This window comes from Paraburkholderia sp. C35 (assembly GCF_003121405.1).
Lineage (GTDB): Bacteria > Pseudomonadota > Gammaproteobacteria > Burkholderiales > Burkholderiaceae > Paraburkholderia.
In genome coordinates this window covers 1-57,671 of the sequence record NZ_QBUY01000016.1, presented here as the reverse complement: position 1 = coordinate 57,671, position 57,671 = coordinate 1, and the positions used below count along the sequence as shown (strand labels likewise).

Sequence of the window (57,671 nt, the reverse complement as noted above, 5' to 3'; positions counted from 1 at the left end):
ACAGCGCGGCCGTACAGACGAGATAAAAGTACAGTTCATAGACGAGCGTCCACGCGACACCCATGACGAGTCCTGACGATGTCGTGGGCGGCAGCAACAGCACCGACTCGACGAGGCTTGCTACGTCCCACTGCCTGTGCCTGAACGCGAGGCCGCTGCACGACAGCGCAATCACAGCAGCGAGACACACCCAGTAGGAAGGCATGATCCGCGTGAGCCGTCGGCCGAAGAACTGTCTGGCCGACGTTTGAGAGGAAAAGCCCGCTGTCGTATGCCACATCACCAGCCCGCTGATGACGAAAAAGATGTCCACGCCGCACGCGCCCAATCGCTGGATAGCGGGCGGAGCGAGCGCCAGCGGACTTGCCGATGCCTCTTCGAGAAGATGATGTGCCAGTACCGCAAAGGCCGCGAGGAAGCGCAAATGTTGCAGCCCGGAGAGTCTCGTATGACGTTCCATAGGTCTCGCCGATAAATTCATGCAATGGTGAAAATGAGAGCCGGACATAGCCGGCCCGACGGTTCGGACTGCAACCGCGGCATTCTCCAGGCGATCAGAGAGACGTTGCATCACGTCGAGAGAAGGTACTCAATCGTTCGATGCAAGTCGCGTGGCGTGGCACAACATTGAAATAGTGCGCAGAATTATAGGTACGTCTCGTCTGCGTACACGGAGTAACTGCGTCGAAACGTGGGATGAACCACATCCCCAGAGAGATGAAGATCGAACGTGCACGTGAATCCAGCGAGACGGGATCGACGGGCGGGACCTGCGCCGGACAACAACCTAGATCTGCACAGGAGGAAAATCGGGTGCGCCCAGATTCTCGATCTTGATGTAGGACGGCAACTCATTCGCGGCCCTCGAGCGCAAACCCGTATGCGTTTCGGAGAAGCCAATCCGCTGGAAATAGTCGTGACAGGTCGCGTTCTTTCCCGTATCGACCAGCTCGGCCCGGATCTCCGGGTGTGCCTTGAGTGCCAACCGCGTCGCGATCGCGCCGACGACCAGTTCTGCGCCGAGTCCAAAAACACGGCACGACAGCACGACCTGCACGATACTCCCGCATTTCACCAGGCACACGGAGATGATGCCGTTGTCGATCAACTTGTCCCGCAGAGACGAGACAATGCAATCTCCGCCTTTGCTGATGAAGTTCTCGAACTCCGACTTCTCCCATCGTTTGCCCGTTGTGTTGAACTGATTGGTCTTGTTGATCAACTCGAACGCGCGATCGAAGTGCCGGGATGTCGGCGTCTTGATCAGGTAGAGAGATTGACGGAGCTGCAACGACGCAAGCCATGCTTCGCGCGACACGCCGCTTGCGGGCGTCGCACTCGCTTCTCGCTGCGCGATTGCACGCACGAGGTCTGTCCGTCGCGAGGATTCCTCTGTGATGAACGGCACCTGCGTTTCCGCCGATCGCAGGATGATTCGCCGCCAGTCGTAGTGGTTACCGCCCAGGCAACGCATGTCGGGGATCGCAGCCTTTACCTCTGACAATTCCCGGTCGTTGTCGTCCATGAACACGCAGTTGCCCGGCAGCAGGTTCACCTCCTTGAGGATTTCAAGGATGTTCTGCGACTTGGGCTTCCAGTTGATGCGGACACAGGCAAAATCATCCAGCGTGATCGCGCCGCGCCAGATGCTGTTAAACCGTTCGATGGTAGGCGCCTCGTCGTTCTTGCTGCAGATGGCCAGCAGTCCGCCGCGACGCTTGAAGAACATCAGGGCTTCTGCGAGGCCGATCGGCCAACCTTCGATGCGCTGTTCCAGACTCAGGCTCTCGGCTTCTGCGGCCACGCCTCGCCACAGCGTGTCGTCGAGATCGACGATGATCAGCTTCACCGGGTTGCGCTGCTCGACGATCCTGACCATCGCCTCGATCCGCGACAGAATCGCCAGCGTGAATTCGCGCGACGCGACTTCATACCTGAAAACATTGCCGAGCGCTTTCGGCGCGTTCAACCGGTTCGAGTCGAGCTTGAAATCCCAGTCGTTGATAAACGACGCGTGTGAACTGCTCGCCACGACATCGTCCTGCAAATGCCGGCGACCGATGAAGTTCAATATCTCGTTGGAATCGAGAAAGTAGCAGTTACTCGTTTGCCGTACGGCCTCCGACAATAGCCGGTTAATCTCACGAACCAGATAAGCTGGAGACGTCGGACTGAATGGATCGAGCAGATCGCCCAGATAATTGAAGCTCGGTTCGAAAAACGACATGAAAAGGATCGGCACCGACGTGATCTTTCCGGCTATCTGCGCGCCCTTTTGCGAGAGATGCTCCCCCGCTCTCTCCAGCAGTGCGCGTGCGTCTTCGTCTGACTGGAGCCTGGAGAAAGCCATGTCGACCACCGGCTCGGGCGTTTGCGTCGCTTCGCTCAGCACGTGCCGCAGGGTCAGGCTCACCACGGCGACGTCGTCTGTCGGGGCGGCATCGGGCACGGGATCGTGAAACCTCGACCCCAACAGGATGTGCCGGATGTTGTGTCCGCAATCGACGCTGCGCTTCGCGAGCATGTCGACGCCACATGTACCGAGCAGCAGTATGTTGAGCTTGCGCGATTCGATTGTGAGCGAAGTCGGCGGCAGCGGCAGGTTGACCCGCTTATCAGCGATGGACGTATAAAAAAAATCGCGGATAGCTTGACGCATTTTCAGCCCTCAGAATGAAAACGTCCTACATCGCGAACGACACCTATGCGCATCGCGAGGGCACGGATGTGCCACACGATTACAGCATAGCAGCAATTTCCTTTCTGTGCGCCGACATACATAAGCCCGCTCATGTCGAAACGATCCCGCACGCGGCATTCACAGGCGTTTCACAATCGCGCATCGCTGACGAAATGCCCTGACATGAGCGACGCCGAACATTCTGCCTGCCGCAGATTCGCCACACTCCAGGCGGTATGAATGACGTGGCGTGGGTTGCCGGGTTCCGTCTTCACTATGGATCATGGAGCAAATCGATGGAAGCGAGTATCAGGCTGCGCGATATTCAGATCGTCTGGGCCGCCAAGATGTTCAGGATGATCGGTGCAATCGGCTATGGCCGCCGTTTGATCGAAGGCGTCGGACGCACCAGTGCGGGCGCCGCGATCTGGGGCTGGATACTGGGTTACCGCCGCACCTTCCGCGCGCTCGACGAAGCCGAACGCGCCGTCAAGCCGTATGCGAAAGGCGGTCACGAAAATCGCGAAAACCTGGACTTGCATCTCGAACTCAATCGCGTTGCCAGACCGAGCGACTACGCTGCCTTCTATTATCTTCGCGACCCGATGCCCGGCATCAAGACCATCTTCGATCTGGGTGGCAACGTTGGCAATCTCTACTATTGCTACAAAGAATATTTGCCGCTACGGCCCGATGTGATGTGGACCGTCTACGATTTGCCAGAAACGATTGCGTATGGAAGAACGTTGGCATCGAATCGAAACATCGCCAACCTGCAATTTACCGACGATTTGCGGCAAGCCGATGGCGTCGATCTGTTTATCGCCAGTGGCTCGCTTCAGTACTTTGACAAGTCGTTGCCGGAGCTACTGAAAGGCATCGATCGACGCCCCAAATACATATTGATCAACCGGGTGCCGATGACAGAGGACAAGGATTTCGCTGTCGTTCAGGATGCGGGCCATATCCGCGTGGCCTGCATGCTCCACAACCGCTCGAAACTCATTACCGATTTCGAACGGCTGGGCTACAGGGTGCTAGGCGAATGGGAGGCAACGGAACTCCGGCTTACCGTGCTGGATCGCCCCTCATCGAGCGTCTGGGCGTACACGGGCCTGTGGCTCGAACGCGTATAGCAGCACGATTTCCGGGACTGACAGGCGATATACGACGACACCGGCCAGTGTGACCGAGCGCACGAACGCTGGCCGTGTCTCACTCTAGACTCTGATTGCATGAGCGCACGCTGCGCAGATGCGCCGATTCGCGGCAGGTCCTGAACGGACGTACCGCTGGAGCAAGCCGCACGGAACGCTTGCGGTGAATGTGTTACGCCAGTCGGACAACCGCGGCATCTTCGCGAGGTAACTATGGACTACGTCAGCCGCCCGCACTTCCTGGTTCCGGAAACGCTCCTGAGGGAAGCGGCAAGCTCGCCGGCCGATGCGCGCGACACGACTGCCCTGTCCGATCCCTTGCCCGCGAAAGCACCCGACGATGGCAAACCCCGTCTCCTGTCGCTCGTCGTGCCGTTCTACAACGAAGACGAAATGATCGGATCATTTTTCAGTACGGTTATACCCGTACTCGAAGGCATCGACGGAATCCAGTTCGAAATCGTCTGTGTGAACGACGGCAGCCGCGATGGCACGCTTCGCATGCTCATCAGCATGTCGGATCAGGACAACCGCATCCGTGTGATCGATCTGTCGCGCAACTTCGGCAAGGAGGCCGCACTCTCGGCTGGACTCGACGAAGCGCGCGGCGACATCGTGATCCCTTTCGATGCCGATCTTCAGGATCCGCCCCGGGTCATTCCGTTACTGATCGAGAAATGGCGTGAAGGCTACGATGTCGTCGTCGCCAAACGCGTCGACCGGCTCACGGATTCCTTCCTGAAACGTCAGACCGCCGGCATTTTCTATCGCATCCACAATTCGGTCTGCGACACGAAAATCCCTGAAAACGTGGGGGATTTCCGTCTGATTACGCGGGAAGTCGTCGATGCCCTCAAACGGCTGCCCGAGACGCGCCGCTTCATGAAGGGGCTGTTCGCGTGGGTGGGTTACCAGACGGCCGTCGTCGAATACGTGCGCGAACCGCGCCTTGCCGGCAGGTCCAAGTTCTCCGGCTGGAAACTCTGGAACTTCGCGCTGGAAGGCTTCCCGAGCTTCAGCACGCTGCCGCTTCGCGTGTGGACTTATGTCGGCAGTTTCGTGGCGCTGGGCGCGTTTCTGTATGCGTCATTCCTCATCGTGCGAACCATGATTCAAGGGGTCGCCGTGCCGGGCTACGCGTCGCTGATTTCGGCCGTCCTCCTGCTCGGAGGGGTGCAACTGATCGGAATCGGCGTGCTGGGTGAATACATCGGCCGCATCTACTACGAGTCGAAGAACCGGCCGGTTTATCTGATCCGCAGGCGCTATCAATCTCCAGGCGCCGACGAAGTCTGATCGGCGCATGGCACGCCCGTTCGCGTGCCATGTCCTGTGAATCATCGCGTTCAATCACGCCCATCAACGGGCGGCTTTCCGTTGCGAATCCGGGTCTGTGCATCGACTTCACATCGATGATGCCGCGATCGAAAGCGGCGTTGCCAAACGCACAGTGCGCCCGTTTCTCGCCGGATACATTCGTCGCATGACTTGCCTGGCGTCCACGCCCGACAGGACAGTCAACGGACGAGGCGCATACCTCGACGGATATCGGACGTTTTATGGCCCAAATGGCTGATCGGACCACAAAACGGCTTCCAACAATAAAGCAGGCAACGACAACCTTCCCCTTCTGCCCGTCGCGCGCGATATGTCGACATGACATGCCGCTTCGCGCGATGTCCGGCAGATCCGAAGGCAGATAAAACATGCAACGTTACGCGCGGATCGGCGCAGACAATGGTGGCGTTCACCCGCCCGTCTATCGATCGTCCGGCTGCGAACGCGGAGACGCCACATGGCAATGAAATGGCCAGCTGGGAATGTACATATCGTCCTGTCCTGGATCGTCGTCGGCGCACTCGGCATAGTCGAAGGCATGTACGGTCGGCCGCAATACTACGGCGACTGGATCTCTTATCTCAATGTCAGCTGGGCCGTTGCTCACGTCGACTGGCGTGAAATTTTCAACCCTTTCTGGAATCCCGGTTATCCCGCGTTGATTGCCGCGGCACGGTCGCTGGCCGCCCCGACGCCCGAGGGCGAATGGCATGCGATCACGGCAATCAACTGGGTGATCTATCTGGTTGCCTACGCATCCTGGCGCGGTCTGATCAGAAATGCCCTTGCGCTCTACTGGCCTGATCTGCTCGCACTGCGCCGGCATCCATTTACGATCTGGATCGGCACCTGCGTTTTTCTAGGCGCCTGCCTGGGACTCGAAACGGTTTCTGCCGTATGTCCCGATCTGCTCGTGACCACCTGTTTCCTGCTCGGATCGAGCCTGCTTCTTGCCCTGATCCGGCGGCGCGATCTGGGCACCGCGATATTACTTGGTGTGGTCCTCGGTATCGGGGTCTGGATCAAGGGCGTGTTCACGCCCTTCTCCGTTCTGTTCATCGTGACGCTACTCGTCTATTGCGGCACGAAGCGCAGCCTGTGGCGGCCACTCGGTGCGGTCGTGGGAAGCTTCGGTATCCTCTTTGCTGTCTATATTGCCGGCATCTCCTGGTCCTACGGCGAATTCACGCTGGGTGCGTCGGGCATGCTGAATCTCCCCTGGCACGTCAATGAGCTTCCGCATTTCAGCAACTGGCAAGGTGGACCGGAGCAGTTCGGCCGGCCACTCCATCCAACGACTCAACTGATTGCGGACTTGCCGGCGTTCGGCTTTGGGACGCCTTTCAGGACCACGTACCCGCCGTATAACGATGTCGCCTACTGGTACAAGGGCTTTCGACACTTCTTCAGCCTCAAGCTCGAATTGATGGCGATTGGGCGGTGTATCTGGAACCTGCTGCAGATACTCAAGCTCAACCCGATCGTGCTGGCGGTTGCGGTGGCTCTCCTGCTGTCCCTTGTCAGGCAGCCGTGGCGGACGTCGCTTTTCAGGACAATCGTCCGGACCTGGCCACTTTGGTTTCCTGCCGTCGCAGGGTTCGGCACCTATATGCTCGTTCATATCGAAGAGCGCTATCTCAGCCCGTTCCTGATGGTGATCGCGCTTCTGACGTGGGCGCCGTTGCTCGACGTGACGCTGCATTCACGTCGCCTGCTTGCCACGGCACTCGTTGTCATCTATAGCGCGGGCATGTTCGGCCAGCTGGTGCTCGCGAAAGAAGCGTCGTTCAAGCCGGTGTTTCGTCAGGCGGACTATCACGACGACCCGCAATGGCGGATTGCCAGTGCGTTGACGGCTGCAGGATTGCAACCGGGCGATCCGGTGGCCGTCATCCGGGATACCGGCCCGACTGTCAGGGTCAGCTGGGCGTATGTGTCGCGCTTGCGGATCGTCGCCGAGTTCGGTGGTCTCCCGTACCGTATCGAGCCGCAAGACCGTACCCGCTTCGATAAAGACGTCGAACCGCTTCACCCGGATTACAGCGAAGTGTTCTGGACGCAGCTGACGCCGCAACGGCGTGACGAGGTCATGAAGGCATTTGCCCGGAGCGGCGCGCGAGCGGTGGTGTCGCTCTCGATGCCGAACATCCAGCCCGGTCCCGGCTGGATACCGCTGAAGGGAACGCCCGCCTGGCTGTACGTGTTTCCCACTGCGGCCGGATAGCCAGATGCCTGACTGACGGATATCGGGCATCGGGTATCGGCAATCGACGCGACGCAGGATGCCGGCGAACCGGCTCAGGTTCCCGGCATGTCTGCCGGTGTGACTTCAAGCAGAATCACATGATCAGGGACGTCGACCGCGAGTTGGCGCACGTCGCGATGGCTTGCGAACGGCTCGGCCGAAACGAGCGGGTCGTACAGATCGACACGGCTCGCCGTCGCGCCAAAGTCGACGTTGATGCGGACAGGTGGATGGGTGACGGGTGTTCCTTCCGCGCGGTTCCAGAAGGTGGTTTCATTCCATAGCACCAGCACGAAGCGATTGTCCTTTTTCTGCAGCAGCAGGCTGTTTGCCGACGCCGGCATCCCTGACAGCGTATACGCGAGCGAATGACGCGCCGCACCGCTGGCGCTGCGCGGCACGCTCGCGTTCAACACCGACGTGAGATTGTGAATCGCCTGAGCCACCGGCTTCGGGCTGTTGCCCACGCGAAAAAGCCCGAAGTGCATTTCAGGGTTCTTGTGCTCCGGATCGGGTTTCTGGTCGAGCAGTTCGTAGACATAGAGCCGCTTCACACCCGCCGCCGCCGCGTCCATGTAGCCGTTGAGCACGCCCTTGGCCTGCGTCGCCTCGTCGACGCCGATCATGTACCAGCCCGACTGCGGCATCGAGAAGTAACCGAATTCGGTGATCACAACCGGCAGCTGGAATTTCTTCACGCTATCGATGGCTGCCGGTAACCAGGCACCGCCCGGCACGTTATAGGTAGGCTGATTACCGTTTTGCGGATACGCATGCTGGTTCGCGAAATCGGCGGAATCGGCGCGCGTATCGACGGATTTGAGGTCGTAGCCCGTCAGGTCATACACAGGGACGCCCGCGAGCTCGGGCGTGCTGCGCACGCGCGTGTAGATCTCGCGCTGCGCGGCGAGCCCGGCAGCCATGCCCTTGAGGCCGCGGAACGGTACCGGAAAATTATCGATCTCGTTGAAGCCTTCGATGGCCGCGACGCTGCCGGGTACTGCCGCGTTCAGTTTTGCTGCCACCTCGATCGACCCCTCGATATTCGGGCGCGTCAGAAAGTTGAAGCGGACTCCGCGTTGCGCAAGGAACACATAGGTCGAGAGCGGCTAGTTCGGAGCGGGTGGGAAGCTGCGATCGTGATGGATGCCGAGCCATGCCAGATTCTCGGCGACGTTGCGCACGTTCGCATACGCGCCATCCAGATAGTCGAGATGGGTCACGACACCGAGCGTATCGATAAAGGCGCTGGCAGGCATGGCCCGTACAGGTTCGCCCGCTTGCACCGTCGCCCCGGATACAAGCACGCAGATGCCGATAGCGAGGTTGGCCGCGGCACGCGCGCCCAACCGCTTGCCAGGTGTTGCCCTGCTCACGTGCCGCGGGCCGCGAGAAACCTCCGGATGGGCAAACAGGTGACGGATGGCGGCTACGGGATGCTTCACGGCGCTTTCCTCGCGTGGGACGGCATGCAGGTTCCGTGTGCCCTTTGCCACGCCTGCATCTCTATGCGTATGCCTCTGTGGCAGAGGTGTAGAACAGCATTGTGATGCGTGGTCGCATCCCATGTGTGTGCACCGGCGAACAGAACGTGCTGCCGTTCGCCGGCGTGTCCTGACCCTCTTCCCGCAACGATCGATATCTAACCAAAAATTACAGGATTGCGTACGGTCACACACCAACTGCGCACTCGCTTGCGTCTTTGTAATGTCAGAATTGAGACGGAATCGCAGAGCATCCGCTCCGCCCAGCATTAGCGAATACGAAGATCGCGATACATGAACAAGCTCCAGTCTCTCACCGTCTTGCGCGGCATTGCGGCGATCACCGTCATCTACTATCACATCATGGCGCCGACGGGGCACACGTTCGGTGAGTTCGGTGTCGACGTGTTCTTCGTGCTGAGCGGCTTCGTCATCGCACTCGTGCTCGACAGTCCCCGCATCACCGCGCAGCGCTTCCTGTCGGACCGCATTGCGCGGATCGTGCCGCTCTACTGGTTGCTGACCTTCGTGGTATTCGCCGGCACGCTTGTCGCGCCCTCCCTGTTCAACTCGACCACCGCCGATTTCGGCAATCTGCTGAAGTCGCTGTTTTTCATTCCGTATCGCAAGGAAAGTGGCCTGATCTTCCCGATGCTGTTCGTCGGCTGGACGCTGAACTACGAAATGATGTTCTACGTGGTCACGGCACTCTCGCTCGTTCTGATGCGTCGCCACCGGCTGCTGTTCGTCTCCGCGTCGATCTTTGCGATCTATTTCGCGGCAGCGACCTCGGGTTCGCGCGACGTGTTCGCCGATTTCTATTCGTATCAGCGCAGCTTCGAGTTTCCGCTCGGCTTCGTGGTCTATCAGTTGTGGAAGCGCGGCAGGCTGATCAAGCCTGCGCTTGCCGTCGGCGTCGCGATCGCCGCCTATGTCTGGATGGCGTACGTGAACTGGAACGGACTCTCGCGCGCCCACCTGCTTTACTTCGGCATTCCCGCTTTCCTGATGGTCGCGAGCTGCCTGAGTCTCGAATCGAAGCTCGGTTCGGGCCCGTTGACGAAAGGCGCGCTGCTCGTCGGCGATGCCAGTTATGCCATCTATCTGAGCCATCCGTATTGCGTGGAGGCCGCGCGCAAGCTGCTGGCGAATGTGATCGACGGCTTTGACGCGACTGCGCCCGCCGGAGCGGCCATCATCATCGTCATCGCAACAGCCGTAGGCGTCGCGCTCTACTGGTTCGTCGACAAACCGCTGCACCGCAGCGCACGCAAGCTGTTGCAGGCCGTGCCCGCCATTCCGTTGCGCGGCGCCAGACTGGCGGGCCTGAACCGCGAACTCATCGCCGCTGATGACGGCCCGACGCGCAAAGTGCCCGTCAATCACGACGCACGCTGATCCGTGATGCAGGTCTGATCGACGGGAGGCGCGCCCAGCGCTTCACACCCCACGCATCGAGACTGGTTGTGTCACGCCATCCTCACTCCCCTCCGATGATCGCTGGAACACTTCCCTGCATTGCGTATTAGCTGGACGCGGCCTGCCTGGCGAGACCGGAAGCGAACGTTGCCGCGCGCATCGAGTGCAGTCGATGCGAGGCGTTCTGGACGTCGCCACGCATCTGGCTTTATCACATCGACACCGCAGAGCGACTGGCTCGCGTGAGCGACCACCGAAGGCCGGCGTGCACGGATCGAGGGAGTGAAGAAACGACCGCTGCGCCGTATCGACTGGCGCAGGACCGAGATTGGAATCGGGAAGGTCGGTGTGCCGGAAGGCACACGCATCGTCTATCGTTGCTGTCGCGCATGACGGCCGCGATGCCGTCATGCGTTCAGCCCGGGTTGCTCGCGTTGCCCGCATCGCTTCCCGTATTGCTGTAGCTCGCGTAGCCATAGGCGGCATATTCGCTGCCGTACTTGCCGGGCCGCGAAGTCATGTCGTTAAAGACCACGCCGCGCACGGGCACACCGATCTGTTCGAAGCGGCGCACCGATTCGCGCAACTCCGAGACACTCGTCACCCCCTGGCGTGCGACCAGGAACACCATGCCCGCCAGATTGGCGACGATGCCCGAATCGGCAACGGGCAGGATGGGCGGCGCATCCATCAGCACGATGTCGTACTCGCGATCCGCCCATTCGACGAAGCGCCTGAAGCGGCTATGCCGAAGCAGTTCGCTCGCATTGGCCACATAGCCGCCGTTCGCCACGAAGTCGACGCCCGGCATGATCTGCCGATGCACTGCGCTCTCGTACGGCGAGCCTTGCAGGATGTCCGTGATGCCAGGGCTGGAACGCACGCCGACACAGGCGTTCAGCGAGCCGCGCCGCAGATCCGTGTCGACGAGCAGCACACGCTGGCCCGACGCGCCCAGCAGCGCCGCCAGATTCACCGACACGAACGACTTGCCCACCATCGGCGTCGGGCCGGCAAGCAGGACGACATGATTGGGCGCATCGCGCAACGCGAATTCGAGCGCGCCTCTGAAGCTGCGCAAGCTCTCGACGGCGGAATCGAACGATGCCGTGCACGCCAGCACGCTGCACGTCCCCGGCAGGCTTTCCGGCAACCGGCGCGTGAGCATCTGCTGCATGCGGCTGCGCGGCACGGAAGCATAGACGTGCAGCCCCGCGCCCGCCTCGATTTCATCGACCATCGCGATACCGCTATTCATCCTGCGCCGGAACAGCACGAACGCCGAGCCGACGAAAATGCCCGTGAGCGAACCTGCGACCAGAATCAGCGTGCGCTTGGGGCGGATCGGTCCCTCGGGAATGGCGGCGCTGTCGATCAGACGGGCATTCGACACTTTACCCGCCTTGGCCAGCCGCATCTGCTCCTTGGTGTTCAAGAGGTTCGTGTAGATGTTCGTGTCGACCTGCACTTCGCGTTGCAGGCGCAGCACGCTCTGCTCGAGAGGCGGCAGCCGTTTGGTCTGCACGGCGAGTTCGGACAGCGACTTCTCAGCTTCTTCCAGTTGCCCATTCGTTGCGATCAGTGCGGGGTTGTCCGGCATGTAGCGCGCGTCCAGCTGGGCGCGCTGCTGCCGCAACTCGGCAATGCGGTTCTGCGCCTGCGCCGTGCTCTGCAGCAAGGCGGCCGCTTCCGCGCCCAGATCGACTGCGCCGTGCTCCGAACGGAACTGGTTGTATTCTTCTTCGGCCTGCTCCAGCTTCGCCTTCAACTCCGGCAATTGCTGGTTGAGGAACGCAATCGACTTCTCGGCTTCCTCCTGCGTGCGCTGCACCTTCTGCCGCATATACTCGTTGCCGATCGCATTCAGGATCACGCTCGTCTTCACCGGGTCGCCGCCTTCCAGCGCCGCGCCGATCACCGACGACTCCTTGCCTTTCTCCGAGATCATCAGCCGGCTTTGCAGGTCGAGCGTCGCCGACAGTTCGGACGAGCGCGACAGATCGAAGGTGACGCCGGGGCGCGCGTCGATCTCGCTCACCAGCAGGTCGATCGCACCGCCCGGCACTTCGGCGTGCAGCGTCTCGCCGACCCGGCCCGGCAGATCGATGCCATTGTGTGCCAGCGTGTACGTGCCGTTGCCTCTGGCCGTGATGACGAATCTCGCGCCATGCAGCCGGTCGGGCACGTCGAAGTGCGCCACCGTGATCGCCTCGTCGCCCCATGCGTAGCCGCCTCGGCCCGACCAGCCCGACACGTTCAGATGGGTGGCCATCCAACGGCCCACCACCGGGAAATAGTGCGGCGCGACGTTGATATACAGCTGGGTGGCTTCGACGGCACGCGAGATGACCATCCGCGAGCGCAGCACTTCGATTTCCGCCGAAGCAGCGGTTTTCACCGCGAACATCGCCGACACATCGGCTAGTGCGTTTTTCGCGGCGCCGTCGCTATCCTCCACGTGGATGAGCATGTCGGCCTGATAGACAGGCCGCGCGAGCATCGCATACACGAGGCCCACGAGCGTAAAGATCGCCGCGACGATGACAATCGTCTTGCGGCCTTCATATAGGGTGTCGAGCAGCTTGCCGACATACCCGCCCTCCGGCGGCATCACGCCGTCGTCGAACGACCCCTCTAGCAGATATTCGCGCTGTTTCAATCTGTCTCTCCGTCGGTGCCCGCCGCCACCGCGCCGGGCACGTGCATCGATATATAACGGTCAGTAGCCGAGTGCCCGTGTCGCGGACGCCGCCTGGGTCGCAGGCAGGATCAGCCCAATGACGCGGCTCCATTTCACCAGTGACGACGCATCGACGAACACGACATCGTTCGGCTTGAGTTCGAACGAATCGGCCGTGGCCATCGCAGAGGCCGACGTCGCGTCGAGGTGGTAGACCACCCGCTTGCCTACCTCGCGACCCCGCACGACGTAGACCTGCGACGCATCGCCGGACGTCTGGCTGATGCCGCCCGCGTCGCCCAGCGCCTGGTTCAGCGTCATGCGACCGTTGTTGAACGGCAGGCCGCCCGGACGCTGCACTTCGCCAATCACAAAGACCTTGCTGTCGTTTGCCCCATAGACGCGGATCAGATCGCCGTCGCGCAGGATGATCCGGTCCGGGTTCACGTTGTTGCGGATCATGTCCGGCATGTCGACGACTACCGTTTCATCCCCGCGCGTGAGAGTCACCTTCGAGCGGTCCGACTTGTCGGTAAAGCCGCCTGCCCGGTTGATCGCTTCGGGCAGCGTCATCACCACGTCGTTGAGCACCTGCACGCCCGGCGATTTCACTTCGCCGTCGAGATACACGCGCTTGCTGCGGTACGTTTCGACGCGCACCGTCATCTGCGGCTGCCTGACGTAGCGGCCCAGCTTGCTCGTGAGCAGATCCCGCACGCCCATTTCCGAGAGGCCTTCGACCTTGATGGGCCCGATATAGGCGTACTGGATGAAGCCATTCACGTCGACCGTATAGCCGGGCGCGACAGGCGGCGACCCGGACGTGCTCTGCCCGCCTCCCGTCGTGGCGGCGGGCATGCTGAGCTCCGGGTGATCCCACACGACGATGCTGATGACATCGCCCGGCCCGATCAAATATTGCTCCGGCTTGGCAAACAGGCTGCGCACATCGGCCGGCACGCCCGTTGGCCGTTCCTCTTGCTGCTTTGCGACGAGATCGTCGGTGATTTCGACCAGCGAACCCGAAGGTGCGCGATCGCCGCCCGACGCCTCCTGCGAACCTCCACGGCCTGCCGCGCCGTGCGCGGCATTCACCGCTCCAGCAGCATCGCCCGATGGCATGCCCCGGAAGGTCATCCCCGGCGACAGCGCACAGCCCGACAGCAGCACAGCCGCGGCTGCGGGCGCTGCCCATCCGGATGCGGCCAGACGGATCACGCGTGCAAGGTCGAGCCTTACCCGTGAGCGAACCGTTCGCCACCACGAACACAGGCGCGCAGTGCGCGCCTGTCTCTTCCACATCTCGCAAACTCGGTTGAGTTGCATGGTCAAACCCCCATGTTGCGTGTGGCCGTCCCGCTGCGTACGGTGCGCAGCGGATCCTGGCCGATGCTGCTCATTTCACGATGCCTGGTGATGCCCTCTCGTACATGCCACTGCCGTGTTGCCTCATGCCATCTCTTGCCACTTCACACTTCGAGCGACGCTCGGCTCGCGGTCGGTCTCCGCGCGCTCCGCCGCACGTTCCGCACGTTCAATACGCGCCGTTGCCTTTGATCACCACAAAAAACGTCTTGAAGAGAATGCCGATATCGCTATGCAGGGACCAGTTCGTCACGTACTTCACGTCGAGCATGACGCGCGTCGCGTAGTCGGTCTCGCAGCGGCCGCTCACCTGCCACAGTCCTGTGATGCCAGGCGTTGCCATCAGGTAGTACTTGCTGTGCGCGCCATAGCGATCCAGTTCCTGCGCGGTGATCGGCCGCGGGCCGACGAGGCTCATCTCGCCGCGCACCACGTTCCAGAGCTGCGGCAGTTCATCGAGGCTCGTGCGGCGCAGGAAGTGGCCGATGCGCGTCACGCGCACGTCGTTCTTCAGCTTGAACTCACGCTCCCACTCGGCGCGCGCCACGGGGTCGCTCGCGAGCAGTTCGTCGAGCACCTGCTGCGAGTTGACCACCATCGAGCGGAACTTGAGGCAACGAAACTTTTCGCCATCGCGGCCGACGCGGGTATGGCCGTATATCGACGGACCGCCGTCCAGCTTCACGACCAGCGCAATCAGCGCGAGCAACGGCAGCAGCGCGAGGATCATGGTAAGACCGAGCGTGATGTCGAAGGCCCGCTTGACGGCATGCCGGATCGAAGCGGTATGCGGTTCGGTTTCGACCAGATCGTGATCGGCGTCCCCGCGTTTGAGCCAGGCGGTAGCCTGCCGGGCCACGCTGAATTCTGCGAAGAACAGCGTATGCGAGGCGAGCAGCGAAATGCCCGTGGTCAGCGTCCAGTAGATAAACCACGGCATGGAAATCACGTTGTCGCGATGAATCGCGTAGAGCAAGGCCAGCCCGCAGAGTTGCACGGCCAGCCACGCAAATGCCGTGCGGCCCGCGACGCTCGCGACGGGGTGTCTCCCTCGCGGCGGATAGGTCCCACACGCGGGAAACACGGATAACGCCAACGCCGCGACAAACGCGACGAGCGTCGGGTCGAGCTGGTGCGCAGGACCCACTGCGGCCACGTTGAGGCTCAGGTTCAAGTGCAGTGCGCCGAAAGCGCCCAGCACGATTAGCGCGATATCGATCGCACGATGCACCAGCTCGGACATATTCCTACCCCACTGCGTCGCGTGTTCAATGGTCGATGTTTAGCCGCCGCCGTTCGAATGGTCGTCGCCCGCACCGTGAAAGCGATCGTGTCCGGCAGCAGCCCTGCTGTGCCTGGGCTGCTCACGTCTCCGCTTTCTTTTTTGCGTGCGCCACCTTGCGCGGTCCCCTGTGATGTAGCTGCCCACCTTTGCTGCCGGCCGGCAATGCACAAATCACATCGATAAGGTACGGGGACGGCAACAGAGATTCCGTGCGAAATCCCACCAACGGTTCGCGATCGCCTGATGCACCTTCGGTGCCATCCGATTAGATGCGGTGACAACTTTGTGCGTTGCGTGCGCTCGCGCACGCAACGCATGCCGGGAGGGGTTGAATTCGCTGCGCGCTGATGGTCGGCAGCGAGAAGTGTTCGGCGATGCGCTTTTTAATTAGCGTGGGTTGCGTCGTCGTGATGCTGGATCGCGCAGATAGCAAAGTCCCGTTGTCGCGCTCGGACAGTATCTTGTGTAGAGCGCCGTATGCGCATAGTGTGCGCGAGCGCACATATGCCCGCGTCCAGCCTCACTACGATCGCACGCGCGCGATCTGACTGGTAGTGAGGGAACCAAGGTGCGCCGAAGGGTGCGTGCGGCGCAAGCCAAATGGGATAGATGCGGCCCAACCGTTCAGGACGGACCGCATGCAGTGGAGGAAAGGAAGCACTACGGCACTACGCGAAGAACACCGGCGCGCTCGCATTGCGCTCACGCGCGCCGGCAAGGGAATTCGTCAGCGTTGAGCGTAATCGATCGTCTCGACACCCTTCTCCGTGCCGAGCAGGCACAGATCCGCGCCACGCGTCGCGAACAGGCCCACCGTCACCACACCCGGCCACGCGTTGATGTGCGCTTCGACGGTGCGCGGATCGCTGATGCGCAGGCCCTTGACGTCGAAGATCTCGTTGCCGTTGTCGGTGATGAACGGCGAGCCGTCTTTCGTCACACGCACGACGGGCACGCCGCCCAGCGCCGTCACGCGGCGGCCGATCGCCGTACGCGCCATCGGTACGACTTCGATGGGCAACGGAACCTGGCCGAGCACGTCGACGACCTTGCTTGCATCGGCGATGCAGACGAATTTCTCCGATACCGCCGCGACGATTTTCTCGCGCGTGAGCGCGCCGCCGCCGCCCTTGATCATCGCGCCGCCGTGATCGATTTCATCGGCGCCGTCGACATAGACGGGCAGCGATTCGATGTCGTTCAGGTCGAATACCTGGATACCGTGCGATTGCAGGCGCGCCGTCGTCGCGACCGAGCTGGACACGGCGCCGCGAAAACGCGATTTGTGCGCAGCGAGTGCGTCGATGAAGCAGTTCGCGGTAGAGCCGGTGCCGACGCCGATAATCGTGCCTTCGGGCACGTTGGCGATCACGTAGTCGGCGGCAGCCTGGCCGACCAGTTGCTTGAGTTCGTCTTGAGTCATGATGAGAAATGCCAGAGCAAGCGGGAAAACCCCAAGTTTACCGGAGTCGAGGCGTTCGGCCGGGTTTATTGCGCATCGGGCGCTGGCATCCGACATTCGCACCAGGCGCGCGCGGCGCCCCGCTGACTTCAGGGCGCGGTCCGTGCCGGTTCCGGCGCAGCGTCCGGCATGTACTTGTCGAGCAGCGCCTGGGCAATCGCATCCGTTTGCGCATCCGGGTTGCCGGAGTAATCGGTGGGACGGAAATGCATCTGGAACGCGCCGAACACGCGGCGCGTCCTGTCGTCGAGCACGCCGTCGGTTGCGATGTCGTAGCCGTAGCGCGCGAGTTTTTGCTGAAGCGCGCGGACATCGGCAGGCGCATGCGGGTCGCGGCCCGCGAGTTCTTTCGTGACGGTGGCGTCGTCGGGCCATGCGCCGACGCCTGCGTCGTAGAGTTGCTTCCACGGGAACACCGGACCCGGGTCGATCTTGCGTTGCGGCGCGATGTCGCTATGGCCGACGACGCGCGTCGGCGGAATGTTGTAGCGCGTAACGATGTCTTTGGCAAGCCGGATCATCGCGTCGACCTGCTGCGGCGGATACGGTTGCCACGTGCGGCCTTGCGGCCCGTCGATGGGACCGAGGTTCACGATTTCGATGCCGATCGACGCCGCGTTCAGTTCCGTCGTACCTTGCCAGCTGCTGACGCCTGCGTGCCTCGCGCGTTGGGATTCCGGCACCAGTTGCCAGACGATTGGCTCGCCGTGCTCTTCTTTCGGATGATCGGGAACGACATAGTGGGCACTGACCTGTTCTTGCGTCAGAACGTCCAGCGACTGTTTTTCGTCGATCTCGGTGTAGTGCATCACGAGGAAGCGGATACGACTGTCCTGGTATCGCGCCGGGCGCGACGTATCCGTGTAATACGTGCTGTGATGGACGATGCCCGGCGAGCAGGCGGTTGTCAGTAACGTTGCGGCAAGCGCGAGCAGTGCCAGTCGGGTCGAGGCGGACTTCATTGCTGTTGGGGTTCTTTCCTGGTTGCTGGCTTTTGCGCGTTGGGTGGCGCCTGCTTTTCGTCACATCCGGCAGCGGAACAGGGTATTCGCTGACGTTGCTGGTCACGGATTTTATCTCGTGGCCGGGATCTCGCGCGAACCGCCCGACAGACGCGCCTTACGCCTCCCCCAGCCTCTGCATCGCAGATCGCATCATTTCACTTCGGATATCGAAGCGTATCGAATGTACTGGATAGCACTCACCGCATCCTGCATTGCAAACTTATCCATCCATCTAACCGTTTAATTTAGATATGAACGAAATATGAAAAGTTGAGAACAGAATCCGATGGGCGTACGGTTTCGCACATTTTTGCAGCACCGTCCAACATATTGTTTTGTCACCGGGTCGAACTGCCGTTCTTCCCTGTGAACTGGTCCATCAATGTGTAGACGAGCAGAGAGTGCAAACGTCGATTCATGCGCCCGGTTGTGCGCCTGTTGCGATCTGCGTCTCGACCAGACTACCTTTGTCTCGAACCAGGCGTTGACGATCGGGGACTGAGATAAAACATCATCAAAACGAGTAGCGGTTTCATTCTTCTTGATGGCTTGCGAGGAGTGGCGGCGCTGGTTGTGCTTGTCTTTCATCTGGTTCAGCAACATACGCTCACTGAACTTCCCTATGCGGGCCTCGCAGTCGACTTTTTCTATGTACTGAGCGGATTCGTTGTCGCTTATGCTTACGAGCGCAAAATTCTATCGGACCAGATGCAACCGAGGGAATTCATTGAAGCGCGCATCAAGCGGCTTTATCCCCTCATATTCCTGAGCACTTCGATCGGCATATTGACGGCTTTGCTGGCTGTCATCTTCAAAGACAGCATTTCGATGCTGCAACTTCTGAAGGTCAGCGCACTTGGCCTTCTGATTTTGCCGTCATTCATATTTCCGCAGTGGCTGACAGCGTATCCGCTGAATATGGCGAGCTGGTCTCTAACCTTCGAGGCCTTTGTCAATCTCGTCTACATTGCAATTGTGCGGAAACTGTCCAGCAGAACCCTGATCCTGATGCTGACGTTGAGCTGGCTCGCACTGGTCGGTCTGGTCGTTCACGCGCATGGCATTGCCGGCGGGAACAATCAGCCAGGATGGTCTTTGGGTTTTGTCAGAGTGATGTTCCCATTCTTTGCGGGCGTGGCGCTGTACAGATTCAGGCCACAGCCGAAAGAAAAGCCAATAACCGGCATCGTTCTGTTATTGGTGCTTCCTGCAATTTTGCTGCTGAATGTTCCGCACTACGCGATTTGCAGCCTGATCTACGTTTCCATTATTTTCCCGGCGATTGTTTATGCAGGATCAGGCATCACCATTGCCCCTGAAATGAACGCATTCCTGTCTCAACTCGGCTTGCTGTCGTACCCGGTCTATATCATGCAAGGACCGATACTTCGCATTGGCGAGGAATTCATGAGACACATGCATTCGAATACCATCATGTGGCTGTTTTCGGCATTCGAATTTTGTGCGGTCATCGTGGTCTCCTGGATCGCATCGAAATATTTCGACGAACCTGTACAGAGACTCTTGCGAGGCCAGAAGCGGCTTCGTCAGGGCGATCTCATCCAGCACTCGTGAGTCTACGAGGCGGAGCGAGAGAGAGGGACTTCAGACTTGCACAGCGGTGCCCGCGCCGCCCCAGGAGGGCGACGCCTGGCGCATGAGGACGCAACGCGAATGCGAGCGCCCAACGTAAAGCGCTTACTTCTTGACCGCCCGCTGCCGCACGGCCTCAAACAGACAAACGCCCGACGCAACCGAAACGTTGAGGCTCTCGACCGAACCGGCCATCGGAATGTTCATCACTTCATCGCAGGTATCGCGAGTCAGCCTGCGCATGCCTTCGCCTTCCGCGCCCATGACAAGCGCCACCGGGCCATCGAGCTTGGTCTCGTACAGCGAAGCGGTCGCTTCTCCCGCCGTGCCGACGATCCAGACGCCCGCATCCTTCAGTTCCCGCAGCGCGCGAGCGAGATTCGTGACGGTGATATAAGGCACCGTATCGGCCGCCCCACTCGCCACCTTCGCGGCCGTCGCATTCAATCCCACTGCCTTGTCACGCGGCGCGATCACAGCATGTGCGCCGGCCGCATCAGCGACCCGCAAACAGGCGCCCAGATTGTGCGGATCCGTAATTCCATCGAGCACCAGCAACAGCGGCGTCCCCTGAATGCCATCGAGCAGTTCGGCCAGGTTCTGCGCCAGCGGCATATCGCTTGCGCGTGCCACCACACCCTGATGCCGCTCGGTGTGCGCCAAACCCCACAGCCGTGTCTCGTCAGCAGCGATCAGGCGAACGCCCGCCTCTTTCGCCACGGCCAGAAATTCATTCATCCGGCGATCGCGACGCGTCTGGTCGTAATAGATTTCTTCGACCGTCGATGAATCGTGACGCAAACGTGCCGTCACCGCGTGAAAACCGTAGAGAACCTTGAGACGTGACATGACTGAGACAACCTTTGAATGAGCGCGCCTGACTGAGCCAGTCAAGGCGCGCCCGATGAGAATGAGCGCTGCGCGCGTCGAGCACGCGCAGCGTTGCTGCGGAGACTACCTTAACGCTTCTTGTGCGCCGGCTTCGGCGACGACTTCGACGCCGCGCGCTTCTTCGATGCCGACGCCTTGCGCGCCGCGCGCGCTTCCTTCACGGCGGCCGTCTGCGCAGGCGGCGCCTTCTTGCGGCGCGCGCCTTCGGGCTGCGGCGCGCGTTCCATCGAACGCACACGCGGGCCGCCCAGATCGCTCGCCTTCTCCATCGCGCTCGCGCGATGCGACTGCGACTTCACGGGCGTGTCGCGCACCAGACGAAAATCGATCTTGCGCGCATCGAGATCCACGCGGCTGACCTGTACGCGCACGCGGTCCGACAGACGATAACGGATGCCCGTACGTTCGCCGCGCAGTTCGTTCTTGATCTCGTCGTACTGGAAGTAGTCCGAGCCAAGTTCCGTCACGTGCACCAGCCCTTCGATAAAGAGCGCATCGAGTTGCACGAAGATGCCGAACGACGTCACGCCGCTCACCATCCCGCCATACTCTTCGCCGAGCTTGTCACGCATGAAGTAGCACTTGAGCCATGCTTCGACATCGCGCGACGCTTCGTCGGCACGACGCTCGTTCGCCGAGCAATGCATGCCGAGCTCTTCCCAGATCGCCGTGTTCGGACGCCCGCGGTTGCCGCGCTTTTCGTCTTCCGCCTGCAGTGCGCGCGCACGCGGCGACAGCGCCGTGTTCAGCTCGACGCCATGCGGCGCCTTCGGCTCGTACTTGCGGCCCTGCAGGATCGCGTAGATCGCGCGGTGCGTGAGCAGGTCGGGATAACGGCGGATCGGACTCGTGAAGTGCGCGTACGCCTCATACGCGAGACCGAAGTGACCGATGTTGTCCGGGCTGTAGACGGCCTGCTGCATCGAACGCAGCAACATGGTCTGCAGCATCTGCGCGTCGGGCCGGTCGCGGATGTGCGCCATCAGCGCGGCGTAATCGCTTGCATGCGGTGTATCGCCGCCGCCGAGCGTCAGGCCCATCCCGCGCAGGAACGTGCGCAGGTTTTCCAGGCGCTCCGTGGTCGGTCCCGCGTGCACACGGTACAGACCTGGATGCTTGTTGCGCTTCATGAAGTCGGCCGCGCAGACGTTCGCAGCCAGCATGCACTCTTCGATCAGCTTGTGCGCGTCGTTGCGCGTGCGCGGCACGATCTGCTCGATCTTGCCCTGCGCATTGCAGACGATATACGTCTCGGTCGTATCGAAGTCGATGGCGCCGCGCTTCTGGCGCGCGGCAAACAGCGACTTGTACACGCCGTACAGATTCTGCAGTTGCGGCAGCAACGCAGCGCGGCGCGTCGCTTCCGGACCCTTGGTGTTGGTCAGCACAGCCGCGACTTCCGTGTACGTGAGTCGCGCGGCCGAATGCATCACGCCCGGATAGAACTGATACGCCTTGATCTCGCCGCGCGCGGTGATGACCATGTCGCACACCAGCACGCAACGGTCGACCTGCGGGTTCAACGAACAGAGACCGTTCGACAGTTTCTCCGGCAGCATCGGGATCACACGGCGCGGGAAATACACCGACGTGCTGCGCTCGATCGCATCGACATCGAGGCCGCCGTCGGGCAGCACGTAATGCGACACGTCGGCAATCGCGACGATCAGACGGAAGCCATCGCCGCGGCCGACTTTCATCGGCTCGCAATAGACGGCATCGTCGAAGTCGCGCGCGTCTTCGCCGTCGATCGTGACGAGCGGCACATCGCGCAGATCCACGCGATGCTTCATATCTACTGGCCGCACTTCGTCGGGCAGCTTCGCGGCGGCGTCGAGGGCGGCCTGGCTGAACTCGTGCGGCACGCCGTACTTGCGCACGGCGATTTCGATTTCCATGCCGGGATCGTCGATGTCACCGAGCACTTCGACCACGCGACCGAGCGGCTGCGAATGACGGCTCGGGAAGTCCGTCAGTTCGACGACGACCACCTGGCCGACCTTCGCCTTCTTGGTGTTCTGCGTGATCAGGATGTCATGGCCGATGCGCTTCTCTTCGGGCGCGACGATCAGCGCGCCGTTCTCGTTGAGCAGTCTGCCGATCACGCGCTTGTTCGCGCGGTCCGTCACCTCGACGATGTGCCCTTCGGGGCGCCCGCGCCGGTCATAGCCGACGATGCGCGCCAGCACGCGGTCGTTGTGCATGACCTTCTGCATCTCGCCCGTGGGCAGGAACAGATCGTCCTGACCGTCGTCGCGGATCAGAAAGCCGTAGCCATCGCGATGACCCTGCACGCGGCCCGCGACGAAGTTCGACGGATGCGTGAGTTGATAGTGACCGCGCTGATCGAGTCTGATCTGACCATCGCGCTCCATGGCGGCAAGGCGCTTGAAAAACCCTTCGCGCTCCTGGCGCTTGATCGACAGTGCTTCGGCGATGTCGTTCGCGGCATGCGGCGTTTCACTCGTGCGCAGCACGCCGAGGATTTCTTCGCGGCTTGGAATCGGATACGGATATTTGCTCAAGGGCTTGTCGATGATTGTTCTCGTTGCGTGGACGTCGGCGGATAGATGACGCTGCGTTAGCTGAACCTGCACTGCTGAACCTGCACTGCAACTGCGTTCGTGACTGCAACTTCGACTGCGACTGCTCGCTGACCGTGACCACCGTGCGGCCTGCTATTGCGGCGATTCTAACACCCGTCTCGCCCGCCACGCGCCGCCTGGCGGGCGATTGCGCGAGGTGTGCGGCGACTGTGCACGCGTGCTGCGATTGTCTTCAGAATGTTTTCGGGAAACGCTTGACACGCTTCTTTAGCACGCTATAATCTCGGTCTCTGCTTCAAACGCACCTTGCCCAGGTGGCGGAATTGGTAGACGCACTAGGTTCAGGTCCTAGCGGTGGCAACACCGTGGAGGTTCGAGTCCTCTCTTGGGCACCAAGATTCAAATGAAAGCCGCCTTCGGGCGGTTTTTCATTGTAGTGAGAGCACTGCTCTTCGCGCCGGTTTCAATAGTGCGGAGTGGCGATACAGGAAGTTGCAGTAACGGTGGATCGTGTAGTCATTTGATGCGCGAACAACCGAACGAAAAGATGAAGCGTTTTTCGAAATACCGATTGACACGCAGAATCTTCTCGTTAAAATAGCGGTCTAGCTTGAGACGTGCCCAGGTGGCGGAATTGGTAGACGCACTAGGTTCAGGTCCTAGCGGTGGCAACACCGTGGAGGTTCGAGTCCTCTCCTGGGCACCACTCTCTCGAGTTAAACAGATCACCCCGTAATGCGAAAGCGTGCGGGGTTTTTTGTTTTTGGCGTTCAACTTCACTACTGGCTTCAAGAGCACTCGCGTCGGCTCGAGCCAGCGCTTCAAGGGAAGCTATCTTTTGGCACGCCCTTCCTCCGTCGCTCCCAATTTCTGCGCAGCTTCCGAGATGAACAAGAACAATTAACGTGTCGAGCAATTACCATTCCCAATAATTACGAATAACAAACTTCGTCCAATCAGAATAACTACATTAATTACATTAACCAGACATTAAACCCGATCCCTCCACCGATTATCTAGGGATTAGCACTGACAAAGTGCGCTTGTTTCATGCAACCGCTTAATCGTCGGCGTACACTCAGCAAAGCCTTGAGCGACGGGGTGCGGCGTGCGCTGTTTCAGCCACGCAAAAAGGCTGGTGCATAGCACGATCCATCGGAGACAGGAGAACAATTGAAATGAGCTGGACTCGGGAACAAAGAAACGTCACGATCGCGGCATATTTAGGCTGGACGCTCGACGCATTCGATTTCTTTCTGATGGTATTTGTCCTGAAAGACATCGCGAGCGAATTCGGCACCGATATTAAATCGGTTTCATTCGGCATCATGCTGACCCTCATGATGCGGCCAGTCGGCGCGCTCATCTTCGGCTACCTCGCCGACAAGTTCGGCCGCCGTCCCACGCTGATGGTAAACATTGCGTGCTTCTCGCTGCTGGAACTGCTCTCCGGTCTCTCCCCCAATCTCACCACGCTGCTGATACTGCGCGCGCTGTTCGGCATCGCGATGGGCGGCGAATGGGGCGTCGGCGGCGCGCTGACGATGGAAACCGTGCCGCCCAAGGCGCGCGGCTTCGTCTCCGGCCTGCTGCAGGCGGGTTATCCGAGCGGCTATCTGCTCGCCGGCCTCGTGTTCGGCCAGCTCTACCAGTACATCGGCTGGCGCGGCATGTTCTTCATCGGCGTGCTGCCGGCGCTGCTGGTGCTGTATATCCGCGCGCACGTGCCCGAATCGCCGGCATTCCAGACGCTCGAAAAGAAGACGCGGCCCGGGCTCGTCGCCACGCTCAAGCAGAACTGGAAGCTCTCCGTCTACGCGATCATCCTGATGACGGCGTTCAATTTCTTCTCGCACGGTTCACAAGATCTGTATCCGACCTTCCTGCGCGTGCAGCACGGCCATGATGCGCACACGGTCCAGTGGATCACCATCGTGCTGAACATCGGCGCGATCTGCGGCGGGCTGTTCTTCGGCGCGCTGTCGGAGAAGATCGGCCGCAAGCGCGCGATCTGCATCGCCGCGCTGATCGCCCTGCCCGTGCTGCCGCTGTGGGCCTTTTCGGCGACGCCCGTCATGCTCGCCGCCGGCGCCTTCCTGATGCAGATTTCCGTGCAAGGCGCGTGGGGCGTGATTCCCGTGCATCTGAACGAGATCTCGCCCGACGAGATCCGCGCGACCTTCCCCGGTCTCGTGTATCAGCTCGGCAACCTGATCGCATCGGTGAACGGGCCGCTGCAGGCGGGCATCGCCGAGGCGCATGGCAACGACTACGCGACCGTGATGGCGACCGTCATCGGCATCGTCGCTGTGGTGATCGCCGTATTTATTCTTTTCAGCCGTGAACGGCGCGGCATAGATATGACACAATCTGCCGAACAGGTCGCGGCGACGGTACACTGATCGCACGCACCACAGCTACACCATAAGGGCGCTGCGCCCGGGCCAAAAATGCAGCAGATACGAGGCCGCTCCGGTTCATTCCGGAGCGGCCTTTTTTGTCCGCGTCGTTTGCGAGGGCACGCGCGGTCGGAGACTTTTAGAGGAGTTGATCGACACTCACCTCTTGCCCGATCAAGGACGATCTTCTTATCCTGAAAAAAGAACGCACGTTTCAAATTTAAATTTGAATCGACTGTTTTAGGCCGGTGAGAGCCGGTAGGGAGACATAAACATGACAACTCGCACGACGAGCCGCCAATCCGGCGATACCAAATCGCGCATCCTCGATGCAGCCGAAACGCTCTTCATCGAATGCGGTTATGAAGCAATGTCACTGCGGCAGATCACGTCGAAAGCGGAGGTCAACCTGGCCGCCGTCAACTATCACTTCGGCAGCAAGGAAGCGCTGATGCACGCGATGCTGTCGCGCCGCCTCGACCTGCTGAACCAGGAGCGTCTCAAGCTGCTCGACCGCTTCGACGCGTTGCTCGGACCGCGCCTGACCTGCGAGCACGTGCTGGGCGCGATGTTCATTCCGGCGCTGCGCGTGTCGCGCGATACGCGCATTGCGGGCAAGGCATTCCTGCGTCTGCTGGGCCGCGCGTACACCGATCCGTCGCCGTTCATCCGTGATTTCCTGAACGCGCACTATGCGTCCGTCGCCGAGCGCTTCTTCGAAGCGTTCCAGCGCGCACTGCCGCATCTGCCGCGCGAAGAACTCGGCTGGCGCCTGCACTTCGCGATCGGCGCGCTCTCCGGTGTGCTGGCGGGCGCGGAAACCGACAGCCTGATCACCGAGTTCTCGCAGGGCAAGTCGATGAACGATCTGCAACTGATCGCGCGGCTGGCGACCTTGATCGTGTCGGCATTGAAGGCGCCGTTGCCGGATGCGAGCCAGCTTGCCGTGTTCGCGTCGGTGCTCGGCGACGCCGGCAGCGCCGACATCGCATGCGATGCCGTGCGCGACGCGCAGGCGAACTGTGCAGCGGCCTCGGAAACGCAACCGGACGAGACGGCCGATACATCTGCTACGCAGGCCCAGCCGGCCGCGCCGCAGGCATCGCAACTCACCGCGCCGCCGGATGCCGTCAAGCGCGTCGCCGCCAGCCCGTTCCCGCAGGCGGTGCACAGCGACCGTCAGGCCGACGCGCGTGACTACGGCTCGCACTACGTCGCTCACAACTGACGCGACCGACGCTGGCGCCCGCACACACGGGCGCCAGCACCGCCGGCCAACGCATAAAGTCACGCAACATCACGTCACATCAGGCCGCATCGCGCGCACACTCGCATTAGACGCGTCCCTCGGTCCGACAGGCACACAGGCTGCAACAGACAATGGCGGACCTCGCACCGCCAGGCTTCACCCCAACACGAAAACATGGCGAGCCGCCGCGCATCGCGGGACGGTCTCGCCCATACGAAATAGAACAAGGAGGAATCGCCATGAGCTGGTTCATCGTTGCGCTGATCGTCGCTGCCGGCGCGCTCGTCTATATGCAGGCGCGGGCATCGTGGTGGCTCGCCTTCCTCGTCGCATGGGTCGCGGCGGCCTGCGCGACACACGCGGCCGGCACCGTGCTGACGATCCTGCTGGCGATCGCGCTGGTCGCTCCCGCACTCGTGCTGGCCATCAAGCCGTTGCGACGCGCGTGGATCAGCGCGCGCGTGCTCGACGTGTTCCGCAAGATTTTGCCCGACATGTCGCCGACCGAACGCGACGCCATCGAAGCGGGCACGGTCTGGTGGGATGCCGAACTGTTCTCGGGTCGCCCGCACTGGGACACGCTGCTCGGCCATGGCCCGGCCACGCTCACCGTCGAAGAAAAAGCCTTTCTCGACAACGAATGCGAGCAGCTCTGCGACATCGCCAACGACTGGGAAACCACCGCCGTCTGGCAAGACCTGTCGCCGCAAGCGTGGCAGTTCGTCAAGGACAAGGGCTTTCTCGGCATGATCATCCCGAAGCAGTACGGCGGCAAAGGCTTCGGTGCGTACGCGCATTCGCAGGTCATCATGAAGCTCGCCACGCGCTGCTCGGCCGCCGCCGTCTCGGTGATGGTGCCGAACTCGCTCGGCCCGGCCGAACTGCTGCTGCACTACGGCACCGACGCGCAGAAGAACCACTATCTGCCGCGTCTCGCGCGCGGCGACGATATCCCCTGCTTCGCGCTGACGAGTCCGTACGCGGGTTCGGATGCAGCGGCGATTCCCGATGTCGGCATCGTCTGCAAGGGCAGTTTCGAAGGACGCGAAATGCTCGGCTTTCGCGTCACGTGGAGCAAGCGCTACATCACGCTCGGGCCGATCGCGACGGTGCTCGGCCTCGCGTTCCGCGCGCTCGACCCCGACCATCTGCTCGGCAGCGACGACGAACCGGGCATCACCTGCGCGCTGATTCCGACCGATCACCCCGGCGTCAACATCGGCCGCCGTCACTGGCCGCTCAATGCCGTGTTCCAGAACGGCCCGAACTCCGGCAAGGACGTATTCATCCCACTCGACTGGGTGATCGGCGGACGCCCGCAGGTCGGCAACGGCTGGCGCATGCTGATGGAGTGTCTCGCGGCGGGCCGCGCGATTTCGCTGCCGTCGTCGAACGTGGGGATGTCGAAGCTCGCGGTGCGTGGCGTCGGCGCCTATGCCGCTGTGCGGCGGCAGTTCCGCACGGCCATCGGCAAGTTCGAGGGCGTGCAGGAAGCGCTCGGGCGCATGGGCGGCAACCTCTATGTGATGGACGCGGCGCGCCGCCTGTCCGCGCATGCTGTCGATCTCGGCGAAAAGCCGTCCGTGATTTCCGCGATCTCGAAGTACCACATCACCGAGCGCAACCGCCAGGTGATCGACGACGGCATGGACGTGGTGGCGGGCAAAGGCATCTGCATGGGCCCGTCGAATTTTCTTGCACGCGCTTACCAGCAGGTGCCGATTTCGATCACCGTCGAAGGCGCGAACATTCTCACGCGCTGCCTGATCATCTTCGGTCAGGGCGCGATCCGCTGCCATCCGTACGTGCTCAAGGAAATGGCCGCGACACGCGAACCGGACCGCGAAAAGGCACTGCGTGATTTCGACGAAGCCTTTTTCGGGCACATCGGCTTCACGCTGTCGAATGCCGTGCGCAGCGTCGTGCACGGCGTGACGGGCGGCCTGCTGATCGCGAAGCCGCAGCGCGCCCATGCGCCGCTTGCGCGCTACTACCGCGCGGCCACCCGGCTTTCGACGGTGTTCGCGCTGCTCGCCGACGTATCGATGCTGGTGCTCGGCGGGGAACTGAAGCGGCGCGAACGCATCTCGGCACGGCTTGGCGACGTGCTGTCGCAGTTGTATCTGATCTCCGCGACGCTCAAGCGTTTCGAAGACGAAGGCCGTCACGCCAGCGATCTGCCGCTGGTGCAATGGGGCGTCGAAGACGCGCTGTATCGCGCACAGACGGCCCTCGACGGCGTGCTGCGCAACTATCCGAACCGTCTCGCGGCGGCCCTCGTGCGCGCGCTGGCGTTTCCGTTCGGCTTGCCGCATCGCGTGCCCTCGGACGCGCTCGGCAGCGCGATCGCCGAACTGATGCAGACACCCGGCGACACGCGCGACCGCCTGCTCGCCGATTCGTACGTGCCGCACGTCGGCGTCGATCCCATCGGCTACGGTGAACTGGCGTTTGCGCTGACGCCGCAAGTCACCCAGCTGGAAAAGCGCCTGCGCGAAGCGATCAAGCATGGCCGCATCGAGCCGATTCCCCAAAGCCTCGCCGATCTGACCAGATGGAATGAAGCGGCGCAGCAACTTGGCCTGATCGACGAAGACGAGCGTGAGGTGCTCGATGCCTACGCGCGCTACGGCGCCGAGGTCGTGAAGGTCGACGACTTCCCGGCCGATTTTGGCCTGCTCGCCGACCTGCAACGGCGCAAGGAAGCGCTCGAGAAGGCAATGGAACTGGCCGCGTGACGCCAGCCGCAGCGCGTCGACCTGACGAAATCAACCGACACGGGAAAAGGGACGTAACTTGCGGCAAGTCATGCGCTCCGTGCACACTGACGTACGTCCGTCGGGCCAGGAGCCAATAACGTGAACGATTCCTACCTGAACTTCGTCAATTCGCCGCTGGGCGCGCGGGTCGCGCGCTCGCTCGGACTGCCGAAGCCCGAGGTACTGCGCCGCTACCGCGCCGATGCACCCGAATTCGACGGCATCGCCGCCGTCGGCGCGGGGCCGGCGCCGCAACTGCTCGACGCGCTCGCCGGGGTGATTGCCCATCTCGGCATCACGAGCGTCGCGCATGCCAGCGCGGGGCTGTGGGTGCCGCTTGCGAACCGCCACGGGCTGATGACGGGCCGCTTCGAACCCACCGATCCCGCCGCCGGATCGCAGGCGCGCGTGAAAGCGCTGGTGTTCGATGCAAGCGGCATCGACAACAGCGCGCAGCTCGACACGCTCTACGCGTTTTTCCACGACGCGCTGCGCTCGCTCGACAAATCCGGCCGCATCGTCGTGCTTGGCCGTCCGCCCGAAAGCAGCACGAACCCGCGTCAGTGGGCAGCGCAACGCGCGCTGGAAGGCGTGACGCGCTCGCTCGGCAAGGAGGCGCGGCGCGGCATTGCGGCAAATCTGATCTATGTCGCGCCGGGCGGCGAAGGCGGCATCGAATCGACCTTGCGCTTCTTTCTGTCGCCGCGTTCGGCTTATGTGTCGGGTCAGGTCGTGCGGATCGGCGCGGCGCATCCGGCGTTTGCCGCGGACTTCGACTGGACCCAGCCGCTCGCCGGCCAGCGCGCCGTCGTCACGGGCGCGGCGCGCGGCATCGGGGCGGCCATCGCCAACGTGCTCGCCGCGCAGGGCGCGCACGTGATCGGCGTCGACATTCCCTCCGCCACCGATGCCCTCGATGCCACCATGCGCCAGCTCGGCGGCACGGCGCTCGCGCTCGACATCGCCGCACCGGAAACGCCCGCGCAACTGGCGGCAGCGCTCGACGAACTGGGCGTCGACGTGGTCGTGCACAACGCGGGTGTCACAAAAGACAAAACCATCGCGAAGATGACGGAAGCCGCGTGGCGCACGGTGATCGACATCAACCTGTCGGCGCAGGAGCGCATCGACGACGCGCTGCTCGAAGCGGGCACGCTGCGCGACGGCGGCCGCATTGTCTGCGTGTCGTCGATCAGCGGCATCGCGGGCAATCTCGGGCAGACCAACTACGCGGCGTCGAAGGCGGGCGTGATTGGCCGCGTGCAAGGCATGGCGCCGTTTCTGGCGGCACGGCGCATCACGATCAATGCCGTCGCGCCCGGCTTCATCGAAACACAGATGACAGCGAAAATGCCGCTCGCCTTGCGCGAAGCCGGCCGCCGCATGAACTCGATGAGCCAGGGCGGCCAGCCCGCCGACGTCGCGCAGACCATCGCGTGGCTCGCGCATCCGGGTTCGGCGGGCGTGACGGGGCAGATCGTGCGCGTCTGCGGCCAAAGCCTGATAGGAGCGTGACGTCATGGCGTTCTACGACTCCAGTTCGATGTTCGGCGCGCCGCGCACCAAAACGGTCGTGCTGCCGGAATTGCCCAAGCCTGCGCTGCTGTATGCGCGGGCGCTGTCGGGTGTGATCAAGGGCTTTCAGCGCAACCGCCCGACCGACCTGCCCGCGCTGCGGCTCGTGCGCCCCGCCGTATCGCTCGATTCGGCTGCCATCGAACATTACGCGCGCGTGTGCGGCTTTTTCCCCGAACAGGGCATTCCGTTCACGTTTCCGCATCTGCTGGCGTTCCCGCTGCATCTGCTGTTGCTGACCGACCCGGCGTTTCCGTGGCCCGCGCTCGGCCTCGTGCATCTGGCCAACAGCGTGCACATGCGCCGACCGCTTTCATTCGACGACACCTTACGCGTCGAAGTCGAGTTCGGCGCGCGCCTGCGCCACGACAAGGGCCAGGCGTTCGTGATGCAGACGCGCGTCTACCGGCGCGGCGAAGCCGTGTGGGACGGCGACAGCGTGTATCTGAAGCGCGGCGTCGCGGCGAGCGGCGATCCTCTCGCGCCGATGGAAGCCGCCGGCGACGCGCTCGCGCGTGCGGCACGCTGGCAACTGCCGTCGCAACTCGGCCGCGATTACGCCAAGGCATCGGGCGACTTCAACCCGATCCATCTGACGATGCTGTCTGCCAGAGTATTCGGCTTTCGACGCGCGATTGCGCATGGCATGTGGACGCTGGCCCGCACGGCGGCCGCGCTGCAGCCGCCCAAGCGGCTCGCCGACGCCACGCTCGCTGGTGAGTTCAAGCTGCCGATGCTGCTGCCGGGCGAGGCCTCGCTTTGGACGGCATCGCCATCGCCGACCGCACGCGATTTCGAAGTGCGCGATCCACAAGGCGGCAAGCCGCATCTGCGTGGCCGCTTCCAGTGGAATCTGCAATGACGCGGTGCCGGACGGCGAGCCATCCAGCCCACGCTGCCGCCGCATTGGACAACATGAAACTGACAATGAAATCAATGCCCCGCCTGATCCGTTTCAGGCAGGTGCCGGGCATTGCATGCGCGATTCGATCCGCCGCACAGGCGGACACACAAAGGGAGCCGCACGATGCCTGACACGTCACGACCGCCGTCCAGCCCGCTACCCACTGCCCGCCGGGTGGCGATCATCGGCGGCAACCGCATTCCGTTCGCCCGCTCGAACACCGCGTATGCGACGGCTTCGAACCAGGACATGCTGACGTTTGCGCTGCAAGGTCTGATCGACCGCTACAACCTGCATGGCGAGCGCCTCGGCGAAGTCGCGGCGGGCGCCGTCATCAAGCATTCGCGCGACTTCAACCTGACGCGCGAGGCGCTGCTGTCGACCACGCTGGCGAAGGAAACCCCCGCTTACGACGTGCAGCAGGCCTGCGGCACGGGCCTCGAAGCGGCCATCCTCGTGGCGAACAAGATCGCGCTCGGGCAGATCGAAGCCGGCATCGCGGGCGGCGCGGATACGACCTCGGATGCGCCCATCGGCGTCAACGAACGGATGCGCAAGATCCTGCTCGAAGCGAATCGCGGCAAATCGGCGGGACAGCGCGTCGGCGCGCTCGCCAAGCTGCGGCCCGGCATGTTCTTCAAGCCGTTGCTGCCGCGCAATGTCGAGCCGCGCACGGGGCTGTCGATGGGCGAGCATTGCGAACTGATGGCCAAGCGCTGGGGTATTTCGCGCGAGGCACAGGACGTGCTGGCCTACGACAGCCACCGCAAGCTGACGGAAGCTTACGCACGCGGCTTTTTCAACGACCTCATGACGCCGTTTCGCGGCCTCGCGCGCGACAACAATCTGCGCAGCGACCTGACACTCGACAAGCTCGCGACGCTCAAGCCCGTATTCGACCGCGACGCGGGCACGATGACGGCGGGCAACTCGACGCCGCTGACGGACGGCGCCTCGGCCGTGCTGCTCGCCAGCGAAGCATGGGCCGCCGAGCGCGGCCTGCCCGTGCTCGCATGGCTGACGGGGCACGAGACAGCCGCCGTCGACTTCTTCGACAAGAAGGAGGGCTTGCTGATGGCGCCTGCGTACGCCGTGCCGCGCATGCTGCAACGTGCCGGCCTGACGCTGCAGGACTTCGACTACTACGAGATTCACGAAGCGTTCGCCGCGCAGGTGCTCTGCACGCTCGCCGCCTGGCAGGACGACGAGTACTGCCGCACGCAGCTGGGACTCGAAGGCGCGCTCGGCACCATCGATCGCGCGAAAATGAACGTGAATGGTGGATCGCTCGCGACGGGCCATCCGTTTGCCGCGACGGGCGGACGCATCGTCGCCGGGCTGGCCAAGATGCTGGCGCAGCTCGACAAGCCGGCAGGCACCGCGCGCGGCCTGATTTCGATCTGCGCGGCGGGCGGCCAGGGTGTCGTCGCGATTCTGGAACGGTAGAATCGCGCACCATCCGGGAACGGCAGCACACCGAACGATTCATGCACACGACACTTACAACGACAACACTGAAACACCGGGAGACACCATGATGACCGAGCCGACCACCTCGCAACCGATGCAAACGCAAACGCAATCGCAAACCCAGTCGCCGGCGCCCGCCTCGCACGCGCCGAACACCGACGGCATCTGGTTCGCGTCCTATGCGCCCGAGGTGCCGCGCGAGATCGACGTGTCGCAGTACCCATCCGTGGTCACGTTCTTCGACGAATGCACCACGCGCTTTCGCGATCGCGTCGCCTATGTGAGCGTCGCCGAAAACCTGACCTATGGCGAACTGGCGCGCAAGGCGACGGCATTCGCTGCGTATCTGCAAAGCATCGGCGTAAAGCCCGGCGACCGCGTCGCGATCATGCTGCCGAACACCTTCCAGTATCCCGTCGCCCTGTTCGGCGTGCTGAAGGCGGGTGCCATCGTCGTCAATGTGAATCCGCTCTATACGGTGCGCGAACTGTCGCATCAGCTGAAGGACAGCGGCGCGCAAACCATCGTCGTGTTCGAGAACTTCGCAAAGACGGTCGAAGACTCGCTGGCAGGCACGCGCGTGCAGAACGTGATCGTCACGGCGCTCGGCGATCTGCTCAAGGACGGCTTCAACCTGAAAGGCAAGCTGATCAACTTCGTGCTGCGCCATGTGCAGAAGCTCGTGCCTGCGTACAACCTGCCGCAAGCCGTGCCCTTGCTGAAGGCACTCTCGACGGGCTACGGACGCACGCTCGCACCCGTGCAGATTTCCGCCACTGACCTCGCGTTCCTGCAATACACGGGCGGCACGACGGGCGTCGCGAAAGGCGCGATGCTCACGCACCGCAATATCGTCGCCAAGCTGCTGCAGGCGAAGGTGGGGGCCGAAAGCCAGCTGACCGACGATATCGAAACGGTGCTCACGCCGCTGCCGCTTTATCACATCTATTCGCTGACCGTGAACGCGATGATCTTCATGGGTCTGGGCGGACGCAACATCCTGATCGCCAATCCGCGCGACACGAAGATGGTGATGAAGATCCTGCGCAACGAAACCTTCACGGGCATTACAGCCGTCAACACGCTCTATAACGCGTTCCTCGACAACGAGGAATTCCGCAATCGCGACTTCTCGAATCTCAAGCTGGCGATGGCGGGCGGCATGGCGATGCAGCAGGCCGTGGCCGAGCGTTTCCGCCAGGTGACGGGCAAGCCGATCATCGAAGGTTACGGGCTGACGGAATGTTCGCCCATCGTGTCGATGAACCCGGTGGATCTGAAGCACATGCGCGAATTCGACGGCTCGATCGGTCTGCCCGCACCTTCCACGCACGTGCGTTTCCGCAAGGACGACGGCAGTTGGGCCAATATTGGCGAACCGGGCGAGCTGTGCGTGAAAGGCCCGCAAGTGATGAAAGGCTATTGGAATCGTCCGGAAGAAACCGCCAAGGTGCTCGACGACGACGGCTGGCTCGCCACGGGCGATATCGGCGTGATGGATTCGCGCGGCTATATCCGCCTGATCGACCGCAAGAAAGACATGATTTTAGTGTCGGGTTTCAATGTGTATCCGAACGAGATCGAAGACGTGATCGCGATGCACCCGGATGTGCGCGAAGTGGCCGCGATCGGCATTCCCGATGTCGCGCAAGGCGAGCGCGTGAAAGTGTTCGTCGTGCGCCGCAACCCTTCGCTCACCGAGGAACAGGTGATCGCGCATTGCCGCAAGAATCTGACGGGCTACAAGGTGCCGAAGGTCGTCGAGTTCCGCGACGAGCTTCCGCAAACGAATGTCGGCAAGATCCTGCGGCGCGAGCTGCGCGATCAGGAGCTGGCGAAGCAGAAAAACTCGTGACGGCTTTGCGCGCCTGACGGCGCAGCAGGTGCGAAGCCTTCCGCGCTTTTGGGAGTGATCCATGCGTCACCCGAAGATTGTGGAACTGGCTTCGCGCCGTCGGTTGCGTGGCGGTCGTCTTTGCCGTTTGCTGGCAATACTTGCGTGCGCAATGATCACGACCGCGACGGTTCCCGCCGGCGCACAGAACGAGGCGTCCGGCACGGCTGCGCAGACGGCGCCTTCACCCGCCTCGGCACCCGCCTCTGCCCTGCTCGCCAACGACACGCTGGAAAACGTCGCGAAGATGTCGTCCGAACGGCAGGTCAAGTGGCTGCGCAACGCCGCGCAGAGCGGCGCGCTCGAACAGATGGACGTCGCCACGCTCACCGCGCTGTTCCAGTCGGTCGAGCCAATGACGGTGCCGCGTTACATCGAGGAAGGCCCGAACGGCTACCCGTCGTACGAGTTCACCATGTTGCGCCAGGAGCGCATTCGCGGCGCCTGGCCGCGCCGGCCCGATCACATGCTGGTCAGGCTCACGCGCGACCCGCTGCGGATCTACGGCAAATGGCTGCCGGGCGGCCCGCACGCAGGGCAGGAAGTCATCTACGACGCGTCGAAGCGTGCCGACGAGATGTATGGGCATCTTGGCGGCATCTTCAACATCATGCCGCTGTGGACATCGATCAACGGCGCGCTGGCGCGTTCCCAGTCGAATCACCGCGTGCGCGATCTCGGCACCGAGTTCATCGCGCAGCAGTTTCTCGACGAAGGCCGGAAATTCGCCGCGGCGGGCATCACGCGGCCCGCGCAGATCGACGTGCGAACCATCGACGGCGTGCGTGTCGTTGCGTTCACCTACGAGACACCGACAGGCCAGCCCGAGTATTACGCGAAAAAGGAGGTGCTCGGCCTCGACCTGCGGCATCCGTATTTCCGCACGGCCGAATCGTATGGCAACGATGGCGAAATTTTCGAGCGCATCGTGTTCCTGACGATCACGCCTAAAACCTTCGACGACATGGCATTCGATCCGAAGAACCCTGAGTACCGGTTCTGATCGCGGGTCTGTTCAGGCTCGTTCAGACACGCAGCGCAAATGCGATCGCCGCGCGCTGCAGCACGCTACGCATCTGCGGCAAGGCCGCAGCGGGTTGCTGTGCGAGCCGCGCGAGCACGAAGAAATCGGCAGCGCGTGTCACGCCGATCACGCTCAGCCGTGCGCCCGAACGCGCCGCCAGTGCCGCGCGCGGAGCCAGTGTCTCGTACCAGAGCGTGGCGATGTCCGCGTGCGGCGTGGCGTCCAGATCGACGATGTGCACACGCATGCGGGAAGCGTGCTGTAACAGCGCACCCGATTCAGCTAGCGCCGTGTCGACCAGCGCAAGATCGGCGTGCAGCGCATCGGCATGCGGCCAGCGTAAAGCCCACGACGCAGGCCACGCGGCCGTCGTCGACAGCCATGCGCCCGCTGCAATGAAAGTGCGCCGCTGCATGTCGCGTCCTCCTTACGCGTTCAAGCACAGGTTTGTCATGTATAGCCGCGCCAGTTGCGAAACGCCTTCGGCCAGATGCCCTGCTTGCCCGGCGACAGGATGCCGGCGGGATCGAGCGCGTCCTTGACCGTCTCCGAGAGTCGCAGCAGCGCGCCGTCGTTGAAGTTATAGCGCGCCGCCGCAAAATCCATGTACACGAGATGCGAGCGGTACTCGCCGTAACCCGCGCCGTGCGCGTCGCTCATCCATGCGCGCAGCAGATCGCCTGCCAGTTCGCTCTGCCGCGCGTCGCTCTTGTCGAAGATTGCCGCGGCGATGTGATGCAGATGCCGTTCGCCTGACGTAAAGCCACCGTAATAGTCGAAGCCGTATTCGTTCGCACGCGTTTTTGCCAGCGTGTACTGACGCATCGCATCGCGCCCCGTCGCCGGACAGACGGGCGAAAAGTCGACGTGAGCGCCGCTGCCGCCGCGCCAGTCGAGCATGCGGAACGCTGTCATCGCGGGAATGCCGGCGAGGTTGCGATCGCCGCCCGCCTCGGGCTCCACGTTGCCGTCGTACGTTTTCGACAGCATCCTCGCACCGGGAATGCGCCCGAACGCGCGCCGCACGACTGTCTCCTGCGCGTCGATCACCTCGCGCTCGCCGTAGAGCGCGTAATGCAGATTCCAGCGGCCTATCTTCAGTGCATCCGTCATTGACGCAATCGCACTGTCGGGCATCACGCCCTCGCCCTGATACCACTGCGAACGCGGCCCAATACCCGCCGCGCGCCGCAGCGCACCCTCGATCACCGCCTGGTTGCGGATCGTGCCGCTCAGGCGCAGGGGCCGCAGCGTCTCGACGATCGCTTCGAGGTCGTCGTCGCGCTGGAACTGGATTTCGCCGAGCAGATAGGCGGCGGGCGCGGGCATCAGCCACACGCCCATCTTCGTGACGATGCCGTAGTTCGACTGCATGAACATCGGATCGAACGATGGCCCATAGCCATGCCGGAACACCTGCCACGATGTGCCGATCTCGATGCCGCCCATGCCCGTGCGCACGACCTCGCCATTCGGGAGCACCACTTCCATGCCGCATTGCGTCGCCGCGTGATCGCCGTACGCCGTGGTGCCGAAGCCGCGTTCGAGCGAATTGCCGACGATGCTGCCCCAGCCCGCCGCGGGCGGATCGACCCACAGCCTGACGCCCTGCTCGCGCAGATGATGATGCAGATCGAAGTAGCTGACACCCGGTTCGACGAGTGCGTACGCGAGTGATTCATCGACGGCGAGGATGCGGTTCATCCGTTGCAGATCGAGCACCACCGAGCCGGGCAGACGCGGCGCCGCGCCGCCGTACGCGAAGTTGCGCCCCGTGGAAACCGTCCAGAGCGGAATGCGGTATTCGTTGGCGACCCGCAGGATCGCGCGGATTTCCTCGACGTTCGCCGGCAACAGCGCAGCGGACGGCACGAACGACGCCGCGAGCGGCCCCGGCGCGAACGGATCGGCATAGGGCGCGAGGCTCGCGGGCGACGCGGCCATCTGATTGGCGCCGACGATGGCCTCGAAGGCGGCGAGCGCACGGTCGAACGTTGCAGCGGAAATGTCCGGCGGCAGGATGCGTGTCAAGGTGTTGCCTCGTTGTGGCGTTGTTATTCGTGCGTTGTTCACTACCTGACGGATCGCGGCCTGCTCACGCCCGTGCATGCTCAGCGCCGATGCCCGCCGCCACCCATGCTGCCCATGCCGCCCCACGTGTGCCCGCCGCCCCAGCCGTGCGCACCGCCCATGCCGTGAAAGCCGCCGCCCGGCCGTCCCCAATGCACATGATTCATGTGATGGAAATGATGAAACCGGTCGATGAACACGAACGACGCACCGAAGCCCACCGCGACGGGCGGCCCCCAATACCACGGGTCATAGTAAGGATAGGCGGGAATCGGATAGAGGCCGGCGGCGGCTGCGTCGTCGCCCTGCTGGATCTGCCACGTGCCGTCCGGCTGCTGGCACGCGACTCCCGTGATCTGCTGGGTGGTGCCGTCGATCTCGGCCTGCCCGACGACGTTTCGGCATGGCATCGGGTCGTTGAGCGATTCCTGTGCGGCGACGGGTGGTGGCGCCGGCACCGCGCATCCGGCGCACAGGCACAACACCGCGCCGCATCCAATCAAGGTACGCATGATCTTTCCTGCCCGACGGTGCGGTGTCGCGGCACATGTGCGCGCCGTCGCCGTGAAGACGCCATCGATTCGCCTTGCAGGAAGCGGACGGCACACCGCCGTCGGAGATTCCCCGGCGGCAAGCGACCGGCGCAGAAAAACACGCGCCCTGCACCAGTTAAACGCGTGTACGCGGGACGCTATTCCCGGGGACGGGATGCCACGGCGAATATCGTGTTACGCGATGTTTCCGGTGCCGGCGTCGGTCACGCATTGCGCGCGAAGCACTACTGCCAGGTTTCCGGACGACCACCCAGTTCGCCGCACACCTCGATGGCAATCGAGCGCAGCTTGTCTTCCTCGATCGGCCCCGACAGCGCGTAGCCGATGTGGTCGCTGATCCAGTAGAACGTGCGGCGGTTGCCATCGCGGAACAGCCGGAACGCCGTCTCGTCCTTCGGAATCCCTGTCACGTAGAGCGTGAGCCGCGCGCCGCTCTGGTATTCATACATGAATTGCGCGGCCGGCCCCGCTTCGCCCGGCAGCAGACGCCCGCCTACCAGCGTATAGCCGTACTCCTGCAGCGACGGCACGGACAGATGCCGGTTCAGGCGCTTCGACAGCCAGTTGATCAGATGTTCTTCCTCGGCGGCCGCGACCTCGACGGGATGGCGGCGCTCCGGCGTGTAGACGGCGTAAGCGATATCGGCACGGCGCGCGAACGACAGCACATCGCCATTGCCGCCGCCCGTCAGGCGCGGCACCAGCGGACCGAGCGCGAGCGCCAGCCCCGCGCCGACGGCAAGCCAGCACGCAGCAACTGCAACCCGACGCCACCACGGCACGCGCGCACGCAGCACGATGAACGGCGGCTCCTCACGCTCGGGCGCGCCGCACAACGCCTGCAGCGCGGCCTTCTGGGCGCGCCACGAGGCGACCTGAGCGGCCGCCTGCGGATCGCGTGCGAGATGCTCATGCACCGCGCCGCGCTCGCTCTCGGGCAACTCGTTGTCGACGAATGCCGACAACGCGCGCAGGTCGGGCGCGTTCGCGGAACCGCTGGAGTTTTCGTCGTTGTTCATAGCGTGCCTGTCATCTGCATGTCACCTGCTCTTCACCACTTTCAGCGACGGCGACTTGTGCACGGGCCCTTCCGTCAACAATGCCCGCATATGTTCGCGGGCGCGAGACAGCCGCGACATCACCGTGCCGATCGGCACGCCGAGCGCCACGGACGCCTCCTGATAGCTCAATTCCTCCACACAGATAAGCAGCATCACTTCGCGCTGCTCGACGGGCAGACAATAAAGCGCGCGCTGCACATCGCGCAACACCAGACCATCGACTTCGCCGCGCGGCGCTTCGAGATTGCGCCACGGCGCGCTTTCGTCGTCCACCGCAATCTCGCGGCGCACGCGCAACTGGTCGATGTACAGATGCCGCAGAATGGTCAGCAGCCACGCGCGCAGATTGCTGTCGGGGCGGAAGCCCTTCCAGCGGGCGAGCGCACGCTCGGCCGTATCCTGAACCAGGTCGTCCGCCCAGGCTGGGTCGCCCGTCAGTGCGCGCGCATAGCGGCGCAACTGCGGGAGCCACGAAATCACTTCCGCTTCGAAGTTCACCCGGCGCAAGCCGTCATGCGATCACGGGCGTCATCAATAGCCGCCGCTGCTGCCGCTCGTGCCGCTGCTGCTCGCTCCCGACGAACTCATGTCGCCCGTCGACTGACACGCGGTCAGCGAGAGCGACGCCACGCCGAGCGCAAGCACGACGAACACAGCCGATACCAGTCTGGATACTTTCATGTAAAACCTCCTGCACGGTGAAGCGCGGCGTAGCGCGCATCCCTGCGTTGAACGGACGAAGACGCACACATGCGGCAAACGCCGCGACGCGATGACGTTCCGTGACCGGATTGCGAACAGTTGACGCAACTTCTGCGAAGACGCGAACGCCGTTTCGATGCGTGCTGCCGGTGCCTGCGCCCTGCTGTTTCACGGCTTCGCGGCCTTGCGTGCGATGCCTGACCGATAAACGCTTGCGAGCGCTGTTTTATTCCGTCGACCGTACGCTGGCGGGCGGGATTGTGTCGATGTAGCGTGCAGGTTGACCGCGTGCGCGTCGTGCGCATGGCGGCGAACGTGGGCTCCCGCTCATAGCGGCGCATGATTTCGTAACTCCACGTTACACTTGACCTTTAAGTGGTGCTTCTGCGTCCACAAGTGGTTATAGTGGGCGTCAGCCCGTTCGACGTTTGAGGCCCCGTCATGTCGGCTGGTAGCGACAACAGGTAAAATCCTGTCGAACAACCGTTTCTCTCTACACAATTGTCCATGCCTTCCGCAGAATCGCATCCGCAAAACGACTTTATGAACGCAGCGCGCAAAGAACGTAAGCGCGTCGAGATTTATCTCGTCAACGGTATCCGTTTGACGGGCTGCATCGAGTCGTTCGACCAGTATCTGGTGATGCTGCGCACGCCCGTCGGGCTGCAGGGCATCTACAAGCGCGCCATTTCCACCATCCAGCTCGACACGGGCACGCGGCCCGCGCCGCGCGCGGGACGGCCGTCGCATGGTGACCATTCCGCACGGGGTCCGCATGGGTCGCGCGAACATCGCGAGCCGCGTGAACCGCGCGAATCGTATGGTGGGTCGCAGGGGTCGTCGGACCGTTCGTCTTCTTCGTCGTCGGTTGGTCCCGTGGTGGTCACCCGCCGCCGGCGCCTGTATGGCTCGGGTTCGGGCAACGATCAGGGCAACAGCGGCGGCAGCCACGAATAAGCTCGCGGCCAGATCCCATCAATCCGCCTGACTGGGCGCGCGAGCAGCGCGCCCTTTCTATTTCTGGACGGGACGGTTGGCCAGGTGCTTGAGCATCCTCTCGCTCCGCACGCCCTGCTGGGCGGTCAGTTCATACCCGCACTTCACTTCGAGCACGCGCCGCTGCCAGTAGCGGGCGTTCATCACATGCACCATCGGCTGACGCATCGCCCATTCCAGATGCTCCAGTTCCGATTCGACAACATGTGACGCGTTCAAACGTTGTCCGCTGCCATATCCGTTCGGTTGCATGGTCGCCCTCGTAAGCCAGCCGCGTCCGGCGCTTCTGTGTGCGCCGTCTTCTGTTCGTGTGACATCCGTATAACGAATGATCCCGCGAAAAATTCCATCGACCTGCATCGAACCTACAACATGCTTTCGCGTTGATGAATCTGGCTGATGGACGGGAGCGTGCATGGAGCGGTGTCGACGTGCGTTTGTCCTATGCCGTTCCCCCGGCGGCCATGTTGGCCCGATTGCGCTATGCTGGGTTTCCGATGCAGTTCCATCTTCGTAGGGGAGCAGCGTATGTCCACATCGAAACACCCCAGCCAGAAGCCGCCCGCAGAACAGCCGTCCAGCGAAGACCGCCTCGACGAAGCGCTCGATGAAACTTTTCCCGCCAGCGATCCGATCGCCATCGATCCCGATGAGGACGACGACGAAGCAAGCAGGAAGAAGAAGCCGCGTTGAAGGGGAAGTCTGGCGAGACAGGCATGACGTCCGCGCGGGCGCGAGGCGCACGCGGACGATGAGCGAAGGCTGTTGATTGAACGGATGACGCGCGCAGCGCACGGCGTCGCACGCAGCGACATACGCGAGCAACGCGTACTTCAGTCAGCCATCAACCGTCGAGCCGCGCAGCCGTTGCAGCCGGCGCGGCTCATGCACGGTCAGTGCGTCTGCAAGCCGCTTTCGAGCTGACGCTGCAGGTCGCGCACCTGACGCTGTGCCGCACGCAACTGCTCCTGCGACTGCGCCTTTTGCTGCGCGAGCGCAGCCGCTTCGGCACGGGTCTGCTGCTGCATGCTGTTGACGATGGTCTGCTGTTCGTGCGCGATGTTCAAGTCGGCTTGCAGACGGTTCGCGCGTTCCTGCGAGAGCGCCACGAGGCGATCCGTGTAGGCCTTCTGCGCTTCGAGCTTGGCACGGCGGATTTCGACGTCGGACAGTTGCGAAGTCTGACGCGCGAAGTCGCGGTAGATCTGCTCGGCGCGCAGGTCGTCCTGCGTCTTGATCACGCGCCAGAAGTTCTTCTGCTGGAACAGCGCGACGTAGTACGTCATGTCCTTCGCGTTGAACAACAGGCTTGCCCCGTAGCTGCCGTTGTAGGTGGTGCGCAGTTCGGCGAGGTCGTAGCCGTGAATCATCTGTTGCAGTTCCGCGACATTGCCCGTCGCGGACTGCTTCGCCTCGTCGGGCGTGAGCGCAATCGTTTGGCTTGCCGCGCTGGAAGGAGCCGTGATGGGCGCGGCAGCGGGTGTCGTCTGCGCGACAAGTTCGCTGGCTGCTGCATCCGTGCCGTTCGTGGCAGAACTCTGCGCGTAGACCCCTTGAACGCCCCCGAAAACGATCATTGCCGACATCACGATGTGTCGAACTTTCGACTTCTGGTCCATGTAATTTCTGCTCGTGTCGTGTTTTAGTTTTGCAAAACCGTCTAATTATTACTCACTTTCACGAGTTTCGGGTTCTTCGTCGAAAATTTGGTACTTACGCATTTTTTCCCACAGCACCTTGCGGCTGATACCCAGATATTGCGCGGTGTCCTGCCGGCGCCAACTATTTGCGTCGAGTGCCGCCAGCACGCGGTTGCGTTCGGCCATATCCCACTTGCTACGATCGACCAGCACTTCTGCCGCGCTTTCGGCGGGCACGGGCTGGTTGCTGCGTGCCACGGCGATGAGCCGCTGCAGCCGCGCCGCATCCCACGCGCCGATCTGCCGCACCGTCACGCCGATCCGCTCGGCCAGGTTGCGCAGCTCGCGCACATTGCCGGGGAAGTAGGTATCGGCGACAGCGTCGGCCAGCCAGTACGGAATGTCGGGCAGCGACGCGAGCCGCTCGGCGCCGACCACGGAGGCGATGAAGGACTTGAAGATGGCGATCTTGTCGACTGCGCCCCGCTCCTCCAGCGACGGAATCTTCAGTTCGATCACGGCGAGCCGGTAATACAGATCCGCGCGGAACGTGCCGTCCTTCACCAGTTGCGGCAGGCTCTTGTTGGTCGCCGCGACCAGGCGGAAATCGAGCTTGACGGACGTCGCGGAACCGATGCGCGTCACCGCGCTGTCTTCGAGCACGCGCAGCAGCTTCACCTGCTGGTAGAGCGGCAAATCGCCGATTTCGTCGAGAAACAGCGTGCCGCCGTCGGCCTGTTCGAAATAGCCTTTGTGGGCGCCCACGGCACCCGTGAACGAGCCTTTCGAATGCCCGAAGAACAGCGATTCGAACAGGCCATCGGGAATCGCGCCGCAGTTCACCGCGATGAACGGCCCGCGCCCGTAGTGCGTATGCTTTTCGTGCAGCAATTGCGCGATGCGTTCCTTGCCGACGCCCGTCTCGCCGTGCACGAGCACGCTGGTGTCGCAATCGGCGAAGGTGTCGACTTCGTGCAGCAGCGCTTGCATGCATTCGGAGTTGGCCACCAGCGCGCTCGACTCGAGCGTCTGCGCGGAATGCGCGCGCAGTTGCACCATCAGCTTCGTCACCATGCTGCGCAGTTCGGCGCAGGTGAAGTCGAGCGGCAGCACGTGCGAGTACTCGGCGGGATACATCGCCGGGTCCTGGTCGCGCGGCGCGGCGCCGACCCAGACCACGGGCATCGCGTGCGTCGCCTGCAGATCGCGCACGGCAAAGCCCGCCGTATCGATCACGGACACGCTGATGATCGCCAGCGACGGCCGCACCGAGGTGCGCTCGGGCGAAATCGAGACATCGTCTGCGCGGATCACCTCGACCTCGAAGCTCGCCATGCAGCGCGCGACGCGGTCGACGATATCGGCCTTGCCCTCCCAGACGTACAGGTCCAGTTCCTCGATTTTCGTGGTGGCTCTCATAGGCAGGAATTCGTTGTATGGCCGTTATTCAGTTGACGAGTTGCGCGTCGCTGCACGACAGCGAGATCGCGTGGACCGTGGCGACGCCGATCTGTACGCCGAGCAGTTGCAGCAAGGGGACCAGCACTGTGTCGAGGGTGACGAGTACGGGTTGTAGCGTAGAGAGCAGCAACTGCACGACCGGTGTGAGCGCGGTCAGCAGCGCGCTGGTCAGCGTCGGCCCGGTGAAGAACAGCGCGCCTGTCTGCGTCAATTGCGTGCCGACCTGTCCGAGCAATCCGCTCGCCGCCGAGCCGAGCGCGTTCGTGTTGACCGTTTGATAGTCGTCGCCGTCGCCAGCCTGGCCATTGAACGTGAGTGTCGAGGCACCCTGGCTGCCGAGGTAGAAATTCAGACCGTACGGCGCCGGCGACGGCGGTTGCCTCCCAGCGTTGACACCCACCGTCGCGATGGTGCCCAGCACCGGCAAGGTCACCTGCACGTTGGCCAGCGGAGCAGACTGGTTGCACACGAGGCTCGTCGTCGTGTTGGTCAGGTTCAACACAGCATCCGCACCGATACACGTCGCGGCAAGGTACGTCTTGACGGCGATCGTGCTCGTGCTGGCTGCTTTCGATGCCGCGCATTGCGTCGTTGAGAGTCCGGCCGTGGCGCTAGTCGATTCGAGGGCGAGCGGCAGATCGACCGCAATGCCCAGCAGCGTTACCTTCAACTCAAAAAACACGCGAATCTGCGCGGAATGCGCGCTAGTCCGGTAGTTGCCGCTGCCATCCATGCCCGCTTCGCCGACGGCGATCACGGGTGGCTCCAGAACTGCGGCCTTCAGCGTCAGGCTCAGCGGAAGCGTGATACCCGGAATCGACGTCGGATTCAGTGCCGCGCCCAGATCGAGCGCCGAGCTGCCATGCGCGAGTTCGGCAGCTACGATCAGTGCATCGAGCGCGCTGATCGTCGACGATGCCGCCGCCTGCTTGTCGGCCAGACCGATCGCGAGCAGGCCCGGCGCGCTCGATCCACCATCACCGAGCGCGAGCTTCGCGCCGCCGTTGGCCGCCGCCTGGATCGTCCCCAGCGCGGAAATGACGTTGGCGCTCGCGATATTGTTCTGGCTGAGCACGTTCACCATCGCGCTCGCCAGACCCGATACCGTGGTGCTGGCGTTCAGCAGATCGTTGATCGATGCGACGCCGAGTTGCGTGGCGAGATCGCCGAGCCGCACGTTGGTCGACGCGAGCGCCTGGTAGGTCGCAAGATCAAGCGAGACGTTCGCACCGAGCAGCCCGCTCAGCAGACTGTTGACCGCGCCGCCCGACAGCGACGCCAGATTGGTCGTGAGCGAGAACGACGCGGTGTCAGTGGCTTTCGCGGTCGCGACGGCCTGCACGTCGCGTGCGGGACCGATGAAGAAATGCCGCACGCTTTGCGTGGCCGTCACCTGCACGGCGTTGAGCGGCGTGGTCCCCGAGGTGTCGAAATTCGCCGCGCCGTTCACCGTGGTCCAGCGCCCGCATGTCACGCTGACCGTTGCACCAGCCGCAGAATCGTTGCGCGCCGCCGCCTGTTGCGCGGAAGCCGTTGCGCCCGCGCAGCCGTTCGCCATGCCGATGGTCTGCGCGCCCGCGACCGCCCCTAAGTCCGCGGCCTGCTGCATGTGACGGCGCACGAGGAACACATTGCCGACGTCGAGCACACCGAGCGCGGCGACGGCCACGCCGATCCACACGGCCGCGAGCACAGCCGTCGCGCCGCGCTGGCGGCGCGCGCTGACGAATGGGCGGCGGCGCACGTGGCTACGCGTTGGCGACGGGCGACGGGATGAAAACAGAGACATGTCAGTTCTGCTGCGATCCGCCGACATTGGTGTAATCGACATGCAGCTGATTGCCGCCGCCGCTCACCGACGACCCGAACGATGCCGGAATCTTCGTCTTGAACGATTCCAGGTAGCGCTGGTACGCGAGCCCCGCCTCGTCGCCGAGCGTCGCGAGCGGCGGCCCGGCTTGCGCGCCGCTGCGCTGCAGTTCGAGCCACGCATGCGTCGAATGGCCGATTTCGCTGGCGGGCAACGCTGCGCCGCCCGCCTGTTGCGCCCACGCGCTGCCCATCGTGCACGCGCACGCCGCGACGACGCACACCGCGCCGACACGCCCCCAATCCTTGACTGCTTTCATCGCCGCTTTCATGGTCCTCTCCCTGTTCGTGTGCCGCCGCTCGCGCTTCACCGTCATTGCGCGAACCTTTGCAGCAGGCGCTGCGGCTGATCGAAGCTCTGTACGCTCGCCACGGGCACCGTCGGCACGGCCGACGGCGTCGATGTGGCGTCGGACGCAACGGGTGAAACGGGCGCCAGCGCCGCCGGCGGCGTGTGCGGCTTCACCGCGCGCGGCTCGCTGTTGCGGCGCGCCCGGCTCGCCGCCGCGACCTTCGCGGCCTCGTCGCGCAACTGTGCACGCACGTCGGGCGCCAGCTTCTGTTCCTTGACGAGCGCCTGCGCGCGCGCCGTCTGTCCATCGGCGAGCAGATACAGCGCGACGTTGCCGATCACTTTCTGGTTGTGCCCGTCCAGTGCGGCGGCTTTCATCAGCGGCACGCGCGCGCCCGCAATATCGCCCGCGCGCAGCCGCGCGTAACCGAGATCCGATAACGTGGCAACGTCGGTCGGCGCGAGCGCGGCGGCGTGATCGAGTGCCTGCGCGGCGCGTTCGAAATCACCTGACGCACCCGCCAGCAAACCCAACCCGCGATATCCGCGCGACGCCAGCGGCGTGTTCAGCAACTGCGTATAGGCGGTCGCGCTGGCGGCCGGCTGGTCGGTGGCGCGCAACGCATCGGCGCGCAGCAAGGTCGAATCGGGCGACACGCCGTACTTCTTCTCGTACGCGTCGATATGCGCCAGCGACGCGTAATACAGCCCCTGCGCCTGCATCTTGTCGATCAGGCCGAGGTACATGCCGGGCGTATCGGGATTGGTGTCGCGCGTCGACTGTGCGAGCATCGCCTCGCGCGCGGCCTGCGGCCCGACGCCGTAGCCCGCCTCCTTGACCGCGCATGCGCCGAGCAGCGTGCAGGCCAGCGTCAATGCCGCCAGCCGCAGCAGCCCGCTGCCTGTGTCCGGCACCCAGCGTGCCGTATCGTTGTGCGTGTTCATGATGTTTCGTGTTCCCTAACGATTCGTCGACGACGAGGCGGCCGACGCCGTCAGCGAATGCATGACGGCCAGCACGCCCGGCCCCGCCGTCACGATCAGCAGCGCGGGCAGCAGCGTCACGACCATCACGCCCGTCATCTTCACGGTCAGACGGCCGATGCGTTCGCGCAGCATCGCGCGGCGCGCTTCGCGCAGACGGTCGCCGAACTGCTTGAGCGGTTCCTGCACCGCGCCGCCATGCCGGTCCACCTGGATCAGCAGACGCACGATCGCGCGCAGGTCTTCGTTGCTATAACTGGACGCCAGTCGGTGCAGCGACTGCTCGCGCGTGCGGCCCGCGGCCGCCTGACGCTGCGCGATGGCGAGTTCGCCCGACAGCACGGGCAGCACGTTGCGGAAATCGTTGACCATCACCTGCAGGCTCTGATCGAGCGACAGACCCACGCCCTGCAGCAGACGCAGCAGATCGACCAGCATCGGCAGTTCGTCGGTGACGGCCTGGCGCCGTGCCGCCGCGCGCCGCCGCACGACGATCTTCGGCAACATGAAGCCCGCCAGCAGCGCAATCAGCACGACGGCCGGTCCGCGCGGACCTTGTGGATGAAAACCCATCAGCGCGAGCGCCAGCAGCGGCAACGCGATCGCCCCGCCGATGCGCGCGATCAGGAACAGGCCGCGTGCGCGCGCATCGACGAAACCGCATTGCTCCAGCACGCGCCGGTCTTCGTCGGCGACGATCTGACGGCCAAGCGGCGTGTCGAGCCAGCGCATGCCTGCTTCCGACGCACGCGCGATCAGCCGTTGCAGTCGCGTCGACGGCGTGAAAGCGGGTTCGCGGATCGCGTCGCCGGCATCGGCGTGCAGCGCGCGTCCGGCCGACGCCGCGCCTGCCGCGGACGCCGCCTGCGCACGTTGTGCGGCCGCCTGAGCTTGCGCGGCGCGCTGCTCCAGCGCATCGGACAGCACGCGCGCGCTGCGCCGCGCAGCCGCATGACGCCGCCACAGCCCGGCGCCCGCCAGCAACAGCACGAGCGCCATGCAGGCCATGGCAAGGGCAGCGAGACGGTGTGTGTCCATCGTCATGTCTCCGGTCCGGTCAGTCCTTCAGCCGCGCGAGGCGGTACAGCATGAATGCGCCCGCCATCTGCAGCGCAAACGCGATATACACGAGGCGCTGCCCGGCACCGTCGTTCCACATCCAGGAAAAATAGTTCGGATTCGATACGATCAGAAACGCACCGATGCCGACGGGGAGCAGCGTCAGCACCCACGCCGACAGCCGCGTTTCCGCCGACATCGCCGACAGTTCGCGCTCCGCCTGTTCGAGATCGCGCATGAAGGACGCCATGCGGTCGAGCATCACATCGGCGCGTCCACCGTATTTCACCGAGAGCCGCAGCACGGCGCCCACCAGTTCCAGTTCGTTTGCGCGATACACCTGCGCGACGTGACACAGCGCGCGATCGATCTCGACGCCTGCGCGCAGCATCTGCGACACGTGATCGAGACACTGGCGCAGCGGTGCTTCCGTGACCTGCAGCGACGCCTGAAATGCGGCGGGCACGCTGTTGCCGAGCACGATCAGACGCACGATGCCGTCGAGAAACGACGGCAGCTGGCGCACGATCAACTGGCGGCGCTTGAAGATGCGGCGCGACAGCAGTACGTAGAGCACCACGCCGCAGGTGGCGAGCGTCATGCCCGCAGCACCCAGGCCCGCGTGACGGCCGGCGAAGGAGGACAAAGCAATCGAGCCGACGAACGCACACAGCGCGGGCAGTTTGGCGTTCGCGATGCCGGCGCGATTCATCGCCTGGCTGAAGGACAATGCGGCGCGCGCACGCAGCTTGCGCCAGCCGGTCGATTCGTCGGCAGCCTGAGCGAGCGTCTGCGCGCGCAGCGCCGCCGTGGGATTGCCACCCGCGGCGACCGCACCGCCGCCCGCCGCCGCAGCAACCTGCGCCAGCTGCGCCATGCGGCTATCGATGAAGCGCTCGGTGCTGGCGCGCTCGCTGCGCTGCGCGCCGCGCTGCACGACAATCAGTGCGCCCGCCGCGCACAGCAGCGCGAGCGCGGCGATCAGAAGCGCGGCGCTATACATTGAAGCCGCCTCCACCGCCGAAGCCACCGCCCGCGCCACCTGCGCCGCCGCCGAAGCCGCTGCTGAAGGCGTTGCCGAAGCCGCCGCTCACGCCACCGAGCGCCTGACGGAAGCGCGCGAGCTTGGGCGAATGCGGGTGAATGCCGAGCGAGGTCCAGTTGTCGGTTTCTTCGCCATCGGGCGAGGTCAACGGTTCATAACGATAGAGTTCCTGGGTCGCGATGATGTTGTCCGACAGTCCCGTGACTTCCGTGACGGACAGAATGCGGCGGCGCCCGTTCGACAGCCGCCCGATCTGCACGATGAAATCGATGGCATTGGCAATCTGGCGGCGCAAGCTCGATTCCGTGCCCTGGAAGCCCGCGAAGCCCGCGAGCATTTCGAGGCGGTACAGACATTCGCGCGGCGAGCTTGCGTGCACGGTGCCCATCGAGCCATCGTGGCCCGTGTTCATCGCCTGCAACATTTCGAGCACTTCACCGCCGCGCACTTCGCCGACGATGATGCGGTCCGGGCGCATCCGCAGCGTGTTGCGCAACAGGTCGCGAATCGACACGAGACCCGTGCCGTCGAAACCGCCCGGCCGGCTTTCGAGCCGCACCACATGCGGGTGATTGAGCGACAGCTCGGCCGTATCTTCGATGGTGACGACGCGCTCCGCTTCGGGGATATGAAACGCGAGCGCGTTGAGCAGCGACGTCTTGCCCGAACTCGTGCCGCCCGACACCAGCACATTGCAGCGCGCCTGCACGGCTGCTTCGAGCAGCGCGCCGACCTCTGCGTTATACGTGCCGTTGGCGAGCAGATCGTCGGGACGCAGCGGGTCTTTGCGGAACTTGCGGATCGACACCACCGGACCGTCGATCGACAGCGGTTCGATCACCACGTTCACGCGTCCGCCGTCGGGCAGGCGCGCATCGACCATCGGATTCGATTCGTCCAGACGCCGGCCGATGGGCGCGAGAATGCGCCGCACGATACGCAGCAGATGCGCGTTGTCGGCGAAACGCACGGGAATCTTCGCGAGAATGCCGTGGCGCGACACGTACACGTCGTTGTAGCCGTTGACCAGAATATCTTCGACGGCGGGATCGTTCAGCAGATCCTCGATCGGCCCGAAGCCCGCCAGTTCCTTCGTGAGCGCTTCGGCAATGCGCCGCACTTCGCTCTCGTTGATCGGGATGCGGCGCAGACGCACGAAGCTGTCCATCTCCAGATCGACGAACTGGTTGATCGCGTTGCGCGACCAGCGGCCGAATTCGGCGCCAAGTTCCTCGATGCGCGTGAGCAGATGTTCGTGCGCCGCGTTCTTGATGTCCTGAAACTGCTGGCTCTGCTCGAACGCGGGCGCGTCGTCGGCAAATTCGATCTCTTTTGCCATCGTCTATGACCGTTTGCTGGAGGTTGGAAGAAAGCGCCGGAAGGCATCGAGCGCGGCCTTGCCGCGCGTGCCTGACTGTTGGTGTTGGCCGGGCGAGCCGGCGTCGCCGCCTGCCGCCGTCTTGCGAAGCCGCGCCTGCGCGCCTGTCGCGCCATGCGCGGCACTCACGCCTGCGAGCCGCGTCACGAGTGCGTCGAGCGCGCGCACATACGGGTCGCGCGGCGCGGATTCGGCGAGCAGATGGCCCTGGTTCATGGCCTGCCCCAGCGCGACGCGACGTTCCGGCAACGTCGCGATCAGTTCGAGTTCGAGGCGCTGGGCGATCTGCGCAGGGGACAGGCCCAGTTCGGGTGCGGCCTTGGTGACCACGAGCCGCAGCTTCTGCCTGAGTTTGTCCGCTTCGATACCGTGCTCGCGCAAGCCGTCCAGCAGACTCACAGCCGACACCACCGACGGCCCGCCCTGATCGCACACGAGCCAGGTTTCGTCGGCGGCCTGCACGACGTTGGCGATGAACTCGCTGTTGGTGAAGCCGCCGAGATCGACGATCTGCTGATCGAAGAACGCGCGCAGCCGGTTCAGCAAGCCCACCGACGACGCATGCGAGACTTCGCGCATGTCGCCGAGATCGGCGGGCAAGGTGGTGAGCGCGAGGCCGCTGTCATGATGCGAGAGCGCCGTGTGCACGAAGGTCTGATCGAAACGGCGCACGTTGCGCACGGCTTCGACAAAACAGAATTCGCTCTTGGTGTTGAGCAGCAGCGTGCCGTCGCCGGCGGGAAGCCCGAGATCGAGCAGCAGCGCTTCGCGGCCCTGCGCGGCATCGCGCCGCTGCAGCAACACGGAGAGGTTAGCTGCGAGTGTCGAGACGCCCATGCCGATGCGCGCGCCGATCAGCGCGGTCAGCTTGCCGTGACGGCTCACGGGTTCGACGATGTTGTCCAGCACCGCACGCGTGATACGCAACGCGTCGGCGACGGGCGCGCACAGATCGACGAAATCGCGCACGCCCGCGCGCAAGGCGGCGAGCGCGCTCTCCGGCTCGCGCACCGAACCGAGCGCGACGATCTGCAGGCCCGGAAAGGCGCTGCGCGCCGCGTTCGCGGCTGCGCTCGCGGCAGCGATATGTCCGCCCGAGAAATCGACGAATACGAGCGACGGGTTGAGCGTGCCGATACGCTGCGCGAGCGCGTGCGGGTCGAGGCTCACCGGCTCGACGGCGCCCGCTGCGATCAGCGAGTCGGACAGCCAGCGCGCGTGTTCATCGGCTTGCGTCGCGAGCACGAAGCAATCGGTGACGGCGCGCTCACTCAAGGCGTAGGTTCTCGCGTTCATGATGCGATTCCAGTTGCGGCGGCGCGCCCATCGCGTGCCGCCCGCTCATTTCGAAAATCCCGGCGCGGCATCGCGCGATGCCGCCCCGCCCAGCAGCGAGCGCCACACGGGCGCGTCGCGCTGCTCCGACTGCTCGCCCGGCGTCGACGGCATCGTTGCGCCCTTCGCGAGCGGCGACACCAGATGCGGCGAGACGATGATCAGCAGTTCCTTGTCGCTCTGCGAATAGTTCAACTGCTTGAAGAAGGCGCCGAGAATCGGCAGGTCGCCGAGCACGGGCACCTTGCTGACATTCGACGCCGTCTCGCGATCGATCAGCCCGCCGATCACGAAGCTCTCGCCATCGCCGAGTTCGACGGTCGTGTCGGCGCGGCGCGTGGTAATGGCAGGCACGGAGATGCCGTTCACGGTGACGGCGTGCACGAAGTCGAGCTGGCTCGCTTCGGGCGCGACCTTCAGCGCGATGCGCTGCGGGCTGAGCACGGTCGGCGTGAGCGTGAGACCCACGCCATACGGCTTGTATTCGATCGATGTGGTGCCGAGACCCTGCGGCACCGGCACGGGAATCTCGCCGCCCGCGAGGAAGCTCGCGCTCTGGCCGGACAGCGCGACGAGCGTCGGCTCGGCGAGAATACGCGCGAGGTTGTTGCTCTCCATCAGGCTCAGGTCGGCGAACAGGTTATGCGACACCGAACTGAACACGAGATTGAAGGCGGAGGCGATCGGCATGGTCGAATCGATGGCCGTGCCCTGCCCTGGCGTGAAGGTCGCGCTGTTGAGCGAGGACGGCGCGAACGAACCGAACGAGAAGCCGTTGTTGCCCTTGTTGAAATTGAAGCCGATCTCCTTGAGCACCGAGCGGCTGAACTCGACGACGCGCACGTCGACCTGCACCACCGGCCGCGTCGCAATGGTCGATGCGTCGAGCACCGTGCCCACCTTGCCGTTCGCGCCCGTGGGTGCCGCGCCCGCCGCGACGCTGGCCGCGCGGTGATGCGCTTCCATGCTCGCCGCCGAGCCTTTGATCACGGCCGCGCCGCCGAGCACTTTCACGTCGGGCGTGCCGCTGTCGAGCAGGCTGCCCGCCGTGGCCGCCGTGACGTTCACCGTGTAGGTGAGCGGCGCGGCGCCGTCGCGCTCCCACAGCATCACGCTGGTGGTGCCCGCCGACTTGCCGATCAGCAGCACGCCGCCGCGCTTCTTGCCGCCGCCTTTGAGGATCAGCACGTCGGCGACATTCGGATCGCCAACGGCCACGCGCGCGAGCGTATGCCCCGCCGCGAGCGTCTGCTGCGCACCGGCTGCCAGCTCGATCACGGGTGCGGCAGCGGACATCAGGACGACGCCCGCATTGTCGGCTGCGCCGCTTGCGACAGGCATCGCCATCGGCAGCACGCACACGATCATCGCCACGCGCCACGCAAGTATCCGTTTTCTCATGTTCCCCTGGACGCGCATCCGCGCCCTCCCTGATGCATGTTTTTTTCATCGGCGGCAGCGTGCGCCGCCCGTTTTCATCACGACGCGAGCGCCGTCACCATGCAACCGTCTCCGACCGGCCGCCGCGTATCACTTCGATGCCATCGTGCGAGTCATGCACACCTGCGACCACCCGTGCCGGCGCGCTGCGCGGCGCAGCCACGGGCGCGGCCTGACGTCCGCTGCCCGACAGTTCGTCGAGTGCGACGCCCGCCGCGGCACGCGTCGACGCGGGCGCATCGCGGCCCGCTGCCGTCTTCAGCACGCCCGGATAGACGGGCAGCGACGCGGCGTCGAGCACGTCGGCATCGCGCGGATTGCGCAGTGCCAGCACAAGGCGCCCCGCGCCTTCGGCGAGCGTGAGGCGGTCGACATCGGCGAGCGGCACGGCGAGCACTGCGGTGCGCGCGGGCGTGTTCACATCGACCGTGCCGTTGGCCGTCACGTTGCCCCACGCGAGCACGCGCACATGCGACAGCAGCAGCCGCGTCTGCGTGCGCTCGACTTCCGACTGGCTGCCCGGCCCGGCGCTCAGTCCATCGCGCTTGAGCGTGAAGAACACATCGACGAGATTGCCGGGTGTGAGCCGGTTGCCGACAGCGTTGGTCTCATCGACCCGAACGGCGACGGCACGCTCGCCCGGCTGGATGCGCTCGGCAAGACCCGACGACAGTTGCGCATCGAGCACGGGAGCCTGCGCGCCGATATCCGCGACAGGCACGCGGCCCGCGACCAGCGACAGATCGGTGAACGCACCCGACGGATTGATGGGCAGACTTTGTATGCGCAGCGCATCGGCGGGAATCGGCTGACCGGCGGGCAGCGTGCGCGACGTGACGACCACGGGGAACATGGCCTGCGTCTGCGCGACGGGTGCGGCCACGGGTGCGGGACGGCGCGCGAGCGTCAGCGCCAGCGCGCCGAGCACGACGGCGAGCGCGATCAGCACGCCCGCGGCGATGCGCGTCACATTGGGACTCAGACTCGAAGTCAGATTCGGCATGATTCGACTCCTGTGCAGGTCTCGGCGCTGCACGGCAGCGCATCTGCGCACGGAAACAACGGATGCGGCGCGATCACAATACGTACCCCGGGTTGAGTTGAACCATCGACGAGCTGGTCAGCTGCGCCGGCAGCGCCACGTCAAGCAGCGGCACGGGCGGCACGAGCGGATTGCTCTGGTAGTTGTAGGTGAGCGTGACCGTCACGCAGCGCATCGTGCCGTCGAAGGTGCACGGCGCCCAGCTGGATGCGCAGGTGGCCTTTGCGGCGAGCCAGTTGGTCAGGTTCGTCGCCGCCTGGCAGGCGGCCGCCGTGCGGCTGTCGAGCGCGGCGTTCACGCTCTGCGCCTGCTGATAGTTGAGCGCGGCGCGCGCGCCCTCTTCGGCGGCCAGCGTCAGGCTCTGCTGCGCGACGAAGATCAGGCTGAACGTCACGATCGCGTAGAAGATCACGAAGAACAGCGGGAATACGAGTGCGAATTCGACCGCGCTCGCGCCGCGCTGGCGATGCAGCGAACGCGGCGCGTGTTTGCGCGCGATGTGCAGTGATGGCGTGAGCGCGCGCACGATCACACCCCTCCCAGATGGCGCAGCGCGAGCATGCCCAGCGCGGGAACGGCGAGGCACGTCACGTACGGCGTGGCGCGATGGCGATGCAATGCGGGCACCGGCACGCCGCCGTGGCCAGGCGCGGCGAAGCGCAAGCGCGTCATGATCAGCAGCGCGCACGCATGCAGGCCGGCGAGGATGCTCGCCACCACCCACAGATCGAGCAGCGCGTGCGCGCCGCACCATGCGCCCAGCACGGCGAACACCTTGACGTCGGCGGCGCCCATCATGCGCAGCGCAAAGAACGGCAACAGCGCGGCGAGTCCGCACAACGCGCCCAGCGCCGCCTGCGCCGGCGCAACGCCGAACGGCAAACGCGTGGTGAACGCGCAGGCGAACGCCGCCATCAGCCCGGCCACAACCAGCGCGTTCGAGACGCGCCGATGGCGCAGGTCGCTCATGGCCACTGTCGTTGTCCAGGCAACGAATACAAGACTTCCAATCCAGACAGTCATAAAGAATCCAGCGGGCCTTACCGGACAAAATCGGCAAATGCAAATCACATGCAATAACGCCATGCAATTCGCATTTAACGGCAATTCGCTTTTATAAAAGACGCAAGCTACCAACGAGCGTCGATTAACGACGCCCGTTATTCAATGCGTTTAAACGCAATACCGATTTAACCGCTAACGCGATTTAGCTTCCGGTTTTAGCTGCTAGCGGCAGTCGCCGCAGTCTGTATTCTTCCGGCAATTGCGGTGAACAGATCGCTCAGATGCGTTCCGACCGATGTAGCGGAAGTAGCGATGGCGATGGCGACGACCCCTGCAATCAGGCCATATTCGATCGCCGTGACGGCCTTGTTTTCTCTCAGGAACCGGCTGACAAAGCTTTTCATGTTGTAACCCTCGGACTTTCTATTCATTGATTTGATTGACGCTGTCGATGCATGCACAACGGGCCCCGTCACAGACATTCTCTCCAATGCCCCGTAGGTTTTTTTTGCCCAGGCCTAAGGCCTTATATGTTTTGTGCGTGTTATCGCTGCGTTTGCGCGTTAAGGCAATCTGAAAGAGATCTGTTCGCTATAGCGCACCTCCCTCAACAACTCTGAATATGCATCAGATTTATAACTTAACAATCTTTTGGAAGCAATCGCGTTACGTCAAAAATTTTCGTGCCGTTGCGTTTGAACCATTTAACACTCTCCTAGATTAACGGCAGTCTGTGCGTCGCAGCACATAGGGCTTTCCATGAGTTAGATTCACTGCACTAAGCACCAGTTTGAGCCGTTTGTTTCAAGCATCGCGTTACCCCGCGTTACCCGCCCTCGCGTAACGGAACCCACGTCTCGTTACGTTACGCCGCTGTCCGTCACGTCACGTTACCGGCCGTTTAGCGTTCCTCAGCAGTTTCCCTCCGCTCTCTCCTGTCGGCCGCAAAGCCGCGCCGGCATTGGCCCTGCGCGCCGTCAGCAGGATTGCGTGCCGCATTCGTATGCGCAATGGCACACCTGTTGCAGATATAGGCCCGCAGCACCACCACACAACATGAGAGATCCGAGGAAGAAATGAAAATTCAAACGACACATGGCCTGGTTCGGGCGTCGATCATGGCAGCAGCCGTCACGGCTTTGCTGTCGCTGGCAGCTTGCGGCGGGTCGGGTTCGCTCAGCCAGGGCACGGGGAGCGGCGGAGGCACCCTGTCGTCGGGCGGCGCACGCGGCGCGGACGGCAGCGGTTCGGGGTCCGGCCCGGGGCCGGGTGCGCGCGGCGGCGCGGCCGGCGGGCTCCGGCGCGCCGGCTGCGG

Annotated in this window: 47 protein-coding genes, 2 tRNA genes and 1 pseudogene (1 of these 50 running past the window's edge); 18 read left to right on the top strand and 32 right to left on the bottom strand. The window is 63.5% G+C overall.

Annotated features, from left to right (window positions below):
- On the bottom strand, positions 1–460 hold the beginning of the coding sequence (locus tag DK391_RS13105) for an acyltransferase (protein WP_109478400.1). The gene continues 614 nt to the left of window position 1, outside the view; only the first 460 of its 1,074 coding nucleotides appear in the window; its start codon is at positions 458–460; the stop codon falls past the left edge of the window.
- A gap of 327 nt (positions 461–787) precedes the next feature.
- On the bottom strand, positions 788–2,659 hold the full coding sequence (locus DK391_RS13100; protein ID WP_109478399.1) for an HAD-IIIC family phosphatase: 1,872 nt from the start codon (positions 2,657–2,659) through the stop codon (positions 788–790).
- A gap of 317 nt (positions 2,660–2,976) precedes the next feature.
- Between DK391_RS13100 and DK391_RS13090 the strand changes: the two genes are divergently transcribed.
- The 3 genes from DK391_RS13090 (at position 2,977) to DK391_RS13080 (ending at position 7,399) form a co-directional block, all read left to right on the top strand.
- On the top strand, positions 2,977–3,816 hold the full coding sequence (locus DK391_RS13090) for a methyltransferase, TIGR04325 family (RefSeq protein ID WP_162600808.1): 840 nt from the start codon (positions 2,977–2,979) through the stop codon (positions 3,814–3,816).
- Positions 3,817–4,050: 234 nt separating this feature from the next.
- On the top strand, positions 4,051–5,133 hold the full coding sequence (locus tag DK391_RS13085; RefSeq protein ID WP_109478396.1) for a glycosyltransferase family 2 protein: 1,083 nt from the start codon (positions 4,051–4,053) through the stop codon (positions 5,131–5,133).
- A gap of 499 nt (positions 5,134–5,632) precedes the next feature.
- Complete coding sequence (locus DK391_RS13080) at positions 5,633–7,399, top strand: hypothetical protein (RefSeq protein WP_109478395.1); 1,767 nt, start codon at positions 5,633–5,635, stop codon at positions 7,397–7,399.
- Between the two features lie 74 nt (positions 7,400–7,473).
- Here DK391_RS13080 and DK391_RS13075 read toward each other — a convergent pair whose 3' ends face one another.
- Both DK391_RS13075 and DK391_RS45275 read right to left on the bottom strand, forming a co-directional pair.
- Entirely contained in the window at positions 7,474–8,445 is a 972-nt protein-coding gene (locus DK391_RS13075) for a calcium-binding protein (protein WP_239482807.1), read from the bottom strand.
- Positions 8,446–8,529: 84 nt separating this feature from the next.
- Complete coding sequence (locus DK391_RS45275; protein ID WP_239482806.1) at positions 8,530–8,865, bottom strand: hypothetical protein; 336 nt, start codon at positions 8,863–8,865, stop codon at positions 8,530–8,532.
- A 333-nt stretch (positions 8,866–9,198) separates the two neighbouring features.
- On the opposite strand from DK391_RS45275, the gene DK391_RS13070 reads away from it, so the two are divergent.
- The gene (locus DK391_RS13070) at positions 9,199–10,302 is read left to right on the top strand and encodes an acyltransferase (RefSeq protein ID WP_109478394.1); all 1,104 of its coding nucleotides are present in this window, start codon (positions 9,199–9,201) and stop codon (positions 10,300–10,302) included.
- 436 nt (positions 10,303–10,738) lie between these two features.
- Here the strand turns inward: DK391_RS13070 and DK391_RS13065 are convergent, their stop codons facing one another.
- The 5 genes from DK391_RS13065 to DK391_RS13045 form a co-directional block, all read right to left on the bottom strand.
- A complete protein-coding gene (locus tag DK391_RS13065) occupies positions 10,739–12,982 on the bottom strand; it encodes a GNVR domain-containing protein (RefSeq protein ID WP_109478393.1) in 2,244 nt (747 codons plus the stop codon).
- Positions 12,983–13,042: 60 nt separating this feature from the next.
- The gene (locus DK391_RS13060) at positions 13,043–14,329 is read right to left on the bottom strand and encodes a polysaccharide biosynthesis/export family protein (RefSeq protein ID WP_109478392.1); all 1,287 of its coding nucleotides are present in this window, start codon (positions 14,327–14,329) and stop codon (positions 13,043–13,045) included.
- 208 nt (positions 14,330–14,537) lie between these two features.
- On the bottom strand, positions 14,538–15,611 hold the full coding sequence (locus DK391_RS13055; RefSeq protein WP_109478391.1) for a sugar transferase: 1,074 nt from the start codon (positions 15,609–15,611) through the stop codon (positions 14,538–14,540).
- A 769-nt stretch (positions 15,612–16,380) separates the two neighbouring features.
- Positions 16,381–17,076 (bottom strand): ribose-5-phosphate isomerase RpiA, encoded by a 696-nt coding sequence (rpiA, locus tag DK391_RS13050; RefSeq protein ID WP_109478390.1) that lies wholly within the window; start codon positions 17,074–17,076, stop codon positions 16,381–16,383.
- A gap of 128 nt (positions 17,077–17,204) precedes the next feature.
- Positions 17,205–18,077: an N-acetylmuramoyl-L-alanine amidase gene (locus DK391_RS13045; protein WP_239482805.1), complete on the bottom strand. Its 873-nt coding sequence runs from the start codon at positions 18,075–18,077 to the stop codon at positions 17,205–17,207.
- Positions 18,078–18,668: 591 nt separating this feature from the next.
- On the opposite strand from DK391_RS13045, the gene DK391_RS13040 reads away from it, so the two are divergent.
- On the top strand, positions 18,669–19,694 hold the full coding sequence (locus DK391_RS13040) for an acyltransferase (RefSeq protein WP_275426822.1): 1,026 nt from the start codon (positions 18,669–18,671) through the stop codon (positions 19,692–19,694).
- A gap of 123 nt (positions 19,695–19,817) precedes the next feature.
- Here DK391_RS13040 and rlmB read toward each other — a convergent pair whose 3' ends face one another.
- Complete coding sequence (gene rlmB / locus DK391_RS13035) at positions 19,818–20,561, bottom strand: 23S rRNA (guanosine(2251)-2'-O)-methyltransferase RlmB (protein ID WP_109478388.1); 744 nt, start codon at positions 20,559–20,561, stop codon at positions 19,818–19,820.
- 110 nt (positions 20,562–20,671) lie between these two features.
- Entirely contained in the window at positions 20,672–23,200 is a 2,529-nt protein-coding gene (gene rnr, locus DK391_RS13030) for a ribonuclease R (RefSeq protein WP_109478387.1), read from the bottom strand.
- A 257-nt stretch (positions 23,201–23,457) separates the two neighbouring features.
- Here rnr and DK391_RS13025 point away from each other — a divergent pair.
- The 10 genes from DK391_RS13025 (at position 23,458) to DK391_RS12980 (ending at position 36,402) form a co-directional block, all read left to right on the top strand.
- A tRNA-Leu gene (locus DK391_RS13025) sits at positions 23,458–23,544 on the top strand.
- A 224-nt stretch (positions 23,545–23,768) separates the two neighbouring features.
- Positions 23,769–23,855: transfer RNA gene (locus DK391_RS13020), tRNA-Leu, on the top strand.
- Between the two features lie 472 nt (positions 23,856–24,327).
- Positions 24,328–25,551 carry an MFS transporter gene (locus DK391_RS13015; RefSeq protein WP_109478386.1) on the top strand — a complete coding sequence of 408 codons (1,224 nt, stop codon included), beginning with the start codon at positions 24,328–24,330 and terminating at the stop codon, positions 25,549–25,551.
- A gap of 271 nt (positions 25,552–25,822) precedes the next feature.
- Complete coding sequence (locus DK391_RS13010) at positions 25,823–26,776, top strand: TetR/AcrR family transcriptional regulator (RefSeq protein WP_109478385.1); 954 nt, start codon at positions 25,823–25,825, stop codon at positions 26,774–26,776.
- Positions 26,777–27,036: 260 nt separating this feature from the next.
- Entirely contained in the window at positions 27,037–29,535 is a 2,499-nt protein-coding gene (locus DK391_RS13005; protein WP_109478384.1) for an acyl-CoA dehydrogenase, read from the top strand.
- A gap of 120 nt (positions 29,536–29,655) precedes the next feature.
- Positions 29,656–31,071: a 3-oxoacyl-ACP reductase gene (locus DK391_RS13000; protein ID WP_109478383.1), complete on the top strand. Its 1,416-nt coding sequence runs from the start codon at positions 29,656–29,658 to the stop codon at positions 31,069–31,071.
- A gap of 4 nt (positions 31,072–31,075) precedes the next feature.
- On the top strand, positions 31,076–31,993 hold the full coding sequence (locus DK391_RS12995) for a MaoC/PaaZ C-terminal domain-containing protein (protein ID WP_109478382.1): 918 nt from the start codon (positions 31,076–31,078) through the stop codon (positions 31,991–31,993).
- A gap of 165 nt (positions 31,994–32,158) precedes the next feature.
- Positions 32,159–33,481, top strand: coding sequence for an acetyl-CoA C-acetyltransferase (locus tag DK391_RS12990; RefSeq protein WP_109478381.1), 1,323 nt, complete (start codon positions 32,159–32,161; stop codon positions 33,479–33,481).
- Between the two features lie 91 nt (positions 33,482–33,572).
- Complete coding sequence (locus DK391_RS12985) at positions 33,573–35,360, top strand: AMP-binding protein (RefSeq protein WP_109478452.1); 1,788 nt, start codon at positions 33,573–33,575, stop codon at positions 35,358–35,360.
- A 61-nt stretch (positions 35,361–35,421) separates the two neighbouring features.
- Positions 35,422–36,402 carry a DUF1571 domain-containing protein gene (locus DK391_RS12980; RefSeq protein WP_109478380.1) on the top strand — a complete coding sequence of 327 codons (981 nt, stop codon included), beginning with the start codon at positions 35,422–35,424 and terminating at the stop codon, positions 36,400–36,402.
- Between the two features lie 22 nt (positions 36,403–36,424).
- Here DK391_RS12980 and DK391_RS12975 read toward each other — a convergent pair whose 3' ends face one another.
- The 6 genes from DK391_RS12975 to DK391_RS44860 form a co-directional block, all read right to left on the bottom strand.
- A complete protein-coding gene (locus DK391_RS12975; RefSeq protein ID WP_109478379.1) occupies positions 36,425–36,838 on the bottom strand; it encodes a hypothetical protein in 414 nt (137 codons plus the stop codon).
- 35 nt (positions 36,839–36,873) lie between these two features.
- Positions 36,874–38,454: an FAD-binding oxidoreductase gene (locus DK391_RS12970; protein WP_109478378.1), complete on the bottom strand. Its 1,581-nt coding sequence runs from the start codon at positions 38,452–38,454 to the stop codon at positions 36,874–36,876.
- A gap of 80 nt (positions 38,455–38,534) precedes the next feature.
- Positions 38,535–39,005, bottom strand: coding sequence for a hypothetical protein (locus DK391_RS12965; protein WP_109478377.1), 471 nt, complete (start codon positions 39,003–39,005; stop codon positions 38,535–38,537).
- Between the two features lie 266 nt (positions 39,006–39,271).
- The gene (locus DK391_RS12960) at positions 39,272–40,066 is read right to left on the bottom strand and encodes an anti-sigma factor (RefSeq protein ID WP_109478376.1); all 795 of its coding nucleotides are present in this window, start codon (positions 40,064–40,066) and stop codon (positions 39,272–39,274) included.
- Positions 40,067–40,087: 21 nt separating this feature from the next.
- Positions 40,088–40,606 carry a sigma-70 family RNA polymerase sigma factor gene (locus DK391_RS12955; RefSeq protein ID WP_109478451.1) on the bottom strand — a complete coding sequence of 173 codons (519 nt, stop codon included), beginning with the start codon at positions 40,604–40,606 and terminating at the stop codon, positions 40,088–40,090.
- A gap of 33 nt (positions 40,607–40,639) precedes the next feature.
- Positions 40,640–40,789 carry a hypothetical protein gene (locus tag DK391_RS44860; protein WP_204117354.1) on the bottom strand — a complete coding sequence of 50 codons (150 nt, stop codon included), beginning with the start codon at positions 40,787–40,789 and terminating at the stop codon, positions 40,640–40,642.
- A gap of 528 nt (positions 40,790–41,317) precedes the next feature.
- On the opposite strand from DK391_RS44860, the gene hfq reads away from it, so the two are divergent.
- On the top strand, positions 41,318–41,767 hold the full coding sequence (gene hfq, locus DK391_RS12950; protein ID WP_109478375.1) for an RNA chaperone Hfq: 450 nt from the start codon (positions 41,318–41,320) through the stop codon (positions 41,765–41,767).
- Between the two features lie 57 nt (positions 41,768–41,824).
- On the opposite strand, the gene DK391_RS12945 is transcribed toward hfq, so the two are convergent.
- Positions 41,825–42,058 carry a hypothetical protein gene (locus DK391_RS12945; RefSeq protein WP_109478374.1) on the bottom strand — a complete coding sequence of 78 codons (234 nt, stop codon included), beginning with the start codon at positions 42,056–42,058 and terminating at the stop codon, positions 41,825–41,827.
- Positions 42,059–42,334: 276 nt separating this feature from the next.
- Here DK391_RS12945 and DK391_RS44855 point away from each other — a divergent pair, with 276 nt between their 5' ends.
- Positions 42,335–42,499, top strand: a complete 165-nt coding sequence (locus DK391_RS44855) for a hypothetical protein (RefSeq protein ID WP_204117353.1) — start codon at positions 42,335–42,337, stop codon at positions 42,497–42,499.
- A gap of 200 nt (positions 42,500–42,699) precedes the next feature.
- Here the strand turns inward: DK391_RS44855 and DK391_RS12940 are convergent, their stop codons facing one another.
- The 14 genes from DK391_RS12940 to DK391_RS12875 all read right to left on the bottom strand — a co-directional run bounded on the left by DK391_RS12940 (position 42,700) and on the right by DK391_RS12875 (position 56,760).
- A complete protein-coding gene (locus DK391_RS12940) occupies positions 42,700–43,425 on the bottom strand; it encodes a DUF2968 domain-containing protein (protein WP_109478373.1) in 726 nt (241 codons plus the stop codon).
- Between the two features lie 48 nt (positions 43,426–43,473).
- A complete protein-coding gene (locus DK391_RS12935) occupies positions 43,474–44,865 on the bottom strand; it encodes a sigma-54 dependent transcriptional regulator (RefSeq protein ID WP_109478372.1) in 1,392 nt (463 codons plus the stop codon).
- A gap of 28 nt (positions 44,866–44,893) precedes the next feature.
- Positions 44,894–46,696, bottom strand: coding sequence for a TadG family pilus assembly protein (locus tag DK391_RS12930; protein WP_109478371.1), 1,803 nt, complete (start codon positions 46,694–46,696; stop codon positions 44,894–44,896).
- 1 nt (position 46,697) lies between these two features.
- The gene (locus DK391_RS12925) at positions 46,698–47,036 is read right to left on the bottom strand and encodes a DUF3613 domain-containing protein (RefSeq protein ID WP_239482804.1); all 339 of its coding nucleotides are present in this window, start codon (positions 47,034–47,036) and stop codon (positions 46,698–46,700) included.
- Positions 47,037–47,089: 53 nt separating this feature from the next.
- Positions 47,090–48,013, bottom strand: coding sequence for a pilus assembly protein (locus DK391_RS12920; RefSeq protein WP_109478369.1), 924 nt, complete (start codon positions 48,011–48,013; stop codon positions 47,090–47,092).
- A 15-nt stretch (positions 48,014–48,028) separates the two neighbouring features.
- Positions 48,029–49,090 (bottom strand): type II secretion system F family protein, encoded by a 1,062-nt coding sequence (locus tag DK391_RS12915; protein WP_109478368.1) that lies wholly within the window; start codon positions 49,088–49,090, stop codon positions 48,029–48,031.
- 19 nt (positions 49,091–49,109) lie between these two features.
- The gene (locus tag DK391_RS12910) at positions 49,110–50,114 is read right to left on the bottom strand and encodes a type II secretion system F family protein (RefSeq protein WP_109478367.1); all 1,005 of its coding nucleotides are present in this window, start codon (positions 50,112–50,114) and stop codon (positions 49,110–49,112) included.
- Positions 50,107–51,495, bottom strand: coding sequence for a CpaF family protein (locus DK391_RS12905; protein WP_109478366.1), 1,389 nt, complete (start codon positions 51,493–51,495; stop codon positions 50,107–50,109). The genes DK391_RS12910 and DK391_RS12905 overlap by 8 nt, the downstream gene beginning before the upstream one ends.
- A gap of 3 nt (positions 51,496–51,498) precedes the next feature.
- On the bottom strand, positions 51,499–52,830 hold the full coding sequence (locus tag DK391_RS12900) for a fimbrial protein (protein WP_109478365.1): 1,332 nt from the start codon (positions 52,828–52,830) through the stop codon (positions 51,499–51,501).
- A gap of 45 nt (positions 52,831–52,875) precedes the next feature.
- Positions 52,876–54,165 carry a type II and III secretion system protein family protein gene (locus DK391_RS12895; RefSeq protein WP_239482812.1) on the bottom strand — a complete coding sequence of 430 codons (1,290 nt, stop codon included), beginning with the start codon at positions 54,163–54,165 and terminating at the stop codon, positions 52,876–52,878.
- A 199-nt stretch (positions 54,166–54,364) separates the two neighbouring features.
- Complete coding sequence (cpaB, locus tag DK391_RS12890) at positions 54,365–55,291, bottom strand: Flp pilus assembly protein CpaB (RefSeq protein ID WP_204117355.1); 927 nt, start codon at positions 55,289–55,291, stop codon at positions 54,365–54,367.
- A 94-nt stretch (positions 55,292–55,385) separates the two neighbouring features.
- Positions 55,386–55,856 (bottom strand): TadE/TadG family type IV pilus assembly protein, encoded by a 471-nt coding sequence (locus tag DK391_RS12885; RefSeq protein ID WP_109478449.1) that lies wholly within the window; start codon positions 55,854–55,856, stop codon positions 55,386–55,388.
- A gap of 23 nt (positions 55,857–55,879) precedes the next feature.
- On the bottom strand, positions 55,880–56,374 hold the full coding sequence (locus tag DK391_RS12880; RefSeq protein ID WP_109478363.1) for a prepilin peptidase: 495 nt from the start codon (positions 56,372–56,374) through the stop codon (positions 55,880–55,882).
- A 197-nt stretch (positions 56,375–56,571) separates the two neighbouring features.
- Entirely contained in the window at positions 56,572–56,760 is a 189-nt protein-coding gene (locus tag DK391_RS12875) for a Flp family type IVb pilin (protein ID WP_109478362.1), read from the bottom strand.
- Positions 56,761–57,432: 672 nt separating this feature from the next.
- Here DK391_RS12875 and DK391_RS12870 point away from each other — a divergent pair.
- Positions 57,433–57,671 (top strand): annotated as a pseudogene (locus tag DK391_RS12870) (collagen-like triple helix repeat-containing lipoprotein); the annotation flags it as partial.

Bases quoted from the DNA above. Each gene is read 5' to 3' on its own strand.
- DK391_RS13060 (WP_109478392.1), bottom strand. From the start codon at position 14,329: ATGCAACTCAACCGAGTTTGCGAGATGTGGAAGAGACAGGCGCGCACT.
- DK391_RS12930 (WP_109478371.1), bottom strand. From the start codon at position 46,696: ATGTCTCTGTTTTCATCCCGTCGCCCGTCGCCAACGCGTAGCCACGTG.
- DK391_RS13005 (WP_109478384.1), top strand. From the start codon at position 27,037: ATGAGCTGGTTCATCGTTGCGCTGATCGTCGCTGCCGGCGCGCTCGTC.
- DK391_RS12915 (WP_109478368.1), bottom strand. From the start codon at position 49,090: ATGGACACACACCGTCTCGCTGCCCTTGCCATGGCCTGCATGGCGCTC.
- DK391_RS44855 (WP_204117353.1), top strand. From the start codon at position 42,335: ATGTCCACATCGAAACACCCCAGCCAGAAGCCGCCCGCAGAACAGCCG.
- DK391_RS12900 (WP_109478365.1), bottom strand. From the start codon at position 52,830: ATGAACGCGAGAACCTACGCCTTGAGTGAGCGCGCCGTCACCGATTGC.
- DK391_RS44860 (WP_204117354.1), bottom strand. From the start codon at position 40,789: ATGAAAGTATCCAGACTGGTATCGGCTGTGTTCGTCGTGCTTGCGCTC.
- DK391_RS13045 (WP_239482805.1), bottom strand. From the start codon at position 18,077: ATGAAGTCCGCCTCGACCCGACTGGCACTGCTCGCGCTTGCCGCAACG.
- DK391_RS12960 (WP_109478376.1), bottom strand. From the start codon at position 40,066: ATGAACAACGACGAAAACTCCAGCGGTTCCGCGAACGCGCCCGACCTG.
- DK391_RS12925 (WP_239482804.1), bottom strand. From the start codon at position 47,036: ATGAAAGCAGTCAAGGATTGGGGGCGTGTCGGCGCGGTGTGCGTCGTC.
- DK391_RS12880 (WP_109478363.1), bottom strand. From the start codon at position 56,374: ATGACTGTCTGGATTGGAAGTCTTGTATTCGTTGCCTGGACAACGACA.
- DK391_RS12980 (WP_109478380.1), top strand. From the start codon at position 35,422: ATGCGTCACCCGAAGATTGTGGAACTGGCTTCGCGCCGTCGGTTGCGT.
- DK391_RS12985 (WP_109478452.1), top strand. From the start codon at position 33,573: ATGACCGAGCCGACCACCTCGCAACCGATGCAAACGCAAACGCAATCG.
- DK391_RS12920 (WP_109478369.1), bottom strand. From the start codon at position 48,013: ATGAACACGCACAACGATACGGCACGCTGGGTGCCGGACACAGGCAGC.
- DK391_RS13010 (WP_109478385.1), top strand. From the start codon at position 25,823: ATGACAACTCGCACGACGAGCCGCCAATCCGGCGATACCAAATCGCGC.
- DK391_RS12940 (WP_109478373.1), bottom strand. From the start codon at position 43,425: ATGGACCAGAAGTCGAAAGTTCGACACATCGTGATGTCGGCAATGATC.
- DK391_RS13055 (WP_109478391.1), bottom strand. From the start codon at position 15,611: ATGTCCGAGCTGGTGCATCGTGCGATCGATATCGCGCTAATCGTGCTG.
- rpiA (WP_109478390.1), bottom strand. From the start codon at position 17,076: ATGACTCAAGACGAACTCAAGCAACTGGTCGGCCAGGCTGCCGCCGAC.
- DK391_RS13080 (WP_109478395.1), top strand. From the start codon at position 5,633: ATGGCAATGAAATGGCCAGCTGGGAATGTACATATCGTCCTGTCCTGG.
- DK391_RS13015 (WP_109478386.1), top strand. From the start codon at position 24,328: ATGAGCTGGACTCGGGAACAAAGAAACGTCACGATCGCGGCATATTTA.
- DK391_RS12990 (WP_109478381.1), top strand. From the start codon at position 32,159: ATGCCTGACACGTCACGACCGCCGTCCAGCCCGCTACCCACTGCCCGC.
- DK391_RS13085 (WP_109478396.1), top strand. From the start codon at position 4,051: ATGGACTACGTCAGCCGCCCGCACTTCCTGGTTCCGGAAACGCTCCTG.
- hfq (WP_109478375.1), top strand. From the start codon at position 41,318: ATGCCTTCCGCAGAATCGCATCCGCAAAACGACTTTATGAACGCAGCG.
- DK391_RS12945 (WP_109478374.1), bottom strand. From the start codon at position 42,058: ATGCAACCGAACGGATATGGCAGCGGACAACGTTTGAACGCGTCACAT.
- DK391_RS12905 (WP_109478366.1), bottom strand. From the start codon at position 51,495: ATGGCAAAAGAGATCGAATTTGCCGACGACGCGCCCGCGTTCGAGCAG.
- DK391_RS12975 (WP_109478379.1), bottom strand. From the start codon at position 36,838: ATGCAGCGGCGCACTTTCATTGCAGCGGGCGCATGGCTGTCGACGACG.
- rlmB (WP_109478388.1), bottom strand. From the start codon at position 20,561: ATGTCACGTCTCAAGGTTCTCTACGGTTTTCACGCGGTGACGGCACGT.
- DK391_RS12875 (WP_109478362.1), bottom strand. From the start codon at position 56,760: ATGAAAAGCTTTGTCAGCCGGTTCCTGAGAGAAAACAAGGCCGTCACG.
- DK391_RS13100 (WP_109478399.1), bottom strand. From the start codon at position 2,659: ATGCGTCAAGCTATCCGCGATTTTTTTTATACGTCCATCGCTGATAAG.
- DK391_RS12995 (WP_109478382.1), top strand. From the start codon at position 31,076: ATGGCGTTCTACGACTCCAGTTCGATGTTCGGCGCGCCGCGCACCAAA.
- DK391_RS12965 (WP_109478377.1), bottom strand. From the start codon at position 39,005: ATGCGTACCTTGATTGGATGCGGCGCGGTGTTGTGCCTGTGCGCCGGA.
- DK391_RS13070 (WP_109478394.1), top strand. From the start codon at position 9,199: ATGAACAAGCTCCAGTCTCTCACCGTCTTGCGCGGCATTGCGGCGATC.
- DK391_RS12935 (WP_109478372.1), bottom strand. From the start codon at position 44,865: ATGAGAGCCACCACGAAAATCGAGGAACTGGACCTGTACGTCTGGGAG.
- DK391_RS12910 (WP_109478367.1), bottom strand. From the start codon at position 50,114: ATGTATAGCGCCGCGCTTCTGATCGCCGCGCTCGCGCTGCTGTGCGCG.
- DK391_RS13090 (WP_162600808.1), top strand. From the start codon at position 2,977: ATGGAAGCGAGTATCAGGCTGCGCGATATTCAGATCGTCTGGGCCGCC.
- DK391_RS12895 (WP_239482812.1), bottom strand. From the start codon at position 54,165: ATGTCCGCTGCCGCACCCGTGATCGAGCTGGCAGCCGGTGCGCAGCAG.